This window comes from Rhodococcus sp. 11-3, from assembly GCF_023704055.1.
In the GTDB taxonomy this organism is placed as follows: Bacteria; Actinomycetota; Actinomycetes; order Mycobacteriales; family Mycobacteriaceae; genus Rhodococcus; species Rhodococcus aetherivorans.
Window position 1 is genome coordinate 4,953,728 of sequence record NZ_CP080406.1, and the last position, 57,200, is coordinate 5,010,927.

Sequence of the window (57,200 nt, forward strand, 5' to 3'; positions counted from 1 at the left end):
CCGGTGAGCATGATGATCGGGTCGACTCCGACCGTGGTCTGGTCGAGGATCCGGGCGCGGGCGCGCAGACCGTGGGTCTCGACCGCGTCCCGCGAGGCGAGCAGGACACCGGCCGCGCCGTCCGAGATCGGCGACGAACTGCCGGCGGTGATCCGGCCGTTCTCCCGGAACGCGGTCCTCAGGCCGGCCAGGGTATCCAGGCTCGTGCCGGGCCGGACGGTCTGGTCGGTCCTGCGGAACTCGCCGTCGAGCTCGAGGGGGATCATCTCTTCGTCGAACCGCCCGGCCTCGATGGCCTCGGTCGCCAGACGATGGGATCGCACGGCGAATTCGTCCATCTCCTGCCGGGCGATGCCCCACCGGTCGGCGATGAGCTCGGCGCTCTCGCCCTGGTGCACGAAGTCGTACTTCTCCCGCAACTCGGCCGGCCACGGATCGCCGTAGAACTCGGAGATCTTGGCCGGGGAGTTGATCGGCACGTGGCCCATGTGCTCGACACCGCTGGCGATGACGAGGTCGTGCGTGCCGGACCCGACGAGGGCGGTACCCATCTCGACCGCGGTCTGCGCGGAGCCGCAACGGCGGTCGAGGACGACGGCCGGCACCTCGGGCGGGTATCCGGCCTGCAGCCATGCGTTGCGGCCGATGTTGCGGGACTGCTCACCGAAGGGCGCGGTGCAACCGACGATGAGGTCCTCCACTGCCGCCGGGGCCAGACCGCTGCGGCGGATCAGATCCGTGTAGACCGCGCCGAGCATCTCGTTCGGATGCGTATCACGGAACCATCCGCGTTCGGCGTGGGATCGGCCCATGGGGGTGCGAGCCGCTTCGGCGATGATCACCTCGCGCGCGGAGCGCTGGAACGGGTTGGTTGCGTTGGTCATCAGATCACCGTTCCACCGTCGACGGGCAGCACCTGGCCCGTGATGTACGAGGCGCCGTCGGAGGCGAAGAACACGAAGCTGGCCGAGATCTCGTTCGGCTCGGCCCAGCGCCTCAGCGCGACACGCTCGAGGGTCTTGGCCGCGAGCTTGTCGTTGCTGCGGATGTTCTCGGTCATCGGCGTGGCTGCAAGGGGCGCAATGGCATTGACGGTGATCTGTTTGCGGGCGAGCTCGCGGGCCAGCGACTTGGTCAGGCCGATGATGCCCGCCTTGGCCGCCCCGTAATTGGCCTGGCCGATGGTACCTTGCAGGCCGGCGGCGGAGGTGACGTTGATGACGCGCCCGGTGCCGTCCTCCGGCAGATAGGGCAGCACGGCTTTGCTGCACACGTAGCTGCCGACGAGGTGGATGTCGACGATGCGGCGGAAGTCGTCCTCCTCGAGATTCGGGAACATCGCGGGTGCGATGGCCCCGGCGTTGTTGACCAGGATGTTGACGACGCCGCCCCCGAGGGCGGCGGCCTGCTCCGCCGCGGCCGCGGCCTGGGCGGCGTTGCGGACGTCGAGCACGGCGGACTTGGCGGTACCGCCGGTGGCGGTGATCTCCGCGGCGACGGCGGCGGCCGCGTCCTCGTCGACATCGGTGACGAGGACGGCAGCGCCGGCGGCGGCGTACGCGTGCGCGACGGAGGCGCCGATGCCGCTGCCCGCGCCGGTCACGAGGGCGGATCTTCCGGTGAGTTCGAACATCAGTAGCTCCTGGGGAGGCCGAGCACGTGCTCGCCGAGGTAGTTGAGAACCATTTCCTGGCTCAGTGGTGCGATGCGCGTCAGGCGCGCCTCACGGAAGTAGCGCGCGACGTGGTACTCCTCCGAGTAGCCCATGCCGCCGTGGGTCTGCAGGGCGCGGTCGGCGGCCTGGAAGCCGGCGTCGGCGCACAGGTACTTGGCCATGTTGGCCTCGCGGGCGCAGGGGCGGCCGTTGTCGTAGAGCCAGGTCGCCTTGCGCAGGACGAGCTCGGCGGCGTCGAGGTGGGCGAGGGAGTCCGCGAGGGGGAACTGGATGCCCTGGTTCATGCCGATCGGGCGGCCGAACACCTCACGCTCGGTGGCGTACTGGGTGGCGCGGTGCAGGGCGGCGCGGCCGATGCCGAGGGCCTCGGAGGCGACGAGCATCCGTTCCGGGTTGAGCCCGTCGAGGATGTACTTGAAGCCCTTGCCCTCCTCGCCGACCCGATCCTCGACGGGGATCTCGAGTCCGTCGATGAACAACTCGTTGGAGGTGACGGCATTGCGGCCCATCTTCTTGATGGGGCGGATCTCGACCTTCGAGCGGTCCAGGTCGGTGAGGAAGAGCGTGAGACCGTCGGTCTTCTTGGTCACGTCCTCGAACTTGGTGGTGCGGGTGAGCAGGAGGATCTTCTCCGACTCCATCGCCTTCGAGATCCACACCTTGCGTCCGTTGACGATGTACTTGTCGCCGTCGCGCCGCGCGAAGGTGGTGATCTTGGTGGTGTCCAGGCCCGCGCCGGGTTCGGTGACCCCGAAGCACACGTGCAGGTCTCCGTTGACGATTCGCGGCAGGGTGCGCTGCTTGAGTTCCTCGGAGCCGTGCACGATCACCGGGTGCATGCCGAAGATCGACAGGTGCATCGAGCTGGCGCCGTTCATGCCGGCGCCGGACGCGGCGACCTCCTGCAGCAGGATCGAGGCCTCGGTGATGCCCAGGCCGTGTCCTCCGTACTCCTCGGGGGTGGTGATGCCCAGCCAGCCGCCCTTGGCGAACGCGTCGTAGAACTCCGTGGGGAATTCGTGGGCGGCGTCCTTCTCCACCCAGTACTGCTCGTCGAACTTGCCGGCGAGTTCTCGTACCGCATCTCGGATCGTTGCCTGATCCTCGGTCAGATCGAAGTCCACAACACAGTCCCGTCGTCGTCGCTACCGTTTGGCATTAAGTTACTAAAGGACAGACCATTTAGTCAACGGTGGTCAGCCGGCCGCCGGCAGAAGAGGCAGATCCCGAGCGAGACGCTCGTTCCACACCTCCGGGCTTCCGAACAGCTTCTCGTCGAGCTTGGTGCGCTTGTAGAACAGCTGCAGGTCGTGCTCCCACGTGTAGCCGATGGCGCCGTGCATCACGAGCGCACTGTCGGCGGCCTGGACCGCACTCCGGGTCACCTGCGCCTTCGCGATCGCCGCATGCATCGCGCGCTCCTCGAGGCCGAGATCCACCGAGGCCGCGGCATAGTAGGCGATGGACCGAGCCGCCTCCACGGACACGAGAATCGTTGCGGCAGCGTGCTTCATCGCCTGGAAGGAACCGATCGGCACACCGAACTGGTGGCGTGTTCGGCTGTAATCCACCGCCAATTGCAGCATCCGCTCCATCGCCCCGAGCGCGTCCGCGGAGACGAGCACGGCGGCGCGCAACCCCGCGTCGGCCAGCGCGGCCGGCACATCGACGTCGAGGCGCTGCGCGACGACGTTCTCGAACCGTACGTCGGCCGCGCCCCGGGACGGATCGAGGAAACGCCGCGGCGTGACCGTGACGCCCGGGTCTCCGACCCGAACGAGATAGAGGGCCGCTCCGTCGCCACCCTCGGCGGGGACGACGAGCCGAGCGGCCCGTTCGGCGCCGAGCACCGCGGACACGCGACCGGTCAGCACCCCTCGCTCGTCGACGCGCACGGCGTCGCGGAGTCCGAGGGGACGGCTGGAATCGAGTGCCAGGGCCGCGAATTCGCCACCGGTGAGCACCGCGTCGGCGACGTCAGGCGGCAACAGAGGGGCCGCGAGCACCGACGCGGTCCACGCGCTCGCCGGGGCGGCACACCGGCCCAGTGCCTCGGCGGTCAGCGCGAGTTCGAGCAGACCGCCCCCCTGTCCGCCCACATCCTCCGGCAGGCCGGCCGAGAACCACCCCTCCTCCACGAATCTGCGCTCGAACTCGGCAGGTTCACCCGATTCGCCCCACTTCCGGACGTTCGCGGGTGCCGCGAACCGCTCGAGCCAGCCGCCGAGGGCTTCGGTGAACATTTCCTGCTCTTCTGACAGCTCCCAACGCATGGAACTGGTCCTCTCGATGAGTCGGGGAATACCCTGCAAGATGAATGCAGCGACGATTCGATGGTATATTAGGTCTGACCGTTAGACCAGAGAGGGCGGGGAGTCATGTCACCAGCCGCACCGAGCACGACCCGGACCGGACGTTCCTCCATCCAGCTGACTCCGATGGAGGTTCCCAAGGCGTCGGATGTTCTTGCCAACGAGCTGCGCGAACGCATCCTCAGCGGCGAATACACCGAAGGGACCCCGCTTCCCCCGGAACGCGAACTCGTCGTCCAGACGAAGATGAGCCGGACCACGGTGCGCGAGGCTCTGCGCATCCTCGAGGTACAGGGCCTGGTACGAATCAAGGCGGGACGCGCCGGGGGTGCCTTCGTCCAGCGACCCGGCGAGCAGTCGATGGCCGACACCGTGGCGCTGCTCATTCGAGGACGCCAGATCCGCCTGGGCGCGCTGCTCGAAACGCGCGAGGCGATCGAACCGTTCTGCGCGCAACTGGCCGCCCGTCATCGGACCGACGAGGATCTCGCGCGGCTCGACGCCGCGAACGAGGACATCGCGGCCGCCGGCGACAAGCTCGACGCGTTCCTCCAGGCCAACGTCGACTGGCACATCGCCGTCGCCAGCGCGAGCCACAACGAACTGCTGTCGGGTCTGATGATCTCGCTGTCCCGTGCCATCTACGCCGCCACCGAGAACGAGGGCTTCATCGACGAGAAGGTCCGCGAGATCACCGTGAAGGCGCATCGCTCGGTCACCAGAGCGATCCGAGACCGCGACCCCGATGCTGCGGTCCGTCGCATGAGCCGCCACGTTCACTCGTACGCCGAGTCGATCCGGGAGTTCGAAGAGCGCACCGACATTCCACTGGACCAGGAGTCCTGAGCGACGCCCCCGTCCAGGCTCGCAGGAGTCCCCCTACCCCGAGGGACGCGATGGCCCCCATACCACTTCGGTATGGGGGCCATCGCGTCGCCTACGTCCCTACGGCGCCCAGCTCGGCACCGGTCACCACGGCGCGGATCTCCTCCACCGCCTCCGGGTTCTCGGCACCGGACAGGTCTCCCGGATCGGTGCCCAGCGCCGCCGCCCGCACCGCGCGGCGCAGGATTTTCGCCGACCGTGTCTTCGGCAGACGCGACACCCGGTGAACCACGCTGGGCGCGAACGGCTTACCCAGTTCTGCGGCCACACTGGCGGCCAGCTCCCCCGAGATGTCCGTCCCGTCCGCATCCGCGCTGGGCACCCAGAACGCCCACACCGTTTCCCCCTTCTTCGGATCCGGGACACCGACCGCCGCGGCCTCCGACACGGCCGGGTGCGCGGTCAGGACCGCCTCGACCTCCGCCGGGGCCAGGCGCTTGCCGGCCACGTTCATGACGTCGTCGGACCGGCCCCGGATGTACCACTGCCCGTCGCTGTCGACAAGCGCATAGTCTCCGTGCCGCCACATACCGGGGAACGTCGACCAGTACGCCTCGAGGTACCGCTCCTCGTCCTTCCACACCCCGCGGGTCATAGACGGCCACGGCTGCCGGCACACCAGCTCGCCCTGTTCACCGCGCAGCGGACGGCCAGCATCGTCGACGACGTCGACGTCCATGCCCAGCGACGGACCGCCCAGCGAGCAGCTGCGGATCGGCTGCACCGGATACGGTGCGAGGAACGACCCGCCGACCTCGGTACCGCCGGAGAAGTTGATGATCGGGACGCGGCCACCGAACACCTCGCGTGCGAGCCACTCGTACGAGTCCGGGTCCCACGGCTCCCCGGTCGAGCCGATCGTGTGCACCGAGGACAGGTCGTACCGGGCGGCGACATCGCTTCCCTGCCCGCGCAGCGTCCGGATGAGCGTCGGAGAAACTCCGAGCATCGTCACCCGATGCCGTTCGGTCAGCTGCCACAGCCGGTCCCGGTCCGGTACGTCCGGTGAGCCCTCGTACAGCAACAGCGTCCCACCATTGGCATGCGTGCCGACGATCGACAACGGACCCATGATCCAGCCCATGTCGGTGATCCAGCAGAACACCCCGCCCGGTTTCAGATCGAACGAGTACGCCACTTCGCTCGCCGTCTTCACCAGGAACCCGGCGTGGGTGTGTACGGCGCCCTTCGGCTTGCCGGTCGTGCCGGACGTGTAGGCCAGCGCGAACGGCTCGGAGGCGTCCATGGCCTCGATCGGGACCGCATCACGGCTCGCGAGCAGTCCGGTCCAGGACATCTCGCGCTCACCCGATCCTGCTCCGGCGTCGAGGTTGTCGACCACGACGACCGACTCCACCGTGGGGCAGGTCTTCAGGGCCTCGTCGAGGGCCGGCTTCATCGGGACCGACTTGCCCCGGCGGATGGTGCCGTCCGCGACGACCACCACTTTCGCGTCCGCATCCTGAATGCGGGACGCGATCGCGCTGGGCGCGAACCCCGAGAACAGCGGCACGAGAACCGCACCGAGCCGGGCGATGGCGTACATCGACACGACGGCCTCGGGAATCATCGGCAGGAACAGGGCGACCGCGTCGCCCCGGCCCACTCCCAGCTCCCGCAGTCCGGCGGCGGCACGCTCGACCTCCGCCCCCAGCTCGCGATACGTCAGCGTGCGGACAGTTCCGTCCTCCGCCTCGTGCACGACGGCGAGCCGCTCGGCGGCCACCGGATCGGCGACCCAGCGCCGCAGGCAGGCGTCGACGATGTTCGTCCTACCGCCGACGAACCAGTCGGAATGCTCGATGCCGCGCGAGGTGTCGAGAACTTCGCGATACGGCACCTGGAACGGCAGCTCGAGATCACGGACCACCGCATCCCAGTACCACCGCACGTCGGCGACGGAGCGGGCACGCAACTCGTCCAGGCCGCCGAGGCCGTGCGCGCGGGCGAGCCGGGTGACGTTGGCGTTGTCGACGTAGTCGGCGGTGGGGATCCAGGTGTAGTCGGACATTGTCAGCTCCTCGGCATCTCGAGCATGCGCTCGGCGACGATGTTGCGCTGGATGAAGGTGGAACCACCGGCGATGGCGGTGCCGCGGGCCTGATACGCGAGCCGGAGCCAGCGTGACGTTCGCTGCTGCTCGTCGTCGAGTGCGAACTGGCCGCCGGCGGGCTCGAGGGACAGCCGGAAATCCGCCAGTTCTTCGACGAGCGGGCAGAAGAACAGCTTGCCGATCGACGTCACCGGACCGGGTGGGCCGTCGTTCGCCGCCAGGGTGATCACGCGCTGGCCGATGAGGTAGTGCACGAGCGCGCGGCCGTAGAGGTCTGCGACCTTCTGCCGGATCAGCGGATCCGCACCGAGCGGGCGGCCCGACTCGTCGGTCATCTCTGCGATGTCGCCGACGATGTCGTCCACGGCCCGCTTGGTGTTGACCCGGCCGGTGGCGATCGCCACTCGCTCGTAGGCGAGCGTGCCCATGGCCACCTTCCACCCGCCGTCGACGTCGCCGACGACGAGATCGTCGGGGATGAACACGTCGTCGAGGAAGACCTCGTTGAATTCGGCCTCACCGAGCATGTGGGCGAGCGGGCGAACCGTGATTCCCTCGCTGTCCATGGGAAGGAGGAAGAAGGTGATGCCCTTGTGGCGTGGCCCCCCACCCGTGCGGGCGAGCAGGATGGCATGAGCTGCGATGTGCGCTCGGCTGGTCCAGATCTTCTGCCCGTTGATCTTCCATCCGCCGTCGACCTTCGTGGCCTTGGTGCGCAGTGACGCGAGATCGGACCCGGCCTCCGGTTCGGAGAACAACTGGCACCAGATTTCGTCTCCGGTGAGGATCGGACGCAGAAAACGTTCCTTCTGGGCCGGTGTGCCGAAGTCGATGATGGTGGGGCCGGCGAAGTCCTCACCGATCGTGTTGAGTCGCTCCGGCGCGCCCACGCGATCCATCTCCTCGGTGAAGATGGCTTTGCGGATGGGGTCGGCGGCCTGCCCGCCGTACTCCTTCGGCCACGACATTCCTCCGTAGCCGGCGTCGAAGAGCAACCGCTGCCATCGTCGCCAGAACGGGACCTTGTCGACCAGATCCACCGGTTCCGGCCAGGGCAGCGTCGTGACTGTCTTCTCGGCCCATTCGCGGACTTCTCTGCGGAAACGGGCTTCGTCCGGGGAATCAGCGAGTTCCATTGCACCCCTCCTCACGTATTTAGGACGAATGATACTATAGGTCAGTCCAAAAAAGGAGGGCCGTCATGACAGATCCACTCCACTCCGGCGAGGTGGACCGAGTCGAGTACGACATCGAACGCGGCAAGATCCGCGAGTTCGCCCGCGCGACGTTCACCACCGATCCCGTCCACACGGACCGGGAGGTCGCCCAGGCAGCCGGGTTCGCCGATGTGCCCGCGACCCTCACCCACACGGTCGTCGCCGGGCACCAGCGCGACCAGCGCAAGTTCGTCGAGACGCTCGGCCTGGCACTCGAGCGAGTGGTTGTCGGCTCGGTGAAGTGGACATACCTTCGACCCCTGATTGCAGGCGACCACGTCGTCGGCACCCGGCGCATCGTCGACGACGTGCAGCGCGAGGGCAAGCGCGGCGGATCGATGCGCGTCGTAACGCTGGAGACCGAATACGTCGACGCCGACGGTGAACCAGCGGTGCAACTGGAGGAAGTGCTGATCGAGCGAGGAGAACAACGATGAGAGCACCTGCGAAGGCCCGCATCGGCGCGGTCGTCGACACGCGTGTCGTCGGTCCGATCACCCAGACGGACATCGTGCGATTCGCCGGCGCCGGAGGCGACTTCAACCCCCTGCACCATGATCCGGAGTTCGTCGCGACGTCCGGGTTCCCGGGCATCATCGCGATGGGCCAGATGCAGGCCGGGATCCTGGCCGGCTGGCTCTCCGACACATTCGGCGTCGAGCACGTCCGTTCCTTCGGCGTCCGCTTCGTCGCCCCGGTCTTCCTCGGCGACACCCTGACTGTCGGTGGGACAATCACGGCGATCACCGAGACCGACGGGGAGGCGCGGGCCGATCTCGATCTCGTCGTCTCCGGAACGAAGGGGCCCGTCGTCACCGGTTCGGCGACGGTCGTCGTCGCCGAGGTCAGATAAGCCCCCGGATTCCGGAGGGGGGTGATCCGCTGCCGCGCCCCGGCCCGCACGCAGCAGGCAAAGACCGCGTACACCGGCAGCGCCGGCGGGGAAGTCCCGGCGGCCGGGCGACGGGTCGGGGTCGCGGCAGGACGGGCACGGCGCGGCAAGCGCAGGTGAACTCCTGGTCGCGTAGTGACGTGAGCCACTCATCGGGCAACCAGGAGTTCACCTGCCTCTCAACCTTTATGGGCGTTGGGCACCGGCAGTCAACTCTGCCGCGATGCGCTTGCGGAGGAGGTGCTTCTGAATCTTCCCGGTGGCGGTCATGGGCAACTCGGCGACCACCTCGACGCGTTCAGGTGTCTTCTGAATGGCAACTCCCCGATCGAGCAGATAGTTGCGGAGATGCTCCAGGGTGGGAGCATTCTGCTCCTCCTTGGGCACCACGTAGCAACACACCCTCTCCCCGAGCCGCTCGTCGGGCATTCCCACCACGGCGAGAGCGAGGATTCCGGGATGATCGGCCAACTTGTCCTCGACCTCGCGCACACTGATGTTCATGCCGCCGCGGATCACGATGTCTTTGGTTCTGCCGGTGACCCGGACAAACCCATCGGCATCCATGACTCCGAGATCTCCTGATCTCGAGAAACCTTCGGGAGTAAAGAGTTCCGCCGTGTCCTCGGGCCGGTTCAGATACTCGATCATATGCGAGGGCCCGCGATAGGCGATGTCGCCCTCACTCCCCCGTGCCACCTCGAGGCCGTCGTCCCCCACAACCTTGACCTCTGCCCCCGGCAGCGCGGCGCCGTCGGACGTGACCGCCCGGCTCGGGTCGTCCTCGACGGTGCAGGTCGTCGTGGTGAGATTCTCACTCCTCCCGTACAGCGACAGGATGGTGGTGGTGGGCAGGTCGGACTTCGCCTTCTCCACCACGGCCGCCGGGATGGGGGAGCCGGCGCACACCCAGACCCGGAGGGAGGATAGATCAGCGTCCGGATCCTCGTCGGCCGCAGCCAACAACGTCTGCAGGAACGTGGTGGCCGTGACCGCGGCCGTACATCCGAACTTCTTGATCTCGGCGAGCCCGCGCTCAGGGGCCCACTCCGCCATGATGTGGGTCGCCGCGCCGCTGAGCAGAGGTACGAGCACACTGGTGACGAGTCCTGTGGTGTGCGTGATCGGGGACGGCCCGAACTGGACATCCGCCTCGGTATGCCCGAAGGCCGTCTTCAGCGCACGTGCGCCCGAAGCGTAGGTGTTGAAGGTGTGCAGGCAGCCCTTGGGACGCGACGTAGTTCCGGACGTGTACACGATGACGAACGGATCGTCGGGGTGGGCACGGAAGCCGAGTTCCGTGTCGATGACGTCCGGGTCCGCGTCCACGACCAGGCTCTCGAGAACCTCGATGCCCCGCTCGGCGAGTGCCTGACGGCTCTCCTCCGAAGCGCGGACCGCGATGATCGTCTCCAGCGTCCGCGACGACCGCCGGATACCATCGAACATCGACGCATGGTCGAAGCCCTTGAACTGTGCCGGTGCGATCGCCATCCGGATCGAGGCGTCGGCGACAACGTGTGACACCTCATCCGTCCGGTAGATCGGCATGATCGGCACCGTCACCACGCCGATCCGAGCGAGCGCAGCTGCGACGACGACGAACTCCCCCCAGTTGGGCAGTTGAACGGCGACACGGTCGCCGGCCCGGAGCCCTCTCCGGTGGAGGCCGAGCGCCAGCCGCTGCGACCTGTCGTAGAGCTGCGAGAAGGTCAGCTCCTGCACGCCGTCGGTGACGAAGATCTTGTCGGGGCTGCCCTCGGCACGTGCCCGCAGAAGGTCGGTGAAGTTCTCGTCGGCCCATTGGCCACTGGCATAGAACTCTTCTACCTGCCGGGGGGTGTATCGGCCGAGGTTTCGATCGCGCGTCATGGGAGGATTCCGTCCTTCTTGAGCTGCCACACGTTTACGTAAAGATTAGAATGGTTAGACCGAAGTGGCAACCACCTACGACAACATCCGCGAGCGCTCATTGCACCCGCTGGTCGACCGGCAAGCGAAGGGGCCCACAAAAATTCACCGTCGGCTGCGAGCCCGGCACCGGCTGAGCCATGTAGCCCGGTAGCTGTCGACGACGGACCCCGAGGAGCCCGCCGTGGCTCCTCATCGCATTTTCCACACCGGCGCACGCTTCTCACGGAAGGCCGTGACACCTTCGACAACATCCTCCGTGGTGAAGGCAAGGGCCAGTTGAGACTGCAGCGTCGCAAGTGCGTCCGGCAGCGACATGTCACGAGTGTTGTTGATGGCATCCTTGCCCAGGCGCATCAGCAGCGGTGACTTTCTCGCCAGTCGGCGCGCCCACGCGCACACCTCCGCATCGAAGTCGCTGTCCGGAAACACGCGATTCACCAGTCCCAGTTCGTGAGCTTCTGCGGCGGTGAGTTTCTCTCCATACATCATCAGCTCATTGGCCTTGAGCCGCCCGACGTTCCGGTAGATGAGCGCAGAGATCATGAACGGGAAGACGCCGACGTTGATCTCCGGGCATCCGAAGTGGGCAGACTCCTTGGCCAGCACGAAGTCACAGGCGAGCGCGAGCCCGAACGCGCCCGCGAGCACGTCGCCACCGGCCGCACAGATCACCGGCTTGCCGAGACCGCCGATGAGTCGGTACAGCCGCGGGAAGCGGTCCAGGCCCGCATACTTGACGATCGTCGGGGTGTCGCTCGCGAATGCTTTGAGGTCACCGCCCGCCGAGAAGATCTTCTCGTGCGACGAGGCCAGCACGACAACCCGCACGTCGTCGTCCCCCCGCGCGCGCTCGAGCGCGGCCAGGAGTTCGTCCAGCAGGTCGTCGGACAGGGCGTTGCGGGTTTCCGGGCGGTCGAGAGTGAGGACGGCGACGTGCTCGTCGACGTCGTAGCGCACAGGGGAAGCCATACTGGCCATCCTTCCATTTTGGTCCTACCATTCGACCCTAACCTCGCGAACAGGTGGAGACAAGAGCCGATCGAAGCAATTTCCGCCGAGAGCGTGACGAGATTGGACTGACCATATACATTGGAGGTAAGCCGCAGACGGCGACCGGACGCCCTGGCGATGCAACTCTCTATACTGTGTGGTGTGTCACAGGAAGGCGCGACGGCGTCGCCGCCGTCCGTGTGGCCGCCGTGGCGCGAGGAGTAGTGAGTGGTCATTTCGACGAGTTCGTTCGAGCTTGCCGAGCAGGCAATTGCAGAACTGCAGGAACTCCTCGGCAGCGAGCCGAGCCTGGTTCGCCTGGCGGGTGGCGAGCCGGATCCGGCAGTGATCCGCGCGTTCGCAGCCCGCAAACTCCGGGAGGGCGCCGACTCTCCGGAGCAAGCGGTACGGCTCGCCGACCTCGTGATGCGGCTCGACGCCGCCGACCGCGACGACATTTCGCGCCGACTGCGCATGCACAGCGAGCAGTTCGAGGCGCTCCAACACGTCGTGCGCGCCATCGACACCGGAGCCGACCGGATCGCGCAGACCGTGACGCAGGAACTGTGCACGAACCTCGGGTACGCCAAGGCCATGTTCTCCGTGGTCCGCGGTTCCACTTGGTCACCCATCGCGCTCGCCGTCCACCCCGAATTGACCGGGGATTTCCACCCACTCATCAAGGCCATCGACGGTCGAGAGATCTCGCTGCGGGAAGCCCCGCGGGAAGCCGAACTGGTTCGGCGTCGCCGGCCGTACGCAGTGGATGCCTCCGACACCTACCGGCACACGTACCGTCCTCTCATCGACCTGTCGCGCCCGGCGGGATATATCGCCGTTCCCATCGTCGTCGGCTCCCGCGCAGTGGCGATGATCCACGTCGACCGGCAGAGCGACGGACTCTCCGACACCGACGTCCACATCGTCGGCGCGCTCGCCGCGGTGTGCGCCTCGTCGAAGGAACGCGCCGATCTGCGGCAGCAGATCTATGCGCGCAACGAGCACATCGACGCCGAGGTCCAACGTCTCACCCGGGCACTGCGGCACCTCGCACAGGCGCCCGTGACGATGCCGGAACTCGGTACCCGTGAACTGTCCCGCTCCGACGTGGCGACGCTGGACGGTGGGTCGCAGGACCCGGCCATTCCGCGCGCGCAGTCGCTGACCACTCGCGAGCGCGAAGTGCTCACACTCATGGCGACCGGGGCGACCAATGCGGCGATCTCCCGGCGGCTCTGTATTTCCGACGGCACCGTCAAGAGCCATGTCCAACGGATCTTCAAGAAGCTCGGGGTATCGACGCGCGCCGAGGTGGCAGCGCTGTACGCCAATGCCAAGACGGTGACTGGTGGTGCCTGACGTACCCGAAGCGGATGCGCAGCCGGACATGAACACCGGGGACGCCGATCTCGAACGCGCCATCGCGGACCTCCTCACCGACATGCGCACTGCCACCCCCGAGCGCGCAGCCGAACTCGGCCGGCGCCTCGTAGATCTCCTCGATCGGCGAAAGGCCCTCGCGGAGAAGCGGACCGCCGAGGTCGGCGCACTGGCGTCAGGCATCGATCGTGCCGTCCACGCCTTGGACGACGCCGCCTCGAGTGCGGAACTCATGCGACGCGCGTGCGAGCGTGTCGCCGAACTCTGCTCTGCCCGGAAGGTCCTTCTGTCTCGGCTCGAGGGGGATCGAATCGTTCCCGTGACCTCCTTCAGCACCGACCCCGGTACGACGCCGTCGCTGCCCCTCGGGTTCGACCTCGTGGCGGGCTCCCCCGAAGCACATGCGCTCGCGACGAGCACGGTCACGGTCGATGAAGTGGTTCCCGAGTCGATGCGAGAAATTCTGGGTAACAGCGGTTTCGCCACCGTTCCGGTCCTCGTCGACGGGAACGCGACCGCGCTCCTGCACGTCGACACAGCACTGGACGGTCCACGGCGCCACGCCCTGAGCGTGTTCGCGGAAATGCTCGGCGGCTGCTTCGAACGGGTCGGTCTCGAATCGCGTCGCGAACGTCAGGACCTTCTCCTCCGCGAGAGCGCCCGACGGTGGAGCAGCGACACCGACTTCGACGCGCTGCCTCCACGCGGCGCGACCGACAGCGCGCCGTCCCCCACGGAACACGACGACGCGGACCAGCGCCTGCTCGATCCGCTCACCGACCGCGAAGCGGACGTCGTTCGGCTGATTCTCACCGGTGCGTCGAACGCCGCGATCGCCGCCGAACTGGTCATCACCGTCGACACGGTCAAGTCGCATGTGAAACGCATCCTCCGAAAACTGGGCGCTACCAACCGCGCCGAACTGATCGCGAAGTATCAGTCCACCCCTCGGTGACGCGGCGGCCCCGGCACCGTGACTCGCCCTGACCTGGCGGGCCTGGCGATGCAGGCCCACCGGACGACGTCGTCAGGCGTCGGAAGGCGGCACGGTCACCGTGATGGTGTCCACCTCCGGCGTCAGCACGAGCTGGCAGGCGAGGCGAGAGCACGGCTGGACGCCGTCGAGAAACTCGAGAAGATCCTGCTCCTCTGCCGTCGGCTCCCCGAACACCGCGGCGGAGTCGTCCACGTACACGTGGCAGGTGGCGCACGAGCAGCTGCCACCGCATTCGGCGACGATGCCGGGAAGGTTGTTGCGTACCGATCCGTCCATCACGCTCTGGCCGGCCGGGACGTCGACGGACGACGTCGAGCCGTCCGGGAGCTGGTACACGACAGTGGGCATGGCGATCTCCTCCAGGTTGACCGATGAACATCTGCGCGGCCGCCTCGCGGGGCCGGGTGCCGTACCCGGAAGGTGCGGCCGTTCTCCGTGCCCACAATTGTGTCGAGGATCACTGGATGCCCGCATCACCACATCGACCGATTACCCCCCTCCCTGAGGGTGAAGTTGCGACGGGACCAGCACAGTGCCGCGGGGTGACCGGGCACACATCCCCCGTTAGGTGGACAACATTCGTTCGCTGGTGTGATGCCTCTCACTCTCTGGGCTGACAGGCTCGAGTCACGTCAGTCGGCGTGAGCGTCGAACCTATGGCGCCACATCTCACTGCACCACGCAGATCTCACTGCACCACGAAGGGGAATCGATGAGCACTACAGAGCAGGTCACGGAGCTGATTCCGGACACCGTCGCCCGTCGGATCGTGCTGCCCGAAGGGCACCGGGACAACGACGCGTTGTTCGAGGCCTACCGTTGGCTGCGCGAGAACAACCCGCTCGGCCGCGCCGTGGTGGAGGGGTACGACCCGCTGTGGCTGGTGAGCAAGCATGCCGACATCATGGAGATCGAGCGCCAGCCCGACATCTTCACGAGCGCGGGCGGCGAGGACAAGGGTTCCGTCAACCCGATTCTGGCGAACCAGGCCGGCGACGAGTTCACCAAGAGCATCAACAACGGCAGTCTCCGCATCCTGGAGACCCTCACCTACCTCGATCCGCCGGAGCACACCGAGATCAAGGACATCGCGATCGACTGGTTCCGGCCCACCAACCTCGCGAAGTGGGAAGCCACCATCCGTGACCTTGCCAAGGCGTCCGTCGCCCGGCTCCTCGAGACGGACGGCCGGATCGACTTCGTCAAGGACTTCGCCCTGCACTACCCGCTGCACGTCATCATGAGCCTGTTCGGGGTGCCCGAGGAGGACGAGCCCCGCATGATGGCCCTGACACAGGAATTCTTCGGGACGGCCGACCCCGACGCCGTCCGTGAGGATGTCGAACCGCTGACTCCGGATGCCGCCGCCAAGCAGTGGGTGGCCACGATCCAGGACTTCTACGCATACTTCGAACAGCTGCTCCAGGATCGCCGCGCCAACCCCAAAGACGACCTCGCGACGATCATCTCCCTCGCCCGCGACAAGGACGGTAGGTACTACCCGAACGAGATGGCCTACGGTTGGTTCATCGCCATCGCGACGGCGGGCCACGACACCACCTCGAGCACCCTCGCGGGCGGCATCCTCGAGCTCGGCCGCAACCCGGACCAGCTCGCCAAGGTGAAGGCCGACCTGGCACTCGCTCCGCACCTCGTGAACGAGTCGCTGCGCTGGGCCTCGCCGGTGAAGCACTTCATGCGTCAGGCGACGCAGGATTACACGCTGCGCGGCCGCGACATCAAGAAGGGCGACCGCTTCATGCTGCTGTACCAGTCGGGCAACCGCGACGCCGAGGTCATCCCCGACCCCGATCGCTTCGACATCACCCGCCGGCCCAACAAGCACATCGCCTTCGGCTACGGCCCGCACATGTGCATCGGCCAGCACCTGGCGAAGCTGGAACTGCGGATCATGTTCGAGGAACTGCTCCCCCACATCGAGTCCCTCGCGCTGGTGGACGAGACCAAGATGATCCAGACCAACTTCGTCGGTGGACTCAAGAACATGCCCGTCAAGATCGAGTTCACCGGGTAACACGATGCTCACGTCACACCCCTCACCCACCGTGGTGATCGTCGGGGCCGGGCATGCCGGCGGCACACTCGCCGGCATGCTGCGGCAACAGAAGTTCGACGGCCGCATCGTCCTGTGCGGGGAGGAAACGCATCCGCCGTATCACCGTCCGCCGCTGTCGAAGAAGTACACCGACGACGAGTTCGTGCAATGGCTCAAGCCGGAATCCTTCTACGCCGACAACGCCATCGAAACCCGCCTGGGTGATCCGGTCGTACACATCGACCGGGATGCCCGGACCGCGACGACGGCATCCGGTGCGACCCTCGAGTACACGACGCTCGTCCTCGCCACCGGCGCCGCACCGCGGACCCTGACGCTCCCCGGCAGCGACCTCGACGGTGTCCTGAGCCTGCGCACCCTCGGCGACGCCACACAACTGCGCGAGGCGGTCCACACCGGGTCCTCACTGGCGATCGTCGGCGGTGGGTACGTCGGACTCGAGGTCGCAGCGTCGGCCCGCGCCCGCGGGTGCGAGGTCACGGTCATCGAGCGTGAGGATCGGGTACTGGCACGGGTCGCCAGTCCGGAACTCTCGGCCGCCCTCACCGAGTTCCACCGCGACCGCGGCACTCACATCCTGACGGGGGCCGAGGTCCGGGAGATCACCGGGACAGCCGGTCGCGTCGGTGGAGTCACCCTCGCCGACGGCACCGATATCGCCTGTGACCTGGTGCTGGTGGGCGTCGGCGCGATCCCCAACGACGCACTGGCCCGGGAAGCCGGCATCGACTGCCTCACGGGGATCGTGGTGGACGGGTCTGCGCGCACCAGCGATCCGCATGTCCTCGCCATCGGGGACGTGACCTACCGCCTGCACGACACACTGGGCAAGATGGTGCGTCTGGAGAGCATTCCCAGCGCGGTAGAGCAGGCGAAGCAGGCGGCAGCCGTCATCACGGGCGCGCCCCTGCCACCCCACGAGGTGCCGTGGTTCTGGTCGGATCAGTTCGATCTGAAAATGAAGATGGCCGGGATGGTCGATTCCGCCACCCGGGCAGTCCTGCGCGGGGATCCGTCCGAGTCCTCCTTCGCCCTGTTCCACCTCGACAGCGACGGTGTTCCGGTTGCCGTCGAGACCGTGAACGCCGCAGCCGACTTCATGGCCGGAAAGCGCTTCATCGGCAACCGCACCAAGCTCGACCCCACCGCACTCGCCGATCCCGCGACCTCGCTGCGGGAAGCCGTTCTGTAGAGCATTTCGACTTTCGCCGGCCCTACCGGGCCGGCCCTCAAGACATGGAGTACGTGATGATGGAAGCACTCGCAGCAGTCGCGAGAGAGCCGCACGCCGAATTCACCCTCGAGCCGATCACTATCGAGGGACCGAGGGCCGGCGAGGTCCTCGTCGAGATCGAAGCGGTCGGCATCTGCCACACCGACCTCGCCGCCCGCGACGGCGCCCTCCCGACCGCGCTGCCCGCCGTCTTCGGCCACGAAGGATGCGGCGTCGTACGGGAAGTCGGCCCCGGCGTCACCAAGGTCGCCCCCGGGGACCGCGTGGGCATCACCTTCAACAGCTGTGGGACCTGCCCGTCGTGCACCACGGGGGCACCCTCGTACTGCCACCAGTTCATGCACCTCGCCTACGACGGGGTGCGCGAGGACGGCACGGGACCGCTGTCCACCACCGACGGTGAGCGCCTCACCGGTCTGTTCTTCGGGCAGTCCTCCTTCGCCACCTACAGCCTCGCCTTCGAACGCAACGTCGTGAAGGTTCCCGACGACGTCCCGGCCGAACTCCTCGCTCCCCTCGGCTGCGGCATCCAGACCGGGGCGGGCGCGGTGATGCGTTCCCTGAACTGCCGGCCCGGATCTGCGGTACTCGTCGCCGGCGCCGGCTCCGTCGGCCTGGCCGCCGTCATGGGTGCCGTCGTGCAGGGCTGCACCACCATCATTGCCGTCGAACCCCATCGATCCCGGCGTGAACTCGCCCTCGAACTGGGCGCCACCCACGTCGTCGATCCTGCCGCCGGCCCACTCGTCGAGCAGGTCCGGGCCATCGTCCCGGCCGGTGTCGACTACGCGATCGACACCTCCGGCGTCCCGGCCGTGATCGAGTCGCTCGTCGGAGCCATGACCTTCCACGGCAAGATCGGCCTCATCGGCGTACCCGCCGACCCGGCGGCCTCCGTGCCGCTGAACATCATCAACTCCCTCGCCATGGGACTCACGATCACGGGGATCATCGAGGGCGATAGTGTCCCCGACGAGTTCATCCCCGAACTGGTCGAGCTCTACAAGGCGGGCAGGTTCCCGCTCGACAAGCTCGTCACCACCTTCCCCTTCGCGAAGATCAACGACGCGATCGAGGCCCAGCACCGGGGCGAGGTGCTCAAGCCCGTGCTCGTGCAGGACTGACCACCCCACCGACACACTTTCGAGAAGGACACCCCGATGACGATCGACTACACCGATCTCTACATCCGCGGCGGATGGGTACGGCCGTCCGGCGATGCGACGATCTCGGTCATCTCGCCGAGCACCGAACAGCGGATCGGCTCGGTGCCGGACGGCACCGAGTCCGACATCGACGATGCGGTCGAGGCCGCCCGCGCGGCGTTCACCGGCCCGGACGGCTGGGCGTCGTGGAGCGCCGCCCGGCGCGCCGAGGTGCTGGGCCGCTTCGCCGACGAACTCGAATCCCGCGCCGAGGACACTGCGACCCGGGTGAGCAGCCAGAACGGCATGCCCATCAGCCTGGCCCGGCAGTTCGAGGGCGGCTTCCCGCCTATCCTGCTCCGCTACTACTCCGAGATGGCGGCGAAACAGGAGGACGAGATTCGTCCCGGCATGCTCGGCGGATCGGCCCTCGTCACTCGCTCCCCCATCGGCGTGGTGGGCGCGATCGTGCCGTGGAACGTCCCCCAGGCCATCACGTTCCTCAAGCTCGCTCCGGCGCTCGCCGCCGGCTGCACCGTGGTCCTCAAGCCGTCTCCGGAGACCGTGCTCGATGCCTTCCTGATGGCCGAAGCGGCGATCGCGGCGGGCCTTCCCGCAGGTGTGCTCAACATCGTCCCGGGTGGACGTGAACTCGGCGCCTACCTGGTGGCCCACCCGGGCATCGACAAGGTCTCGTTCACCGGATCCACCGCCGCCGGCCGGGCAATCGGTCGCACGTGCGGTGAACTGCTCCGCCCCGTCACTCTCGAGCTCGGCGGCAAGTCCGCCGCCGTGGTCCTCGACGACGCCGACCTCGCCGCGAACATCGAATCCTTCTATGCGGCGACTCTGCTCAACAACGGCCAGATCTGCTGGCTCGGCACCCGCGTCCTGGCGCCGCGTTCACGCTACGACGAGATCGTCGACACCATCACCGATCTCGCGAAGGGCCTGTCGGTCGGAGACCCGCTCTCCGACACCACCCAGATGGGACCGCTGGTCTCGGCCCGTCAACGCGACCGCGTCGAAGGCTACATCGAGAAGGGCAAGTCGGACGGCGGGCGGATCACCACCGGCGGCAAGCGTCCCGCCGGGGCAGATCACGGCTGGTTCGTCGAGCCCACCATCTTCGCCGACGTCCAGACCGGGCACACCATCGCGCAGGAGGAGATCTTCGGCCCGGTGCTGTCGGTCATCCCCTACACCGACGAGGCCGAGGCCGTGGCCATCGCCAACCACTCGGACTACGGCCTCGGGGGTTCGGTCTGGACCGCAGACCCCGAACGCGGTGCACGCTTCGCCCGCAACATCGCCAGCGGCACGGTCGGTATCAACGGCTACGCCAACGATCCGACCGCCCCCTTCGGCGGCATCAAGAACAGCGGACTCGGACGGGAACTCGGACCCGAAGGACTGGCAAGCTACCAACAACTCAAGAGCATCTACCTCGACGTGCGATGACCCCGGCGTGGGGGGGGGGGGGGGGGCGCCCACAGCGGCCCCCCCCCCCCCCCCGGGGGGGGGGGGGGGGGGGGGGCGTGGGCGCGGCCGCATGCACAAGCATGCAGCCGCGCCCGCGGCGGTAGGTGCCAGGAAAGGAGACACAATGACGAAAGATGAAGTCGCGCTGCTCGACTTCGCGGTACAGTGGGCACCCTACGACGGCGGCGACGAGCACATCCTTCCCGAGTTCGGACTCGTCCCCACCGACTTCTACCACCGATTGCGGTGTCTCCTCGACGCGCAACCGAAGATCGACGCCGGGACGCGGCGCCGTCTGAAGAGCCTTTGCACACGCAAACTCGGCTATCCCACGGTCGTCCAGCAGAAGTCGACGTCGCCCAACCGAGGACGGTGAAATACGCGGTCGTGGCGGATGCCGCGTTCCCGGGTTCACGCATCGTCCGGAGTCGTGGACGGGTTCGGGCTCTCCAGCAATCGGTCCAGGTAGAGAGCCGTTGCGGGACTGAGACCGTGGGCGCTGCGCTCCTGCGCGATGCGGTGCAGAAGGACGCTTACAGCGGACCCCGCATCCAGTAAGGGCTGGACGATACTGACCCCGGCGCATTGCTCGAGCACCGGAAGAACCACGCGCTCCGCCTCACGGTCCGACCCGGCAGTGGCGAGGCACTCGGTCAGCAACACGCGCGCATAGAGGGATGCTCTCGGCCGCCAGGTGGCGTCGATCGACTCTGCAAGCACTCGAGCTCTGTCACAGGCCTGCGTCCGGGCGCTGGCCGAGCCGGCAACAAGGAGCCGGATGACCGATTCCTCTGTGATCTCAGTGGTAACCCGACTGATACCGTCCAGCGGTTCTTGCGGGAGCTGCCGAGGAAAGCTGTCCGGGCTGAAATGCCCGGATCCGATTCCCAGGCGAATGCGCTCGTTCACGAGGTGCGCCGACAGGCGCGGAAGTTGCAATGTACGTGCCAGCTGTTCGCCTTCGTTCAATCGCTCGGCAGCAGCGTCGTACCGGCCGAGCCGGTGCTTCAGGCGCGCACCGACGACGTAGGTGGACAGCATGAAATCGACCGTTCCGCCTTCGGCCCCGAGACTGTGGCTCTGGTCGAGGAATCGCTCGGCCTCGGCAAGGTTCCCCTGCTCGTACAGCAGGTCTCCGAGCAGGGCCCCGGTGAGCCGGGAGCCGTAGGACAGTTCCACTCCCCGCTCGGTTGCCAGCTGCATGGCATGACGGAAACTGGCCTCGGCATCGCCGAGATCGAGTTGTTCTCGTGCGGCCAGCCCGTCGAGGCAGTACCCGTAGATGACGCTGAAGGGCCCGGAAGATCGCCGATGGTATGGACGTACCCATTGCTGCCAGCGCCGGGCCTCGGCAAAGTCGAACCGATGGATCGATCGAAACGACGCGACGTCAGCGGTGCCGCACAGGACCCAGGGGCGGAGCCGGTCGGCACGGGCGGTGCAGGCCTCGACCGCCGCATCCATCCCGTCGAGCCGGTCGTCGAAGGCGTTGACCGTGGCCCGGATGAGCGCTGCTTCGGCTCGGATGTCAGCTTCGTCTGCGGTTGCCGACGGCAGAGCTGCCGCGATGTTGCCGAGCGCCTCGGCGGCGGCAACGCGATGATGCAGGATGGCATGCGCCCAGGCCAGCGTGGTCTGTAGGCGCAGCCGGCGCGCGCTGGACGTGCCGGGGAGCTTCGCGGCCAGGCCGAGCAGGGTGCTCATCTGTGAGTGCTCGAGCAGTGGTATCGCCTCGTGTTCGACGGCATCGATCGCGTCGTCGTCGCTGCCGGCGACGAGGAAGTGATCCACAGCCGGGCTGAGTAGGTGCTGTTCGAGAAACCACTCGGCGGCGGTGTGATGCAACTCGATCAGGCGTTCCGGATCGTCACGCTCGAGCCGGCGGCGCAGGAACTCGGCGAACAGGTGGTGGTAGCGGAACCACTGTCCCTCCTCGTCGAGACGCGTGAGGAACAGGTTCCGCGCCTCGATGTCTTCGAGCACCGCCTGGGTATGCCCACGGCCGGTCAGGGCGGTGGCGAGAGCAGCGCACGTGCGCTCGGTGATCGACGTGGCGAGCAGGAAGTCGAGCAGATCCGGCTCCAGGGTATCGAGGACGTTCTCGGCGAGGTACTCGCCGAGAACCCGGTGCCGGCCGGACAGATGACGGATCGCCGTGCGCGGATCGTGGTGTTCGCGCAGGGTCAGGGAGGCCAATTGCAGCGCCGCCACCCACCCGTCGGTCGATTCCTCCAGATCGACGACCTCCTCCTCGTCGAGCTGCACATCCGTGGCGCCGGTGAGCAGTTCCCGGGACTCGTCGAGGTCGAAGCGTAATGCGGCCGAGTCGATTTCGATCAGTTCGTTGCGCACGCGCAGGCCGCTCAACGGCAGACCCTGCCGGGTCCGGCTGGTGACGACCAGCTGCAGGTGGTGGCAGCCGTGTTCGAGCAGGAACCGGGCGATGGACCGGCTGGCCGGGTTGGTCACCCGGTGCCAGTCGTCGAGGACCACCGCGATGTGCTGCCCACCCGCATGCGTCCGGTTGATCAGGGTGGTCAGCACGAACCGCTCGGCGCCGCCCCCGTGTCCTTCCAGCGCCCGGGTCAACTCGGTGCCCAACCCGGGCAGGGTCACCGTGATCGCATCGACGAGATGCGCGAGAAACCACGCCGGGGTGTTGTCGTCCTCGTCGATGGTCAGCCAGGCGGTCGTGCCGCCGGTGCGCTCGAGCATCTGCACGTACTGGGTGGCCAGGGTGGTCTTTCCGTATCCGGCCGGACCATGAATCAAGATCAACCGGGGTCGGGTCGCGGTCCCGAGCCTGCCGAGCAGCCGGGTGCGCGGCACCATCGCGTGAGCCGTGACCGGGGGGCGGTACTTGGTGGTCACGGCGGGCGGAGGGACGGGCCCGGACGCCCCGGCCGACGGCTCGAGGCGCAGGTACGCCGCGGTCCCCGCAGGGTCACGGTTTTCCCGCTGTGGTGGGCTCTCCTCGTCCCCCGCCAGCGGCAGCGGCAGGTCGGCAACGTGGTATCCCAGATCCGTCCCGGCCCGGCGCAGCGCCTCCCCCAGCGCCGCCGCCGTGCCGAAGCGGTCGGCGGGGTCGCGGGCCATCGCCTGCTCGATCACCACCCGGACGCCCTCCGGGACCTCGTGTGCGCGCAGATCGGGGATCGGTTCGGTGCTGATCCGCAACAACTGCTCCACCAGTTCCTCCCCGCGGCGCCGAGCGAAGGCGGGGCGGCCGGCCAGCGCGGTGAACAAGGTGGCGCCGAGTCCGTAGACGTCCGAGGCGACCGAGGGTGAGCGTCCGTGCAACACCTCCGGCGCGGTGTAGGCGGGGGAACCCACCACCAAGCCTCGGGTGGTGTCCTGCCGGTCCGCCAGTCGGGCGATCCCGAAATCGGCGAGTTGCGGTTCGCCGTACTCGGAGAGCAAGATGTTCGCCGGTTTGATGTCCCGGTGCAGCACCCCGGCCCGATGCGCCGTCTCCAAAGCTCCGGCCATCTTGATCCCGATGTCGAGCACCTCGGGAACCGTGCGCGCCCCGCGCCGGGTGATCCACGCGTCGAGCGAGTCGCGGCGGTGGAACGGCATCACGATGTAGGGACGTCCGGTATGAGTGACGCCGGCCTCGAGCACGTGCACGATGTTCGGATGCCCCGACAGCCGGCCCATCGCCTGCTGCTCACGCAGGAAGCGAATGCGATCGGCCTCATCGGGGTTCGAGCTCAAGACCTTGATCGCCACTACCCGGTCCAGGACAGGTTGACGGCAACGGTAGATGATGCCGAAACCGCCCCGGCCCAGCACCCGAGGCTCGTCGAAACCGACAGCAGCCAGCTCGTTGGCTATCTCTCTCTCGAACTGGTTCGAGGGATGCTCGACGGCTTCGTCCGACACGGTTGGTCCTCACCGACTGTTACGCCACTGACTGTCTCCGGTCGGATCATGGTTGCACATGGCTCTACCTGGGTTTGGTTCCTCATTCTAGCCTTACCGGCACAGACTCAGGCGGGAGTCGAGACCGCCATGAGTGCGGGCTTCGGAGCAGGCCGGTCCCGCACTCACGGCGCCACATTTCACGTGTTTCGAGCATGTGCGTCCGGCGCGCGAGGGCAATAGCCACACCGGCTACTGCCGCCCGGACCGAGGCGGGGTGGAGTTCGGGCCGGAATCGGTTGACGGGACCTGTGACGCTGAGCGCGGCGATCGCGCGGTTGTCGGATTCCAGCACGGGCACCTCGATTTCGTTGTGCCGCAGAACCATCGGTGAATACATGCCGCCCGGCACGAGTCCGGTCACCGAGGGCCCCGAGCAGCGGAAGACCGAAATCGGTAATCCCTTGTTCCTGGAGCGGGAGCCGGGACCGCGCGGCATCCCCGCCCTGGCACTCGCGTCGGATTCCTCGATGCCGGAAGGAGTTACCCCGCCCGAAGATAGCGGGAGACCGCTTCGGCTCGGTTGGCGGCACCGAGTTTGCGCAGAATGTGCCTCACATGGGCCTTGACTGTGGCCTCCGAGATGAACAGCCGGTTCGCGATGCGGGCATTCGAGTCACCCTCGGCCATGTGCGCAAGGACCTCGAGCTCCCGCCGGGTCAGCAGGTCCACATTCCCCACAGGGTGGCCGGACTGCATCGGGTGGCGATATCCCGGAAGCGCAACGACCGAATCGTTCGCCGACTCTTCGTTGGAAGCGATCATTTCGTCCAGCATGTCCGGCGAGGCATCCATGACGGCGGTGACCTGCTGCCGGATCGTCCGGAGGCGTTCCTGATAGTAGAGACGTTCCAGGGCATAGCCGAGACATTCCGAGAACGTGCGGACAAGCGTCCGATCGAACTCGCCGACCTCCCGGCCGTCGCTCGGGCTGTCGGCGTGGACGAAGCCGAACACTCCGGAGCCGACCATGATGGGAGCGGCGACGTAGGAGGAAGTGCTCGTGACCTGCTTGAAGCCCGGGTCCACGCGGTCGTCTGCCTGCGCCCGGGGAACCAGCACCGGCGAACGGCGCCGCACGATCTCGCTTTCGATGAGCCGGTGGCCCAGCGTCCGGCTCCGACTGCCGACCGCCAGGATCTCGGCAGCGAGCGCCGAATCGTTCCGCACGTAGCACGACTTCGCCACCCAGCGGTTGCCCTCGACCCGGGACAACATGCACCGCCGATAACCCAACTCGCCGACATGGGTCGGGGCGAGCCGGACAAGCTCGGCTACCGACCCGACGGTCCGCAGCGCATCGAGCGCCCGCCCGACTCCGGCGATCGCCTCCGATCGCTGTGCCAACTCGGCTTGGCGCAGCATCACCCGCGCGTGACCGACCTGCTGGGACAACCCGAGCAGACGAGCGATCTCCGCGCCGGGCACTGTTTCACCGAGCCTGCGCGTGAGGGCCTCCTCGACGACCTCGAGGGCGAAATCTGCCTCGTCGAGGTCGGCCGGAGTGCGCGAATCGGCCGGGGCGTTCCGCCCCAGGAGCTCATGGGCAAGTGCCAGCACACCCCGGGCCCGATCCAACTCCTCACCGACACTCCCGACGGGGCGTAGCGCAGGCGAAGAAGCGCGGTCGGCCGCGGCCGACCGAAAGGGCATCGTCGGTACCACGTATTCGGTGCTCCTTCCCGGCCTCATTGCCAGAGCAGATAAGGGAAATGTTAGCAATTCATGCATGCATGTCTCAATACCCCGGATTTTCTGAAGGAATCCGATCGGCGTAGTTCGGTCAGGCCCGGGCTGGTGGCGTTTCTCGCTCGCCCGTGCCGACCGCGCGCAGGAGTCCGTCCGCCGATGCGCTCGACCACGGGGCGAGACATGGATGCATGATTCTGAATCTTCCTCCTGTCCGTCCAACGATAGGCGTGGCGAGGCGCTCTTCCTCTTTCGGCGCAGGTGGTCGCCGAGGCCGAGTCAGCCGTTGGGATGAGAAACGTGCGCCCAGGGAGTGATGTGCATCACCCCGCCCGGGATCGAAGATTATCGGGACTCGAGTGATCGGCGTCACGCGACGGACGGCCGGACCGCGACGTCTCCGCGACATTGCTGCCACCCATCGGAGGAAAACTGTGACCACCATCGAGGCCATTACGGGTCCCACCCGACCCGTACCGGACGAAATCGCCCGCCGGATAGTTCTCCCCGAGGGCCACCGAGACGAGACGGCCCTGTTCGCGGCCTACAAGTGGCTGCGGGAGAACAACCCGCTCGCCCAGGTACACGTCGAAGGCTACGACCCGCTGTGGCTGGTGACCAAACACGCCGACATCCTGGAGATCGAGCGCCAGCCGGAACTCTTCTGCAACGGCGGAGGGTCCGACCCCGGCACCCACAACCCCATCCTGACCAACCAGGCCGGCGACGCGTTCACCAAGAGCCTCACCGGCGGGAGCCTGCGCATCCTCGACGCCCTGCCCTATCTCGATCCGCCGGAGCACACCGCGGTCAAGGACGTCGCTAGCGACTGGTTCCGGCCCGCCAACCTCAAGCGTTGGGAGGATCGCATCCGGGCGCTGGCCACGGAGGCAATCGCACGGAGGCTGCGCCCCGGGGGGAACGAACTCGATCTCGTCAAGGATTTCGCGATCTTCTATCCGCTGCACGTCGTCATGACCCTCTTCGGCGTTCCCGAAGAGGACGAGCCGCGCATGATGGCTCTGACCCAGGAGTTCTTCGGCACGGCCGATCCGGACGAGGTCCGCGCCGACGTCGAACCCCTCAGCCCGGAGGCCGCGGCCAAGCAGTGGGCCGCCGCCATTGCCGACTTCTTCGCGTACTTCGACGTACTGGTGGAGGATCGCCGCGCCAACCCGCGCGAGGACCTCGCCTCGATCATCGCCAACGCGCGACAGGCCGACGGCGAGTACTGGCCCAAGCAGTTCGCCTACAGCTGGTTCGTGACGATCGCGACCGCCGGGCACGACACGACCACCTCCACCCTGGCCGGCACCCTCGAAGCACTCGCCCACCACCCCGATCAGCTCGCCGCGGTCCAGCAGGATCCCACCCTCATCGGAGACCTGATCAACGAGGGCCTGCGCTGGTGCTCCCCGGTGAAGCACTTCATGCGCCAGGCCACCGAGGACTACGAGCTGCGCGGTCGACACATCAAAGCCGGTGACCGGCTGATGCTGCTCTACCAGTCCGGCAACCGCGACACCGACGTCTTCGACGCCCCGGACGAATTCCGCATCACCCGCAAGCCCAACCGGCACATGGCCTTCGGATACGGCCCGCACATGTGCACCGGTCAGCACCTGGCCAAGCAGGAGTTGCGGATCATGTTCGAGGAGTTGCTGCCGCGCATCCGCTCGATCGAGATCACCGGGGAACGCAAGGTGACCCAGACCAACTTTGTCGGCGGGCTGAAGAGCCTGCCGGTCCGGTTGGAGCTCGCGTGACCACCGCTCCCCCCGGCGCCGCCCGGGGTGTGGTGGTCGTCGGTGCCGGGCATGCCGCGGCCTCACTCGTGGGCCTGCTCCGGCAGGAGGGGCACACCGGCAAGATCACGATGCTCGGTGAGGAACTCGACTACCCGTACCACCGGCCGCCGCTGTCGAAGAAGTTCGCCGAGGGTGACCTCGAGCAGTGGCTGCGCCCCCCGGAGTTCTACCGCGAGCAGGAGGTCACGGTGCGTCTCGGTGAACAGGTCACCGAAATCGACCGCGGGTCCGGCCGGGTCGTCACGGCCTCCGGCGAGCGGATCGGGTACGACGTGCTGGTCCTCGCCACTGGCTCCCGCCCCCGCCCCCTGCCGGTCGCGGGAGCGGAGCTGGCCGGGGTCGGCGCGCTTCGCACCCTCGGCGACGCCCGAGCCCTGCGCAAGTGGGTCACGGAAGGCCGCACCCTCGCCATCATCGGCGGCGGCTACATCGGCCTCGAAGTGGCGGCAGTCGTTCGCTCCGCCGGCGCAGACGCGGTGATCCTCGAACGCGAGGACCGGGTCCTGGCCCGGGTCGCGAGCCCCGAACTGTCGACGATCCTCACCGCGCGGCACACCGCACAGGGCACGGTCGTGCGGACCGGTGTCGGGGTCGTCGGGCTCGAGGGCACCGAGGGGCAGGTGCAACGCGTCGTCCTCGACGACGGGGAGACGATCGACTGCACCGCAGCGCTGATCGGGATCGGCGCCCTGCCGTGCGACGAGTTGGCCGCAGCCTGCGACCTGGAGCGCGGCCCGGCCGGTGGCATCGTCGTCGACGAGTTCGCTCGCACAAGCGATCCCGCGATCCTCGCCATCGGCGACGTGACCTGCCGGCGTGTGCCCGGACTCGACAGCATCGGGCGACTCGAGAGCATCCCGAGCGCGACCGAACAATCCCGGCAGGCGGTAGCCGCGATCCTCGGCACACCGTCGCCGCAGCCCGAGACGCCGTGGTTCTGGTCCGACCAGTTCGACCTGAAGCTGAAGATCGCCGGCGTCGTGCGACCTGGGGCCGACATCGTCTGCCGCGGGAACCCCGAGTCGGGGCGCTTCGCTCTCTTCCACCTACGCGACGGAATCCCCCTCGCGGTCGAGTCCGCCAATGCCGCACCGGAATTCATGGCCGGAAAGAAGTGGATCGGCGCCGGCACACCTGTCGATCCCGGCCGACTGGCCGATCCCGGTGTCGCCCTGCGCGACGCCGTCCACTGACGCCATCGCGCCGGCCTGCGACGTACCACCCCACCTGCACGATCCGAGGAATACCATGCCCAAGATCACCTATCTCGTCCCCGACGGAACCGCCCACATCGTCGATGTCCCAGTGGGACAGAGCATCATGGACGGGTCGGTTCGCAACAACCTGCCCGGCATCGTCGCCGAGTGCGGCGGCAGCTGCTCCTGCGCGACCTGCCACGTACACGTCGACCCCGAGTACGCCGAGCTGTTCGACGCGGCCACCGACGAAGAACGCGACCTGCTCGAGTACGCCGAGGATGTCGACGAGCGCTCCCGGTTGTCATGCCAACTCATCGTCAACGCCGCGTGCGAGGGCGCCCGAGTAGTCGTGCCCGATTCCAACGGCTGACCCGGCGCCGGACCCCACCTGCGGGGCCACCCCCTTTCCTCACCCCATTTCCGGGACCGCGCTACAAAGGAGCCGCACCCCATGACCGCACTCACCGGCACGACCGACTATCAGCAGTTCTACATCGACGGAAGCTGGGCCGACCCGTCATCGTCGCGCACCGTCGAGGTGCGGGCCGCGGCCACCGAGGAACGCCTCGGCAGCGTCCCGGAAGCGAGCGAACGGGACATCGACGACGCCGTCGCCGCCGCCCGCCGGGCATTCGACGACCCTCGGGGCTGGTCCCGCTGGGATCCGGCGCGCCGCCGCGAGGCGCTCGAGCGTTTCGCCGTGGCACTGGAGAAGCGCGCCCCCGAAACCGCGACCCGCGTGAGCTCGCAGAACGGTATGCCGATCTGGCTCGCTCAGCAGTTCGAGGGCGGGTTCCCGGCCCTGCTGCTGCGCTACTACTCCGGCCTGGTCGCCGACACCCCCCAGGAGGAGACCCGGCAGGGCATGCTCGGCGGGAAGGCGCGCGTGATCCGTGAGCCGATCGGCGTGGTCGGCGCGATCGTCCCGTGGAACGTCCCGCAGGGAATCACGTTCCTCAAGCTCGCCCCCGCCCTCGCCGCCGGATGCACGGTCGTGCTCAAACCTGCTCCAGAGACGGTCCTCGACGCCATGCTGATGGCCGAGGCAGCCGCCGAGGCACAGCTGCCGGCAGGCGTACTGAACGTCGTGCCCGGTGGAGGCGAGATCGGGGCCTACCTGGTAGCCCATCCGCAGGTGGACAAGGTCTCGTTCACCGGATCGACGGCGGCCGGCCGGACGATCGCCGAGACATGCGGGCGCCTGCTGCGCCCGGTGACCCTCGAGCTCGGCGGCAAGTCCGCCGCGATCGTCCTCGACGACGCCGACCTGGCCTCGACGATCGAGAGCTTCTTCGCCTCGACACTTCTCAACAACGGTCAGATCTGCTGGCTCTCGACCCGCGTACTGGCCCCCCGATCGCGATACGCCGAGGTCGTCGACACCGTCAGCGGGCTCGTGTCCTCCCTGCGGATCGGTGATCCTCTGGCCGAGACCACTCAGATCGGTCCGCTGGTGTCCGCACGGCAGCGCGATCGGGTCGAGTCCTACATCGCCAAGGGGAAGGCCGAAGGGGCCCGGCTGACCGCCGGCGGCGGCCGGCCGGCGGGCCTCGACCACGGCTGGTACGTGCAGCCGACCGTGTTCGCCGAGGTCGACAACAACCACACCATCGCCCAGGAGGAGATCTTCGGGCCGGTCCTGTCGGTGATCCCGTACACCGACGAGGACGAGGCGGTTGCCATCGCCAACGCCTCGGACTACGGCCTGGGCGGCAGCGTCTGGACCACAGACCCGGAGCGCGGCGAGGCCGTCGCCCGCCGGGTGCGCACCGGCAGCATCGGCATCAACGCCTACGTCAACGACCCCGTCGCCCCCTTCGGCGGAATCAAGGCCAGCGGCATCGGCCGTGAACTCGGACCCGAGGCCCTGCACAGCTACCAGGTCCTCAAGACCATCTATCTCGACGCCTCGGCCGCGCAGGCCTGAGCAGAACCCGTCTCACCGACCCACACCCGAGGAGTCCTCATGAAAAGCCGCGGCGCCGTTCTCCGCCAAGCCCCTGGCAAGTTCGAAATCGTCGACCTCGTCGTCGACGAACCCCGACAGAACGAGATCCGAGTCAGGATGGTCGCCTCAGGGCTGTGCCACTCCGACGACCACATGGCCACCGGTGACCTCCCCGTCGCCGTCTACCCGGTCTGCGGTGGACACGAGGGCGCCGGCATCGTCGAGTCGGTCGGCCCGAACACCTCCGGCTTCGAACCGGGAGACAAGGTCATCTTCTCGTTCCTGCCGGCCTGCGGAAAATGCCGCTGGTGCTCCACCGGGCACCAGAACCTCTGCGACCTCGGCGCCAACGTCCTGGTCGGCTCGCGCTGGGACGACCCGACGAGCTTCCGACTGCAGCTCGAGGACGGCACCCCCGTCGCCCAGGCACTCGGCATCTCCACCTTCTCCGAATACACGACGGTCGCCGTCGACTCCGCCATCAAAGTCCCGGCGGACACCCCGCTGGAAAAGGCGTGCCTGCTCGGCTGCGCAGTCGGGACCGGCTGGGGCTCGGCGGTCAACACCGGCAAGGTGCAACCCGGCGACACCGTGCTGATCCTCGGTGTCGGCGGCATCGGCGCGAACGCCGTCCAGGGTGCCGTGCATGCCGGTGCGGCACGGGTGATCGTGGTCGACCCCGTCGCCTTCAAGCGGGACACGGCGCTCTCTCTGGGTGCCACGCACGCGGTCGCCACCGTCGAGGAGGCCATCGAGATCGCGAAGAGCTTCACCAACGGCCAGGGCGCCGACGTCGCGATCGTCACCGTCGGCGTCATCACCGGCGACCACATCGCGCAGGCATTCGCCGGTATTCGCAAGCAGGGCACGGTCGTCGTCACCGCGCTCGGCAACGCCGCCGCCGTCGGCATCCCGGTACCGATCCTCGAATTGATCCTCTACGAGAAGAAGATCAAGGGTTCGCTGTTCGGCTCGTCGAGCCCGCGCGCAGACATCCCCAAGCTGCTCGACCTCTACCAGGCCGGCTACCTGAAGCTCGACGAGTTGATCACCACCGAGTACGCCCTCGACGACATCAACCAGGGATACGACGACATGCGTGCCGGCACCAACATCCGCGGTGTCATCCGGTTCTAGCGACCGCCCGACTGCACCGATCCGGCCCCTCGGATCCCCTCCCGCACCAACCTCGGCCCAATCCCAGAGAGGCACCGATGACCGTCACAGACGACCCGACGACCCAACTACCGACACCCCACGGACCGTTCGTCGAGGACGATCGTGAAGCACACAGCTTCCGTGTCCACCGCTCCACCATGACCTCACCGGAGGTCCATGCGATGGAACTCGAGCGGGTCTTCGCGCACAGCTGGCTCTACGTCGGCCACGAGTCGGAAATCCGCAAGAAGGGCGACTACGTGCGCCGCCCCGTCGGCGGACGCCAGGTTTTCATGGTCCGCGGACGATCGGGGCAGGTGAACGTCTTCCACAACACCTGCACCCACCGCGGCGCAATGGTCTGCCGCGCCGAACGTGGCAACGCGAAGATCTTCTCGTGCTTCTACCATGCCTGGTCGTTCAACACCGACGGCGAACTGGTGGGCATCCCGGACCGCCAGGCGTACGGCGACGACCTCGACTTCGGCAAACTCGGGCTCCGGCCCGCCGCCAAGGTCGACAGCTACCGCGGCTTCGTCTTCCTCTCCTACGATCCCGACATCGTGCCCCTGGTCGACTACCTGGCGGGCGCCACGGAGTACCTCGACCTCGTCGTCGACGCGGTCGAGGACGCGGAAATCATCTCCGGAACCAACGAGTACGCGATCAATGCCAACTGGAAACTCCTGGCGGAGAACAGCATCGACGGCTACCACGCGGTCAGCACCCACGACACCTACTTCAAGTACCTGGTAGCGCTGGGCACCGACCTCGCGGGTGGGGTCCAGGGCACGGCGAAGGCCCTGGGCAACGGGCACGCGGTACTCGAATACACCGCACCGTGGGGCCGACCGGTGGCGAAGTGGGAGCCACTGTTCGGTGAGGGCGCGCGCGAGGAGATCGGCCGGCTGCGCGCCGAACTCGTGGCCAAGCACGGCGAAGAGCGCGCCTCGCGCATGGCCGACGTCAACCGCAACCTGTTGATCTACCCGAACCTGGTGATCAACGACATCATGGCAGTTACCGTACGCACGTTCATGCCTGTCTCCGCGGACCGGATGGAGATCACCGCCTGGGAGCTCGCTCCGAGTCAGGAGCAACCCCAGCTGCGGCAGCGCCGTCTCGACAGCTTCCTCACCTTCCTGGGCCCCGGTGGCTTCGCCACCCCGGACGACATCGAAGCCCTCGAGTCCTGCCAGCAAGGCTTCCACAGCGGCGGAGTGGAGTGGAACGACATCTCACGCGGCATGGCGCGCATGCCCGAGGCCAACGACGAAGAGCAGATGCGTGCCTTCTGGCGACGCTGGAACGAGCAGATGATCGGAGAGGCCCGATGACCACCACCGCACCCGAGACTCCGAAGGCCGCGCCGGCGCCGTCCCCGCAGGTCGACGACCTTCGTCAGGTCACCCGCAGCCGAGTCGAGGACCTGCTCTACCTCGAGGCCGAACTGCTCGACGACTGGGACCTCGACACCTGGATCACCCTCTACACCGACGACTGCCGCTACGTCGTGCCCTGCAACGACACCCCCGACGCCGACCCGGCCCGGGACCTGGTGCTCGTCGACGACGACCACCTGCGTCTGTCCTGCCGCGTGGAGCGACTCAATTCCCGCCGGGCACACCGGGAATACCCGCACTCGGCCACCAGCCACCAGGTGTCCAACGTGCGGCTGCGCCCGGTCGTCGACGGCACCGACGGTGCGGCCGAGCTTCCGGTGGTCGCCGAGTTCGTCGTCTGGCGCTTCCGCGGCGAACGCTCCTACACCTACGCCGGCCGCTACCACTATCGACTGCGCGTCGTCGACGGGCACCTGCGGATCGCGTCGAAGCGGTGCGTGCTGCGCATGGGAAGCCTGCGCCAGGTGTCCGACGTCGCGATCATCCTGTGAACGCCGAACTGGACGGGGCACCGTTGCGGGGCCGCACCGTGATCGTCACGGGAGGAGCGACCGGCATCGGTCTCGCGATCACCCGCAGGTTGCTCGCCGACGGCGCGTCGTTGCTCGTCGCTGCCCGTGACGAGGACGAACTCCATCGCGGGCTCGGGGCGCTGAGCGCACCCCCCGGCGTTCCCGAGCCCGCGGGATTCGTCGGTGATCTGGCGCTCCCGGGCGCCGCGGACGCGATGCTCACCGCGGCCACGGAGACTTTCGGCCCGGTGTACGGACTCGTCAACAACGCCGGCGGGGGCGTCATCGCGCCGACGCTCCAGCATACCGAGCAGACGCTGAAGTCGACCATCGACAACAACCTGTGGACCACGCTGCGGGCCAGCATGGCGTTGCTCCCCCATCTCGTCGACAACGGCGGAGGACGCATCGTCAACATCGGCGCCGAGTCCGTGCGCAACGGCCTCACCGCCCACGCGGTCTACAACGCCGCCAAAGGCGGGGTGCACGCGTTCGCCGTCGGATTGGCGCGCGAGTTCGCACCCGCAGGCATCACCGTGAACACCGTCGCGCCGGCCTACACCCTGACCGCGGAGCTGGCCGCCGCGATCGAAGGAGACCGCCTCCCCGACGTTCTACGGCCGGTCGTCGAGGACGCGGTGCGACTCATTCCGATGGGCCGCCCCGCTGTTCCCGACGAAGTCGCCGGGGCCGTCGCCTATCTCCTTCGCCCGGAATCCGGCTTCGTTACCGGACAGGTGATCAGTGTGAACGGCGGCAGCAGCATGGGCTGACACGTCGCCGCGCCACAGACCGACCGATCCCACATCCAGGGTGCAGACCCGGAAAGGTGAGCCATGACCGGCGTATCCCACGTCGACGACACATCCCGTGTCTCGGGTACATCTGATCCTGAACAACTTTCGACCCACGGCCGGGCAACCGAGCTCTACCGGTCGGCACGCGATCTGCTCCAGGATCTCGGCCGCGACTACCGCAAGGCGGTCGACGAGTTCACCTGGCCGGATCTCGGGGAGCGGTTCAACTGGGCCGTGGACTGGTTCGATGCGATCGCACGGGGCAACGACCGGGTGGCCCTGTGGATCGTGGAAGAGAACGGCGCCGAGGCGAAGTACACCTTCGACGAACTCGCACGCCGGTCCGATCAGGTCGCCGCCCATCTGGCCGCCCACGGAGTGGCCCGGGCAGACAGAGTCGTCCTCATGCTGAACAACCAGGTCGAACTCTGGGAGGCCATGCTCGCGGTCATGAAGCTCGGTGCGGTCATCATGCCCACGACCACCGCGCTCGGCCCGGTGGATCTGGCCGATCGCATCGACCGGGGCGGTGCCCGGCACGTCATCGCCAACATCGCCGACACCACCAAGTTCGACGAGATCGAGGGCAAGTACACGCGTTTCGTGGTCGGCGACGCGCATGAGGCACCTGCCGGCTGGGTGAGCTTCGCCGACGCATACGCGCTGGACGTTCCCCGTGCAACGCACCCCGGCACCGCTCCGCACGACCCCCAGCTGCTGTACTTCACCTCCGGCACCACGAGCCGGCCCAAACTCGTCGAGCACACGCAGGTGTCCTACCCCCTCGGGCACCTCGCAACCTCGTTCTGGGTCGGAGCCGCACCCGGGGACGTACACCTGAACATCAGCTCGCCGGGCTGGGCGAAGCACGCCTGGAGTTGCTTCTTCGCCCCGTGGATCGCCGAAGCGACGATCTTCGTCTACAACTATTCCCGCTTCGATGCCGCCACGTTGCTCGAACAGATCCGCCGGGCCGGCGTGACCACGTTCTGTGCCCCACCGACGGTGTGGCGAATGCTGATCAACGCCGACCTCTCCGGCGGCCCCGCGCAGCTGCGTGAGCTGCTTTCCGCGGGAGAACCGCTGAACCCCGAAGTCATGGATCAAGTGCGGCGGCAATGGGGATTGACGGTCCGCGACGGGTTCGGCCAGACCGAGCTGCCATTGGCTGTCGGGAACGTACCCGGCATGCCGGTCAAGCCCGGATCGATGGGTCTGCCGTTGCCCGGTGTTCCGGTCGTGCTGGTCGATCCGGTGACCGGCGCGCGGGTCGACGGTGTCGGAGAGGGCGAGCTCTGCGTCGATCTGACAGCGCGGCCGATAAGCCTGATGACCGGCTACCTGGGCGATCCCGAACGCAACGCCGAGGCGATGGCAGGAGGCTTCTACCACACCGGCGACGTCGCTTCCCGGGACGCGGACGGCTACATCTTCTACGTCGGGCGCACGGACGACGTGTTCAAGGCCAGTGACTACAAGATCTCGCCGTTCGAGCTGGAAAGCGTGCTGATCGAGCATCCGGCGGTCGCCGAGGCCGCGGTCGTGCCGGCCCCCGACGAAGTCCGGCTGGCCGTGCCCAAGGCCTATGTCAGCCTAGCGCCGGGTCACGAGCCGACGCGGGCGACGGCACTGGCCATCCTGCGGCACGCCCGCGAGAACCTCGCGCCGTACCAGCGCGTACGCCGCCTGGAGTTCGCCGACCTGCCGAAGACCATCTCCGGCAAGATCCGCCGCGTGGAACTGCGTGGCCGCGAAGAATCCGGCGTCGCCGGTGCCGGTGAATGGCGCGACGACCAGTTCCCCGAATTACGGCCCTGAGTCGCGTACCCCGGGGCTGCACCTGCCCCGGGGTACACGAACATCCCTGAGCGAGTCCTGGTTCCGTCGCAGGCGCCGGGACCGAAGCACATTGTGATGGTGCGTGGTTGCGAACGAGCACAGGTATGCCTACGCGAGACAGGGGATGGATCGCCGGACAGCAGTACGTAGTGCCGGCCTCGCCGAGACGGAGCTTTCCTCGGTGCTGGGATGGAGTGTGGCCGCTCTGCACCCGGATATCCGGATGAAACGAGGGTCGGTACCGGGAGTGGTCGCGGTGGCGTGCAGGTTCTGCCAGACCTGACAGCGGCACGGCAACCCCGACTCGCACCACACCCGGCCCCTGCACCTGAGTGCCCCGGTGGAACAGCCACCTCGGCCACGGACGCTCGTCGACGGCCGCTCCACGGTCCTTCAGCTCCGCCCCGTTACGTTATTTACGGTCCTTCGCAGAAGGACTCCGGTCGCCAGACCCGGTATGACTCCTTGCCCCTGTCTCTCGCATGATCCGGGGGGTGGTGTCGCCGGGTGTGGTGGCGTCGACGGACCGCTGATAGGGACACGGCCAACCGAAGTAGGGTAGGTCTCTTTGTAACGTGGGTGTCGGGCGTCGATGCCGGATCGGCGACCGGCCGACCGAGACACAAGGGACGACCCGGGAATGGACTCGAACTATGCGGTGTACTGCGGCATCGACGTCGGCAAAGGTGAGCACCACGCCGTCGGACTGACTGCCGCCGGAAAGAAGGTCTACGACAAGGCGTTGCCGAACGACGAAGCGAAGCTGCGGGCGGTCTTCGACCGCCTGGCCAGCCACGGATCGGTGCTGGTGGTCGTCGACCAACCCAATACGATCGGCGCCCTGCCGGTCACCGTGGCCCGCGCCTGCGACCACGAGGTCGGCTACCTGCCCGGACTGGCGATGCGCCGCATCGCCGACCTGTACCCCGGACAGGCGAAAACAGACGCCCGCGACGCCTTCATCATCGCCGATACCGCCCGCACCATGCCGCACACCCTGCGCCGGGTCGACACCGGCGTCGAGGCCCTCGCCGAGCTCGAGGTCCTCGTCGGGTTCGACGACGATCTCGCCGGCGAGGCCACCCGGGTCAGCAACCGGATCCGCGGTCTGCTCACTTCCATCCACCCCGCCCTCGAGCGGGTCCTCGGCCCCCGGGTGGCACACCCGGCGGTCCTCGAGATCCTCTCCCGCTGCGGCGGGCCGGCCGGAATCCGCAAGGTCGGCAAGCGCAAACTCACCGCGATCGCGGTCAAGCACGCACCCCGCATGGGCACCCGACTTGTCGGTGAGATCCTTGCCGCCCTCGACGAGCAGACCGTGGTCGTGCCCGGCACCCAGGCCGCGGAGACCATCCTCCCCAAACTCGCCGACACCCTGAAAGAGACTCTCCAGCAACGGAAAATGGTTGCCGAGGACGTGGAGAGGGCGCTCGATGAACACCCTCTTTCCCGGGTCCTGACCTCGATGCCCGGCATCGGTTTCAGGACAGCAGCCCGGGTCTTGATCGAGGTCGGTGACGGCTCCGCCTTCGCCTCCGCCGCCCATCTGGCGGCCTACGCCGGCATCGCACCGGTCACCCGTAAATCGGGCTCCTCGATCCGTGGCGAGCACCCGGCCCGCTCCGGCAACAAAAAGCTCAAACGCGCGCTGTTCCTGTCCGCATTCTCCGCCCTCCACGACCCCACCAGTCGCGCCTACTACGACAAAAAGCGTGCCGAGAAGAAAAAGCACAACGCGGCCCTGATCTGCCTCGCCCGACGCCGCTGCGACGTTCTCTACGCCATGCTGAAAAACAGGGAACTCTACCGGGCACCACTCCCCTCAGCGGCTTGACAGGAACCATAGGGACACCCCCCACTGCCGCCGCTCCTGCCCGCTGGTTACGGGTCAGTGGGAGTTCGTCGTCAGCGGGCGTTTGCCGGTCCGGTGAGCGGGCGAACCGTGGCAATGAGCTCGGCGGCGTTGTCGCGGCGGATCGCGGCCGCGAGCTCGTCGGAGCAGGCGCCGAGGACGGCTCCGGGCGGTGTCTCGCGTGCAGCGAAGGGGTAGTCGGTGCCCAGCAGGACGTGCTCGCCGCCGAATCGGGCGACAGCCTGGCCGAGTGCCGCCGCGTCGTAGGTGAGGGAATCGCACCACAGGTCCCGGGCCCGCTCGCTCGGCGCCGGTCCGGGCGTGCCGGAAAGAACGGCGCCTCGGTCGAGCCGGGGCAAGATCGCAGGTAGGGCGCCGCCGCCGTGGGCCAGGCACAGGCGCACGCCCGGAGTGCGGGTCCGCCCCGTGAGCAGCGCCGCCGCGGCGGTCGTTGTCTCCATGGGCATCCCCAGCCCGAACTCCAGGCCCAACATCGACAGCCGCGGGTCCAGCGTCGTGTCCACCGGGTGCACCAGCACCAGTGCCGAGCGCTCGGCCGCAGCAGCGAAGAACTCGTCGAATGCGGGGTCGGCCAGCTCTCGCGTGCCGACGCGAGTACCGATTTCGACACCGAGGAAACCCAGTTCGTCGATGCAGCGGGAGAGCTCGGCGACCGCGGCGTCGGGGTCCTGCAAGGGAACGGCGCCGAGGGCGTACAGCCGCCCCGGTGCCTCGGCGACCAGTGCGGCGAGGGCATCGTTCTGCGCCACAGCCAGGATCCGTGCACCGTCGGCGGGCTGGTCGTGACACAACGTGACAGGAATGGGCGAGACGACCTGTGCTGCAATCCCCTCGGCGTCCATGTCGACGAGTCGGCGCTGGGCGGACCAGCACCGGTGGTCGATCTCGCGGTAGGGGCGACCGCCGAGCAGGAGCTGGGCGCGTCGGGGATCGAGGAGTTCGATGGACGGCCAGCGTCCCGGTCGGCCGGACAAGTCCGGAAGCCGGGTGCCGATCGCGTGGGTGTGGACGTCGATCGCCCCGAGAGGAAGCGGAGATCCGGCGTTGCCGTTCACGTGCGTGCTCATGCTGGCTCCCTCGACGACGCCCGCGGGGTCGATGTTCCGACGGGGTGATCGAAACCGTAACAAATCATGACTACAGGATTCAAGATGATTACGTTGGTCCACCTTCCCGCGCCGGCACGCCCGCTACACCCCACACCCGGGGGCTCACAGCGCGCGAATCTCGCCAATCCTGCAGATACGATTGAGGTCGGACTACGGCCCTGCGCCGGCGTCTCCGGCATATACGCAGTTCACAGCCCTGGGAAGAGGTCGAACCTGATGACGTCATCGACTAGGACTCACTCGCGGACAGCGGACGGCCCCGGAAAGAAGCAGGCCCAGCGGTCGCTCTCGCGGGCACAACAGGTCGCCGTCGAAGTGGAGAACGAGCTGCTCGCCGCGCACACCCCGGTGGGGACCTCCCTCGGCCGACGTACGGACCTCATGGAGCGTTTCAGGGTCAGCCCGACCGTGATCAACGAGGCGTTGAGGATCTTGCGCGACCGCGGGCTCGTGGTGGTCAAGCCCGGGCCCGGCGGCGGGGTGTTCGTTGCGAGCCGGCCGCCACAGGTCCGGCTCGGAGCGCTCGACCTGTGGTTCTCCGGAACAGGAACGGATCCACTGGATCTGTTCGAGGCCCGCATGCACTTGGAGGACGTCCTGACCAGGGTTGCCGTAGAGCGGGCGGGCCCGACGGACATCCGCGACATGGAATGGGCACTGGAGTCGATGCGGTCGGCGGGCACGCCGCGCGACTTCCTGGATGCAAACCTGAGGCTGCATCTGGCGATCGCGCGAGCCGCCCGGATCCCCGTGCTGGCGGGCATGTACGAGGCGATCGCCGCGATCATCGGCGGTGCGGCCACGCGCGTCGAACTGCTGCCCGACCACGAGGAGATGTACCGGCACAGCATCGCCGTGCACGTCGAGATCGTGGCCGCCATCCGCGACGGTGACCGCGAGGCGCTGGACAAGTGCCTGGGACTGCACCGTCAGGACCTGGTGCGGGCGGTGGATCCCACTCGTTCGCCGGTCGCGCCGGAATAGTTGCCGACAATTGTGCTCCATCCCTTGAATTGTGCATACATGATTCCGTAAGGTTTGTCTCGGCAGCGATGCCGAATGCATGAGGAGGAGTCATGGCAGAATTCCTCGGGTTGGGGATCACTCACTATCCCTTGCTCGCCGGCACCGACGAGCACATGGCAGGGCTACTGCGGTGGACCCTGACCGACCCGGACATCCCGGAAGACCTGAAGGATCCGGCGAACTGGCCGGCCCGGATGCGCCGCGAATGGGACGACGACGGCGGCACGGCCGCCGCAGCCGCGCATCGTGCCGAGCTGGTCGACCACCTCGCCCGGTGCAGGGCCGCACTCGACGAGTTCGAACCGGACCTCGTGGTGGTATGGGGTGACGACCAGTACGAGAACTTCCGCGAAGAGGTCGTGCCGCCGTTCTGCGTGCTGGCCTACGACGACCTCGAGGTCCCGGCGTTCGAGGTGATGAACGAGCGCGGCAGCCCCAATGCCTGGGGACTACCCGACGACTTCACGATCACCCTGCACGGCGACCCGCAGGCCGCGCGGAGCCTGGCAAATGCCTTGATCGAGAACGGCTTCGACATGGCATACTCGTATCGCAAGCGCGCCGAGGCCCATTTCCCGCACGCCATCCTCAACACACAGATCTTTCTCGACTACGAGAACGCGGGATCGAAGCTTCCCTATCCGATCGTGCCGATCACCGTCAATTGCTATGGCCAGCATGCGATTGCCCGCAAGGGCGGCCTCGCTCGATTCGCCGACATCGCCGACGAACAGCTCGACCCGGTCGGCCCGACCCCGAACCGTTGCTTCGATCTCGGCGCCGCCGTAGCGCGCGCGTTCGCCGCGACCGACAAGCGGGTCGCCCTGGTGGCCTCGTCGAGCTGGTCGCATGCCTTCCTCACCGACAAGCTCTGGCATCTCCGTCCGGACACCCCGGTCGACGAGCGGCTCTACGACGCTTTCGTGCACGGGGACGTCGACACCTGGCGTGCGGTGAGCGGCACCGAGATCGTCGAGTCCGGCCAACACGAGATGCTCAACTGGTACTGCCTGCTGGGCGCGATGCACGAACTCGGGCTGCCACTGACCTGGTCGACACTCGTCACCACCGACGTATTCAACTCCAACAAGTGCTTCGCCGTGTTCTCCGGCAAGCCCGACGAAGCCTACGCCGGCGGTGCCGGTGGCCGGGCGGGACAGGAACCACGATGACCACCACCGACCTCGCCCAGGGCCGCCGAGTCGCCGTGCCCGGTGTCACCGCCGGACCGATCGACACGTTCTACCTCGAGGCCGGCAGCGGCGATCCCGTTGTGCTGCTTCATGGATCCGGCCCCGGAGTGTCGGGCTGGGCGAACTGGCAACACACCATTCCCGGGCTTGCCGAGCACTTCCGAGTGATCGCACCGGACACCGTGGGATACGGGGCTACCTCGCGTCCCGGGGACATCGTCTACTCACTTCGCACCTGGAGCGACCACATCCTCGGCCTGCTCGACGTGCTGGAGCTCGATCGGGTGTCGCTGGTCGGCAACTCGCTGGGCGGACGGATGGCGCTCGACCTCGCCGAACGCCATCCGGAACGGATTTCCCGAATGGTCCTCATGGGCTCGCCCGGCGTCGGGATGACCGTGACCGACGGGCTGAAGGCCCTGCGCGCCTATGCACCCTCCCTGGAGAACATGCGGGCACTGCTGCTCGACTACTTTGCGGTGAACCCGTCCATCATCACCGACGAGCTGGTCCGCATTCGCTACCAGGCGAGCCTGGAAACCTTCGACGCCTACCGCGCGATGTTCCTCGACCCCCGGCACAAAGGCAACGAGCTCGGTATCACCGAGGAGCAAGTGCGGTCGATCCGCACGCCCTCGCTCCTGATTCACGGACGGGAGGACAAGGTCGTGCCGCCGGAGGTCTCGTGGACCATGCTGCACCTGCTGCAGGACGCGGACCTGCACGTCTTCGCTCGTTGCGGGCACTGGACGCAGATCGAGCGGGCCGCGGAGTTCAACGAACTAGTCGCGGACTTCCTGCGGGGCTGAGCGCCGTCCGATCGACCACGCGAGGGACTTCGGGACGCCGGACAGCGGCAACGGCGGCCCGACCCCCGTGGAGTCGAGCCGCCGTTGTCTATGACTCCTCCCGCCCCGGCGAGCGGTCAGGACTCAGCCGAAGGAGAAGTGGTGGCTGCCGACGAACCGTGTCTGCGCCGGGCCGGGGATCGAGACGTCGATCGAACCGACGCTCCGGTACACGTGGTCGTCGTCCTGGCAGTCCGCGTCGACCGTGTAGTCGCCGTCGGGCACGTTGTCGAACTTCACGGTTTCGTAGTCGGCGTAGTAAATCTTCGCGCTCTTCACCAGGGGAATCTCGTCGATCACCGCGTTGCAGTAGTGCGGGTAGTCCGCCTCGGGGGCGCGGTAGTAGATGAACTTGACCGTGATCGTGTGCTCCCGCACGCTCACGCTCCAGCTGCCGTACGGGTAGGGGTCCACTGCCGATGCCGTGGGCGCGAGGCCCGTCATCAATGCGAGCGGCGCCGCGAGGGCGACCGCTGCGCGTCCGAGCTTCGAGCCCTTCATGGGCGTTCCTTTCGACCGTTGACCAGCCCGACCGGTTCAATGGTCGACCCAGGTACGGGTACAGGAACTGCAAAGCGCCGCAGTCGAACACAACCCGTGATCAACATCGATTGGCTGTCACCCGGCCGTGACCCAGCGTGTCACGGAACAGTCACACCGCGTGTCCGTGACACCGACGATGCAGGGCACGCACCTCGTCGAGGAGTTCCGGTACCGGCCCCTCGACGGTCACCCCGGGCGCAACCTCCTGGATCGGCAGGGCCCGGACGGGCGCCGGCGGCACGCCCAGCTCTTCCAGCCAGCCGACCAGTTGCGCCGAGGACGCCACGTACACGACGCGGCCCAGCCCCACCCATCCGTGCGCGGCCGCGCACATCGGGCAGTGCTCGCCGGACGTGTACACCGTCGCGCTGGCGCGCTCGGCTTCGCCCATGTGCGCGGCGGCCCAGCGGGCCAGTTCGAACTCGGGGTGCCGGGTCCGGTCCCCGCCCGCGACGCGGTTGCGGTCCTCGGCGAGGCTCGTGCCGTCGGCCGACACCAGCACCGAGCCGAACGGCTCGTCGCCGGCGTCCAGCGCCTCCCGCGCCAGTTCCACACACCGCCGCAGGTGCGTCATCTCCGATTCGTCGATCACGAGGTCCTCCCGGTGCCGCGGTCGTCGACCGCATCATGCCACCGCGGTCGTCGACCGCATCATGTCACCGCGGTCGTCGACCGCATCATGTCACCGCGGTCGTCGACCGCATCATGTCACCGCGGTCGTCGACCGCATCATGTCACCGCGGTCGTCGACCGCATCATGTCACCGCGGTCGGCCGGCGGCCGTCAGCCGGTGCAGGTGTTCTCGTCGGGCGCGCCCGCGAACCGCCGGTCCATCCAGTCCAGGCCTTCCACGGCGGCCGGGATCAGGCCGATCCCGTGACCCGCACCCGTCCCGGTGAGCACCGGCGGGATGCCGTAGCGGCGATAGGTGACGGATGTTCCTCCCGCGCACCACTTCCCGACCATGGTGTCGACGCCGCTCACCTGGACGAAGTCGTCGGTCGTGTTCTGCGCGACGAACGTCGGGATGGCGGGGGCGATGTTGCCGAGCTGCTGCTCGTGCACCAGCGACGCCCACGGTTCGGCGGCCAGGTGCTCGGCGATGGGCCGGCCGTCGACCGTGTACCAGGTCGTCGGGAAGAACGGATTCATGCGCGGCGCGTCGTAGATGCAGTACGTCTCGGCGCGCGCGAGGATGTCGCGTCCGGCGGGATTGAACACACTCAGCAGTTCCTCCCGCAACTGCGGATAGGCGGCGGCGAATCCGTTGACCACCCAGCCGATTCCGCCGGAGAGCAGCGAGCCGTCGCCGGCGACGGCGAGATCGGCGAGCGACGCCGGCGGTGAACCCGCGACCGCGGCGACGACGGGCAGCTCGGGAGCGTAGGTGTCCGCCAGCTCCGCGGCCGCCGCCGACGACATGCCGCCCTGTGAGTAGCCCCAGAAGCCGATGCGGGTGCCCTCGTCGATGCCGCGGTCGGTCAGCCGCAGGGCGGCACGGGCCATGTCGAGCATGGCGTGCCCCTGCGAGACGCGGTTCAGGTAGGGATGCACACCGGGCGTGCCGAGGCCCTCGTAGTCGGTCATCGCGACGGCGTAGCCCCGCGCGAGCAGCGGCACGATGTGCAGGTATTCGTACTCCTGGGCGTGATGGGTCAACTTCGACGGCGCGCACTGATCGCCCATGCCCTGCGTGCCCGGGCCGAGGACGATCGTCGGGCGCGGGCCGTCACCGGCCCAGGGTTGCGACGGCACGAACACCGTGCCGGTGACGGCGGTCGGGCCGCCCGTGGCGTTCTCGCTGCGGTACATCACGCGGGTGGCGGTGGCGTCGAGCGCCGGCGCGACGGCCGGTTCGGCGCGCAGGACGTCGCCGGCCGCACCGTCGGGCAGCGGGTCGGGCGGGAGGTAGAACCCGGCGTCGCCCGTGCCTGACACGGACCCTGTCGGAGCGGCGGCCGCGACGGGACCTGCGACGAGGGGCATGAGCAGCATCGTCAGGGCCGCGGTGAGCAGTCGGGCGGTGCGCATCGGCATGCCGAGCATTCTGCACACGTGTGTACCGCCACGGAAGGTGTTGCGTCGATATTTCTGCAACAAGTTCTATGACAGGATGACGCCACGGTCCGATCACCGGGACGACCGATGCCGAGAGGAGCCCCCCGGCGCTACGGTCCGCTCGCCGCTGTATCCGCAGGACGGAAGGACGACGCCATGACCGTCGAAGAGCGACTGGCCCGCCTCGAAGCGCTCGAGGAGATCCGGATGCTCAAGCACCGGTATTTCCGCGCGTGCGACGCCAAGGACCCGAAGGCCATGCGCGACTGTTTCGTCGCGACGGGCGCCGACATCTGTTACGGCCCCGCCCTCGGCAGCTTCGACGACGCCGACGCTCTCGTCGACGTTTACGCCCGCATCGCCCTCGAACGCGTCGACGACCGGTACATCGTGCTCGACATGCACCACGGCATGCACCCCAGCATCGAACTCACCGGCGACGGCACCGCCACCGGCGCCTGGACGCTGCGGTTCCGGCAGGTCGACCTGCGTGCCCGCACGGAGCGGGTGAGCGCACTCGACTACGACGACGACTATGCGTTCGAAGACGGCAGGTGGAAGATCGCCCGGTGCCACGTGCGCGTCCACTGGTCCATCGAACGGGCCCTGACCGACGACGTGAAAGTGGTGTTCTGACATGACCGAACGCAGGGTCGCCCTCGTCACCGGCGCGAGCCGCAGCGTCGGCAAGGGCATCGCATGCGCCCTCGGCTCCGACGGCTGGACCGTCTACGTCACCGCGCGGGGCCCGGTCGGCACCGACAGCCCCCTGGACCGGACCGCCGCGACTGTCACCGAACGCGGCGGGCTCGGCATCGCGGTGCAGTGCGACCACACCGACGACGAGCAGATCCGGGCACTGTTCCGGCGCATCGCCGACGAGCAGGGCGGCCGGCTGGACCTGCTGGTGAACAACGTGTGGGCGAGCCCGCCCGGGTTCGCGGGCTTCTCCGAGCCGTTCTGGAAACGCCCGATCAGCGATTGGGACAGTCTCGTCGGCGTCGGACTGCGCGCCCACTACGTGGCCTCCGTCGACGCCGCGCAGCTGATGGTGCCGCGCGGCAGCGGGATGATCGTCAACATCTCGTCGTTCGGCACCCGCGGCTACCTGCACTCGGTGCTGTACGGCATCTCGAAGGCCGGCCTCGACAAGATGGCCGCCGACATGGCCGTCGATCTCGCCGGCACCGGCGTCACCGCCCTGTCGCTGTGGCCGGGACTGGTGAAGAACGAGGCGATGCTCGCCCGCGGCATCGACAACTTCGAGGGCTTCTCCCTCGCCAACGCCGAGACCCCGGAGTTCGTCGGCCGCGTGATCGTCGCGCTGGCGAACGATCCGAAGGTGAACGAGCGCAGCGGGCGCACCCTGATCACCGCCGAGACCGCCCTCGACTACGGGGTCGTCGACGTCGAAGGCAATCAACCGGATTCGCATCGGGCCGCATTCGGCGGCGGCCCGCTGTACTGATCCGCGGCCCGGCGCACCGGGCGAGACGCCGTGATCACCCCTGCGGGTGCGGATCTTCCGCGGTTCTCACCGGGTTTCCCGAGGACGAGATAGCCTCGGGCGAGAGGGTGAAAGGGAGCGGCAGCATGCATAGCGAGAGACTCCACTTCGCCGGCTCCGGCGCTACGGAACTGGCGGGCCGGCTGGACCTGCCGGAGGGCACGCCGCGCGCGTTCGCACTGTTCGCGCACTGCTTCCCCTCCAGCGAGGACGTACCGGCGGCGGCGCGGATCTCGGAGGTCCTCACCGAGCACGACATCGCCGTCCTGCGCTTCGACTTCGCCGGTCGCGGTGGGTCCGGCGGGGACTGTGCCGGCACCACCTCCGGTCCCGATGTCGCCGACCTCGTGCGTGCGGCGGATTTCCTGCGTACCCACCATGCCGCTCCCAGCATCCTGATCGGCCACTCCCGCGGCGGCACGGCCGTCCTCGCGGCGAGCGAGCACGTGCCCGAGACGCGAGCCGTGATCACGATCGGTGCCCCGGCCGGGACCGAGCGGATCCACCGGCCCGGTACCGCACTGCTGGTGATGCACTCCCCCACCGACGACACGGTCGGCATCGACAACGCCCGACAGATCTTCGCGGCCGCCCGCCACCCCAAGTCCTTCCTCTCCCTCGACGGCGCCGACCACCTGCTCTCCCGGCAGTCCGACGCCCGGTTCGCCGCCTCGCTGCTGGCGACATGGGCGAGCAGGTACCTCGACGAGAACACTGCGGCCCAGGCGCCCACCGCGCCGGCCTCGGCCGAAGGCGTCGTCGAGGTCACCGGGAACGGAGCCACCCGGTTCGGGCAGCGCATCACCCTCGGCCGGCACCTGATCACCGCCGATGAGCCCACACCGGTGGGCGACGACACCGGGCCTTCGCCGTACGACCTGCTGCTCGCCTCCCTCGGCGCCTGCACGTCGATGACGCTGCGCATGTACGCCGACCGCAAGCAATGGCCCCTGGAGAACGTGACGGTTTCCCTGCGTCACAGCCGGATCCACGCCGCGGACTGCGAGGACTGCGAGACCCGGACCGGGCGGCTCGACAAGATCGAACGCGTGATCCACCTCGCCGGTGTTCTCGACGAGCAACAGCGGCAGCGTCTGCTCGACATCGCCGACCGCTGTCCGGTGCACCGGACGCTGCACTCGGAGATCGTGGTGGACACCGCCCTCGCAGCCGGTGACCCCGCCGACCGGGAGACCCGCGACGCACCGACGGCGACGACCGGGCCGGCACCGGCATGAGTTCGCTGCCCATCGGCGACTACGCACTGCTCTCGGATCGGCACTCGGCCGCACTGGTGTCGTCCGACGGTTCGATCGACTGGCTGTGTATGCCCCGCTTCGACAGCCCCTCGATCTTCGCCGCGATCCTCGACGACAACGCCGGGCACTGGTCGATCCGGCCGGCCGGCGAATTCCGGGTTCGGCGCGAGTACGTCGAGGGCAGCATGGTTCTTCGCACGCTCTTCCATACCGGCGGAGGGACCCTCGAGCTGCGCGATGCCCTGATCCTCGGGGATGCGCAGGACCCCCATCGCCTGGGGGAGCATGCGCCGCACATGCTGGCCCGGACCGTCAGCTGCACCCGCGGCAGCGTCAGCGCGGAGCTGCTGTTCCGGCCTCGTCCGGAGTACGGTCTCGTCGCGCCGGTACTGACCGCCGTCGACGGCGGGATCACGGCCGCCGGTGGGGCGAGCCGGTTGACCCTGTCGAGCACGGTGCCCCTCGAGGTCGGCGGCGGCGCAGCCCGGGCCCAGTTCGACCTGCACGCCGGGGAGAGCGCGTACTTCGCGCTGCAGCACGCGGCACTCGGCGCACCCGTCCCGCCGGTGCATCCCGGAGCCGCCGTCAGGGCAGCGGTCGACGACACGACGACCGGCTGGCAGGACTGGTCGGCGCAGCACCAGGCCTACCAGGGCCGCGCGCGCGACCTGGTCCACCACTCGGGACGGGTGCTGCAGGCCTTGAGCTACCAGCCCACCGGCGCGATCGTGGCGGCAGTCACCACCTCGCTTCCAGAGCAGGTCGGCGGTGCGCGCAACTGGGACTATCGCTACTCCTGGGTGCGCGACGCCAGCATGACCATGCAAGCGTTGTGGGTCGCTGCCTGTCCGGACGAGGCACACGAGTTCTTCGATTTCATGGCCACTGCCGCTGCCTGCTCCTACACCAACCGCCCCCTCCAGATCATGTTCGGCATCGGCGGGGAGCACGACCTGTCGGAGCGGACCCTTCCGCACCTCTCCGGCTGGCGTGGCAGCAAGCCCGTCCGAGTGGGGAACGGTGCCTGGACCCAGCCCCAGCTCGACACCTACGGCGAATTGCTCGACGCCGCCGCCCAGCTCCGTGACCAGGTCGGCTCGCTCGACAGTCCGACTCGAAACTTCCTGGTGGGCCTCGCCGACGCCGCCGCGGCACGCTGGCGCCAACCCGACAACGGCATCTGGGAGGTCCGCGGCGAGCCGCGGCACTTCGTGCACTCCAAGGTCATGTGCTGGGTGGCCCTCGACCGTGCTGTCGCCCTGGCCGACTGGCTCCACGCCGACGGCCATGTCGAGGCATGGACGGCCGCTGCCCAGGAGATCCGAGATGCGGTGCTCACGCAGGGGTGGAACGAGGCCCTCGGTTCGTTCACGCAGTCCTTCGGCGCATCGAACCTCGACGCCACCGCCTTGCTGCTGCCGATCGTCGGTTTCCTTCCCCCGGACGACCCGCGGGTGCTGTCCACGATCGATGCCGTCCGCGAGCGGCTCACCGACGCCCGCGGCCTGGTTCACCGCTACCACACCACGGCGGGGGTGGACGGCCTCGAGGGCCAGGAGGGGACCTTCCTGCTGTGCACCTTCTGGCTCGCCCAGGCCCTCGCCCTGGCCGGTCGCACCGACGAAGGTGCCGAGGTCTTCGAACGCGCGGTGGGCTACGTCAACGACGTGGGATTGCTCGCCGAGGAGATCGACTCCGCCACCGGGGAACAGCTGGGCAATTTCCCCCAGGCGTTCAGCCACATCGGACTGGTCAACGCCGCCTGGGCGCTGCACCAGGCAGAGCACGTCGGCACGTTCCACTGAACCGGCTGGATCGAGGTGGAGGAAGAGAGTTCCGGGGTTCGCCGGCCGCGTGATCGTCGCACCGGCGAACGCGTCACGCGAGGTGGCAGGCCACCTGCCCGCCGCCGGGCACCTCGGTGGTCTCCGGTCGGCGTTCCCGGCACACCGGCATCACCTGCGGGCAGCGGGAGCTGAACGCACATCCGGCCGGGGGATTCGCCGGGTCGGGCAGCTCGCCGTCGAGCCGGATCCGTACGCGGGTGCGTTGCCGCACGGGGTCCGGGACGGGCACCGCGGACAGCAGCGCCTGCGTGTACGGATGGGCGGGCTCGGTGAACAGCCGTTCCGACGGCCCCCACTCCACGATCCGGCCCAGGTACATCACCGCCGTGGTGTGGGCGATGTGCCGGACCACGGCCAGGTCGTGGGCGATGAACAGATATGCGATGCCCAACTCGGCGGACAACTCCTCGAGCAGCGCGATGACCTGGTTCTGGGTGGACACGTCGAGGGCACTCACCGCCTCGTCGGCGATCACCAGCCTCGGCTCCACCGCGATGGCCCGGGCGATGGCGATGCGCTGACGCTGGCCGCCGGAGAACTCGTAGGGGTAGCGCTCGGCGTGCTCAGGCCGCAACCCCACCTGTTCGAGCAGGCGGCGCACCTTCCGACGCCGAGCCTCGGCGTCCAGGTCGGTGTGCACCTCGAGCGGTTCGGCGATGGCGTCCCCGACCGTGCGCGACGGATCCAGCGAGGAGTACGGGTCCTGGAACACCATCTGCATGTTGCGCCGCGCATCCCGCAGTTCCGACCGGTTCAGCGTGGTGAGGTCGACGCCGTCGAGGACCACCGAGCCGGCGGCGACGTCGACCAGCCGCAGGATGCCGCGGGCGGTGGTGGATTTTCCGGATCCGGATTCCCCGACCAGGGCGAAGGTCTCGCCGGGCCGGATGTCGAAGCCGACCCCGTCCACCGCGCGGATCGTCCGCTTCTTACGCGACATCCGGCCCCGGACGGGGAACTCGACCCGCAGGCCCCGCACGCTGAGCAGCGGTGCGCTCGCGGCCGATTCGACGACGTCCACAGTCATGAGGTTCCCTCCAGGATCAGATCGGTCACCCGCGCGCAGCGCGATACGCGGTCGTCGCCGACCGGCCGCAGCGGCACGTCGACCGCGCACTCGTCGGCCCGGTGCGCGCAGCGCGGTGCGAACCGGCAGCCGACGGGGATCGAGCCGGGCGGCGGTGGTGAGCCGGGGATGGTGTGCAGGTCCGTCCGGCCGCCGATGTCGGGCACCGATCGCAGCAGGCCCTCGGTGTACGGATGCCGGGGCGCCGCGTAGAGCGCCTCGGTGCGGGCCCGTTCGATCACCTGTCCCGCATACATCACCACCACCTCCGTGCACAGGTCGGCGACCACGCCGAGGTCGTGGGTCACGAACAGCACCCCCATGCCGAATCGTCCGGCCATCTCGCGGATCAGATCGAGCACCTGTGCCTGGATGGTGACGTCGAGCGCGGTGGTGGGTTCGTCGGCGACGAGCAGTTTCGGCTCGCACGCCAGGGCCATCGCGATCATCACCCGCTGCCTCATGCCCCCGGAGAACTCGTGCGGATACTGCCGGACCCGGCGTGCGGCATTCGGGATTCCGACGAGGTCGAGTACCTCCACGGCCCGGGCCGTGGCGTCCTTCCGGCTCATGCGGCGGTGCCGGCGCACCACCTCGGTGATCTGGTCACCGACCGTGAACACCGGGTTCAGGCTGGTCATCGGCTCCTGAAAGATCATGGCGATGTCGTTTCCGCGCACGGACTCCAGTTCGCGAGCAGGCATGGTCAGCAGGTCCCGTCCCTGGAACCGGATGCTGCCGGCGACCGTTCGGGACTGCCGGGGCGGCAGCAGCCGCAGCACCGAGGAACACGTGACGGACTTGCCGGAGCCCGACTCCCCGACCAGCCCGACCAGTTCGCCGGCCGCGACGTCGAAGGACACGTCCTGCAGGACCGGCGTCCAGCCGGACGCGGTGGCGAACTCGACGCCGAGGCCGTGGACACTCAGCAGTGGTTCGATCATCGTTCGCTCCGGTTCTCGCGGCCCACCGAATCGCGGATGCCGTCACCGAGGGTGTTGCAGGCCAGCACGGCAAGGACGATGGCGACGGCGGGAATCAGGACGGGCCAGGCGGTGTAGTTCCAGGCCTCGCGTCCCTCGGCGAGCATCCGCCCCCAACTCGGGTCGGGCGGCTGGACCCCGAGGCCGAGGAAACTCAGCGAGGATTCGGCGAGCATGGCGAAGCCGCAGGCGAGACTGACCTGCACGATCAGCGGGGACAGGGTGTGCGGAAGAATGTGCTTGCGCACGATCCACGCGGTCGGGGTGCCGATGCTGCGGGACGCCTCGACGAAGGTGTTCTCCCGCACCGCGATCACCGCGCCGCGCACCACGCGGAAGAACCTGGGCCCGAAGACGATTCCGATGGCAATCATCGCGTTGGTGAGATTCGGCCCCATGACGCCGACGATCGCCATCGCCAGCAGCAGCGGCGGGAAGCTGAGGAAGGCGTCGGCGATCCGGGACAGCAGCGCGTCCCAGCGGCCGCCGAGAAACCCCGCCGTCAGCGCGGGGATCACGCCGAACGCCAGCCCCACCGACACCGAGATCGCCGCGGCCGAGACGGCGACCCGCGCGCCGTAGAGCAACCGCGACAGCGTGTCCCGGCCGAGGTTGTCCGTGCCGAGCAGATAGCCCTCGCTCAGCGGCGGCAGCCGGCGCGCCGTCAGTTCCTGCACCAGCGGATCGTGCGGCGCGATCAGCGGCGCGGCGAGACCCAGCACCGTGATCAGCGTCAGGAACACGGCCGCCGCGACGGCTGCGCGGCGGCCACGGAACCGGCGCAGGAACCGGCGGCGCGGGGATTCGACGACAACCGGGGACGCATCCTCGACGGTCTTCGGCGGCGTGATGGTTTCGCTCATGCGGCGCTCCTGGTCCGGGGGTTGAGGTAGCCGTACGAGATGTCGACGAGCAGGCTCATCACGACCGTCGCGAAGACACCGAAGATCACCACGCCCTGGATGGCGGGCAGGTCGCCGGACAGCACCGCCTGCACGGCGAAGTCCCCGAGTCCCTTGAGCCCGAACACCGACTCGATGACCGCCGTGCCGCCGAGCAGGAAGGCGATCTGCATGCCGAGCACCGTCGCGGTGGGGATGAACGCATTCTTGAGGGCGTGCTTCCACAGGACGGCACGTCGCCCGAGCCCCTTGGCCGTGGCGGTGCGGACGTAGTCCTGCTGCATCACGTCGATCATGGAACTGCGCAACTGGCGGGCGATCTCGGCCGCGGCAGCCAGTCCCAGCGCGATCGCCGGGAGCAGCAGGTGGCTGAGCCACGGCCACAGCCCCTTTGCGAGCGGTGTGTACCCGGTCGCGGGGAGTGCCTTCAACTGCAGGGAGAACACCAGCACCAGGATGAGACCGAGCACGAAGTTCGGTGTCGCGACGCCCAGCGTGGACCCGAGGCTGGTGGTCCGGTCCTGCCAGCTGCCGGGGCGGCTGCCGCCGATGATGCCGGCCGGAATACCCACTGCCAGCGCGACCAGCACCGACACGAGGGTCAACGACACGGTCACCGGCAGCCGGTCGACGATCATCTCGAGCACGGGGGCCTGATAGGTGAAGCTCGTCCCCAGGTCACCTCGCGCCAGACCGCCGAGGAAGTCGAGATACTGCACGACGACGGGCTGATCGAGGCCGAGATCCACGCGCACCGCCTCGATCTGCTGCGGTGTCGCGCTCTCCCCGGCGATCCGATGGGCGGGATCGCCCGGGATCAGGAATATCAGGCCGAACGTGATGGCGGTGGCGATCAGCAGCAGCGGTAGCACCGCGAGCAGCCGTTGGCCGATCAATCGAAGCATCCTGCCGGTCCTTTACATCTCTCGAGGTGTCGCTCGGGGCGCTGCCGCAGCGGTCATTCGGCGGCCGTGAGGCCGATCCCTCCCCATTCGTCCAATGCGCGGTACGGCTGGTATCCGACGACCCGGTCGGTGAGGGTGGCGCCGAGGTCGGCGAAGGCCAGGGGGATCATCAGTGCCTGGTCCACGACCGTGGCGGAGACGTCGCCGATGAGCCGTCCCCGGGTCTGCTGGTCCGGTTCGGCGTTCGCGGCGGCCAGGGCCTCCGCGAAGCCGGGAGTGACGTCGTGCGACGGGTTCTGCGGCGAATCCGGGGCGAAGTAGGTGGCCAGCAGCAGCGACGGATCGGCGCGTCCGGAGAAGGTGGTGAGCACGGCGTCGAGCTCCCCCCGGTTGAAGACCGGTGACATCTCGGCCGGGCTGAGCAGGCGGATCTGCATGGTGACCCCGATCGCGTCGAGCTGCTGCTGGACGATCTGCGCGATCCGCTCGTTCTCGGGCAGGTTCATCACCCCGGCGGTGAACGTGAACCCGTCGGGCAGGCCGGCGGCCGCGAGCGTCTCGCGGGCGGCCCGCTCCTCGTAGGCGTAGCGGTCGGCCAGTTCCGGGTTGTAGGCGAAGTAGCCCTGCGGGAAGTTCTGGCTGGCCGCCTCGCCGTGACCTTCGAGGGCCGAGTCGACAAGAGCCTGCCGGTCGATCGCGGTGCTCAGCGCCCGGCGCACGTCGACATTCCCGAATTCGCTTCGGGTGCGGTTGAAGTGCAGGACGTAGTGGTTCAGGCTGGTCTGCACCTGCGAGTCCAGGCCCTGTGCGGCGGCGGGGTCGATCGAGAGCGGCGTGGCCATCGCGATGTCGAGTTCGCCCGACGCCATCGCGTTGATGCGGGTCTGTGGGTCGGTGACGACCTCCCACTCGAAGCGTCCGGCGGTCACCGACTCCGGATCCCAGTAGCCGTCCCAGGCCACGAAGTCGTACGATGCGCCGGGCTGGGCGTCGGCGACGATGTACCGGCCGGCGCCGACGGGTCGCAGCACCAGGGCGGCGTCCTTCTCCGGCGTGCCGAACGCATTCGGGCTGACCATCATTCCGGGCAGATCGGACAGGGTCAGGACGAGTTGTGTGCCGGGTCCGGTCAACCGCAGCACCACCGTGGTGGGGTCGGGGGTCTCGATCGCCTCGACCGGAGCGAGCATCGTCGTGGTGATCGAGTCCGGCTCCTGGGCGCGTTCGAGGTTGGCCTTGACCGCCTGTGCGTCCAGCGGGGTGCCGTCCTGGAACTGCAGTCCCTCCCGCAGGTGGAAGGTGAGGGTGCGGCCGTCGTCGGAGAACTCCCACGACTCGGCCAGTCCCGGAATCGGGTTCGCGTCCCGGTCGCGGTGCACCAGCCGGTCGTACACCTGGGTCAGCATGATGTTGTCCTGCGCGACCCGGGTCTTGTGCGGATCGAAGGACGACGCCCCGTAGGTGGTGGCGTACCGCAGCGTCGCCTGGGGATCGACGGCGTCCGACGTCGCGGTGCCGGCGGACCCGCACCCGGCGAGGAGCGCGACGGCCAGCGCGGCGCCCAGGGCGAGTCTCGTACGACGGGCCATGATGTTCTCCGATTCTCGGCGTGGGATGGAGACGGGACGCGGGGTGGGAGGAAGACGGGTGTTACGGCGCGGCCACCCCGACGCCGCGCCACTCGTCGAGCACCCGGCTCGGCTCGTAGCCGACGACGGTGCCGGAGGTGATCGCACCCAAATCGGCGAACGCGACGGGCAACATCGCGGCGTGATCCATCACCACCGCGTTCACCTCCCCGAGCAGGGCGGCACGTTCGCCGGGATCGGTGGCCCGGTTGGCTGCTTCCATCGCCGCCCGGAAGCCGGGGATATCGTCGTGCGACGGGTTCTGCGGCGAGTCCTGCCCGTAGTACGAGGTCAGCAGCAGCGACGGTTCGGCGCGACCGGTCAGGGTGGTGAGGATGGCGTCGAGCTCGCCGCGGTTGAATGCGGGATTGAGGTCGGTCGGCGTCATCGACCGGATCTCCATCGTGATCCCCACCCGCGCCAGCTGTTCCTGCATGATCTGCGCGATGAGCTGGTTCTCCGGCAGGTTCGACGCGCCGGCGACGAACGAGAATCCGTTCGGCACACCGGCCTGTGCGAGCAGGGCCTTCGCGCGTTCGGGGTCGAACGCGTACTGGCCGTCGAGGGCGGCGTTGTGCGCGAAGTACCCGGAGGGGAAGTTCTGGCTGGCGGCCTCGCCGTGACCTTCGAGTGCGGTCTCGACGACGGCCTCCCGGTCGACGGCGTGGGCGAGTGCCTGCCGCACTTCGAGGTTCCCGAACTCGCTGCGGGTCCGGTTGAGGTTGAGCACGTAGTTGTTGAGGGTGGTCTGCACGTGCGACTCGAGGCCCTGTTGTTCGGCCGGGTCGACGGACAGCGGGGTGGCGATCGCGGCGTCGAGCTGACCGGAGGCCACCGCGCTCACCCGGGTCTGCGGATCGGTCATCACGATCCACTCGAAGGCGCGGGCCTGCACCGCCTCCGGATCCCAGTAGCCGTCCCGGGCGACGAACTCGTACTGCGCACCGGGCTGTGCGTGCGCGACGGTGTAGCGTCCGGTGCCGGCGGGGGTCAGCACCAGGGCGGCGTCCTTGTCGGGGGTGCCGAACGCGTTGGGGTTGACCATCATTCCGGGCAGATCGGAGAGGGTGAGCACGAGTTGCCCGCCCGGGCCGTCGAGTCGCAGGACCACGGTCTGCGGGTCGGGGGCCTCGACGGCGGCGACGCCGGCGAGCATGGCGGCGGTGATCGAGTCGGGCTGCATCGCCCGTTCGAGGTTGGCCACCACCGCGGAGGCGTCGAACGGGGTGCCGTCGGAGAACGTCACGTCCTGCCGCAGGCGCAGCGTCAGGGTGGACCCGTCGTCGGCGAACTCCCACGATTCGGCCAGCCCGGGAATCGGATTCGCGTCCCGATCACGGTGCACCAACCGGTCGTAGACCAGGTTGAGCATGATCGAGTCGCTGGTGATCCTCGTCTTGTGCGGGTCGAACGACGACGCACCGTAGGTGGTGGCATAGCGCAACGTCGCGTTCGGGTCGACGGTCTGCGCGGCGTCCGTCGCCGCGGAACTGCCGCACCCGGCCACCGCGACGGCGACGGCGAGCACGGACAGGGCGGCCTTCATCGATCTGTGAAACATCAGATTCCTCGGGGGGTTCGGGTCGTCGAGGGGTTCACGGGGCGGTGACGCCGACGCCGCGCCACTCGTCGACGAGCAGGGTGGGTTCGTAGCCCACGACCTGATCGGTCAGGGTGGAGCCGAGCTCGAAGAACACCAGCGGGATCGCGAGCGCGTTGTCGCTGACCAGCTTCGACACGTCGCCGAGCTTGCCGGCGCGCGCCTGCGGATCGGACTCGCGGTTGGCCGCATCCAAGGCCTCCTGGAATCCGGGGGCCGTGCTGCGGGACGGGTTCTGCCGAGACTCCGCCCCGTACAGCGAGGAGAACAGCAGGGCGGGATCGGACCGGCCGGTGAAGGTGGTGACGACGGCGTCGGCGTCC

The 57,200-nt window shown here is 68.2% G+C and carries 49 protein-coding genes (2 of these 49 running past the window's edge); 27 read left to right on the forward strand and 22 right to left on the reverse strand.

Annotation, left to right across the window (positions count from 1 at the left end; all coding sequences use genetic code 11):
- The 4 genes from KZJ41_RS22800 to KZJ41_RS22815 all read right to left on the reverse strand — a co-directional run.
- On the reverse strand, positions 1-884 hold the 5' portion of the coding sequence (locus KZJ41_RS22800; RefSeq protein ID WP_006934205.1) for a thiolase family protein. 310 nt of this gene lie to the left of the window's left edge; 884 of the gene's 1,194 nt are visible here — the first part of the coding sequence; its start codon is at positions 882-884; its stop codon lies beyond the left edge, outside the window.
- Entirely contained in the window at positions 884-1,633 is a 750-nt protein-coding gene (locus KZJ41_RS22805; protein ID WP_006934208.1) for an SDR family NAD(P)-dependent oxidoreductase, read from the reverse strand. Before KZJ41_RS22805 ends, KZJ41_RS22800 begins: the two co-directional genes overlap by 1 nt.
- The gene (locus KZJ41_RS22810) at positions 1,633-2,799 is read right to left on the reverse strand and encodes an acyl-CoA dehydrogenase family protein (protein WP_006934209.1); all 1,167 of its coding nucleotides are present in this window, start codon (positions 2,797-2,799) and stop codon (positions 1,633-1,635) included. The genes KZJ41_RS22805 and KZJ41_RS22810 overlap by 1 nt, the downstream gene beginning before the upstream one ends.
- Before the next feature lie 72 nt (positions 2,800-2,871).
- A complete protein-coding gene (locus KZJ41_RS22815) occupies positions 2,872-3,948 on the reverse strand; it encodes an acyl-CoA dehydrogenase family protein (RefSeq protein ID WP_006934211.1) in 1,077 nt (358 codons plus the stop codon).
- Between the two features lie 165 nt (positions 3,949-4,113).
- Between KZJ41_RS22815 and KZJ41_RS22820 the strand changes: the two genes are divergently transcribed.
- Complete coding sequence (locus tag KZJ41_RS22820) at positions 4,114-4,833, forward strand: FadR/GntR family transcriptional regulator (RefSeq protein WP_006934213.1); 720 nt, start codon at positions 4,114-4,116, stop codon at positions 4,831-4,833.
- A gap of 91 nt (positions 4,834-4,924) precedes the next feature.
- Here KZJ41_RS22820 and KZJ41_RS22825 read toward each other — a convergent pair whose 3' ends face one another.
- Entirely contained in the window at positions 4,925-6,883 is a 1,959-nt protein-coding gene (locus tag KZJ41_RS22825) for an AMP-binding protein (protein ID WP_029545752.1), read from the reverse strand.
- Between the two features lie 2 nt (positions 6,884-6,885).
- Positions 6,886-8,061 carry an acyl-CoA dehydrogenase family protein gene (locus KZJ41_RS22830; protein WP_029545754.1) on the reverse strand — a complete coding sequence of 392 codons (1,176 nt, stop codon included), beginning with the start codon at positions 8,059-8,061 and terminating at the stop codon, positions 6,886-6,888.
- Between the two features lie 65 nt (positions 8,062-8,126).
- Between KZJ41_RS22830 and KZJ41_RS22835 the strand changes: the two genes are divergently transcribed.
- A complete protein-coding gene (locus KZJ41_RS22835) occupies positions 8,127-8,579 on the forward strand; it encodes a MaoC family dehydratase N-terminal domain-containing protein (RefSeq protein ID WP_029545756.1) in 453 nt (150 codons plus the stop codon).
- Positions 8,576-8,995, forward strand: coding sequence for a MaoC family dehydratase (locus KZJ41_RS22840; RefSeq protein ID WP_006934217.1), 420 nt, complete (start codon positions 8,576-8,578; stop codon positions 8,993-8,995). Before KZJ41_RS22835 ends, KZJ41_RS22840 begins: the two co-directional genes overlap by 4 nt.
- Before the next feature lie 225 nt (positions 8,996-9,220).
- On the opposite strand, the gene KZJ41_RS22845 is transcribed toward KZJ41_RS22840, so the two are convergent.
- On the reverse strand, positions 9,221-10,906 hold the full coding sequence (locus KZJ41_RS22845) for an AMP-binding protein (protein ID WP_029545758.1): 1,686 nt from the start codon (positions 10,904-10,906) through the stop codon (positions 9,221-9,223).
- Positions 10,907-11,137: 231 nt separating this feature from the next.
- Positions 11,138-11,917, reverse strand: a complete 780-nt coding sequence (locus tag KZJ41_RS22850; RefSeq protein ID WP_006934220.1) for an enoyl-CoA hydratase/isomerase family protein — start codon at positions 11,915-11,917, stop codon at positions 11,138-11,140.
- Positions 11,918-12,166: 249 nt separating this feature from the next.
- Here KZJ41_RS22850 and KZJ41_RS22855 point away from each other — a divergent pair, with 249 nt between their 5' ends.
- Positions 12,167-13,297 (forward strand): LuxR C-terminal-related transcriptional regulator, encoded by a 1,131-nt coding sequence (locus KZJ41_RS22855; RefSeq protein ID WP_029545761.1) that lies wholly within the window; start codon positions 12,167-12,169, stop codon positions 13,295-13,297.
- Between the two features lie 28 nt (positions 13,298-13,325).
- Entirely contained in the window at positions 13,326-14,273 is a 948-nt protein-coding gene (locus KZJ41_RS22860) for a LuxR C-terminal-related transcriptional regulator (protein ID WP_037201139.1), read from the forward strand.
- A 72-nt stretch (positions 14,274-14,345) separates the two neighbouring features.
- Here KZJ41_RS22860 and KZJ41_RS22865 read toward each other — a convergent pair whose 3' ends face one another.
- Positions 14,346-14,663, reverse strand: a complete 318-nt coding sequence (locus tag KZJ41_RS22865; protein ID WP_006934224.1) for a 2Fe-2S iron-sulfur cluster-binding protein — start codon at positions 14,661-14,663, stop codon at positions 14,346-14,348.
- A gap of 364 nt (positions 14,664-15,027) precedes the next feature.
- Between KZJ41_RS22865 and KZJ41_RS22870 the strand changes: the two genes are divergently transcribed.
- The 5 genes from KZJ41_RS22870 (at position 15,028) to KZJ41_RS22890 (ending at position 20,629) form a co-directional block, all read left to right on the forward strand.
- Positions 15,028-16,350, forward strand: a complete 1,323-nt coding sequence (locus tag KZJ41_RS22870) for a cytochrome P450 (RefSeq protein ID WP_006934225.1) — start codon at positions 15,028-15,030, stop codon at positions 16,348-16,350.
- Positions 16,351-16,354: 4 nt separating this feature from the next.
- Positions 16,355-17,584, forward strand: a complete 1,230-nt coding sequence (locus tag KZJ41_RS22875; protein ID WP_006934226.1) for an NAD(P)/FAD-dependent oxidoreductase — start codon at positions 16,355-16,357, stop codon at positions 17,582-17,584.
- A gap of 59 nt (positions 17,585-17,643) precedes the next feature.
- Entirely contained in the window at positions 17,644-18,750 is a 1,107-nt protein-coding gene (locus KZJ41_RS22880; protein WP_029545763.1) for an NAD(P)-dependent alcohol dehydrogenase, read from the forward strand.
- 36 nt (positions 18,751-18,786) lie between these two features.
- Positions 18,787-20,232, forward strand: coding sequence for an aldehyde dehydrogenase (locus KZJ41_RS22885; RefSeq protein ID WP_029545765.1), 1,446 nt, complete (start codon positions 18,787-18,789; stop codon positions 20,230-20,232).
- Between the two features lie 145 nt (positions 20,233-20,377).
- A complete protein-coding gene (locus tag KZJ41_RS22890; RefSeq protein WP_006934236.1) occupies positions 20,378-20,629 on the forward strand; it encodes a DUF3263 domain-containing protein in 252 nt (83 codons plus the stop codon).
- 35 nt (positions 20,630-20,664) lie between these two features.
- Here KZJ41_RS22890 and KZJ41_RS22895 read toward each other — a convergent pair whose 3' ends face one another.
- Both KZJ41_RS22895 and KZJ41_RS22900 read right to left on the reverse strand, forming a co-directional pair.
- A complete protein-coding gene (locus tag KZJ41_RS22895) occupies positions 20,665-24,138 on the reverse strand; it encodes a serine/threonine-protein kinase (RefSeq protein WP_029545767.1) in 3,474 nt (1,157 codons plus the stop codon).
- Positions 24,139-24,660: 522 nt separating this feature from the next.
- The gene (locus KZJ41_RS22900) at positions 24,661-25,737 is read right to left on the reverse strand and encodes a LuxR C-terminal-related transcriptional regulator (RefSeq protein WP_029545769.1); all 1,077 of its coding nucleotides are present in this window, start codon (positions 25,735-25,737) and stop codon (positions 24,661-24,663) included.
- Between the two features lie 563 nt (positions 25,738-26,300).
- Between KZJ41_RS22900 and KZJ41_RS22905 the strand changes: the two genes are divergently transcribed.
- From KZJ41_RS22905 to KZJ41_RS22950, 10 genes are all read left to right on the forward strand, one after another.
- Positions 26,301-27,632, forward strand: coding sequence for a cytochrome P450 (locus KZJ41_RS22905; protein WP_006936686.1), 1,332 nt, complete (start codon positions 26,301-26,303; stop codon positions 27,630-27,632).
- On the forward strand, positions 27,629-28,867 hold the full coding sequence (locus tag KZJ41_RS22910) for an NAD(P)/FAD-dependent oxidoreductase (protein WP_029545771.1): 1,239 nt from the start codon (positions 27,629-27,631) through the stop codon (positions 28,865-28,867). The genes KZJ41_RS22905 and KZJ41_RS22910 overlap by 4 nt, the downstream gene beginning before the upstream one ends.
- 55 nt (positions 28,868-28,922) lie before the next feature.
- The gene (locus KZJ41_RS22915; RefSeq protein WP_006936691.1) at positions 28,923-29,243 is read left to right on the forward strand and encodes a 2Fe-2S iron-sulfur cluster-binding protein; all 321 of its coding nucleotides are present in this window, start codon (positions 28,923-28,925) and stop codon (positions 29,241-29,243) included.
- Between the two features lie 81 nt (positions 29,244-29,324).
- Positions 29,325-30,800 (forward strand): aldehyde dehydrogenase, encoded by a 1,476-nt coding sequence (locus tag KZJ41_RS22920; protein ID WP_006936692.1) that lies wholly within the window; start codon positions 29,325-29,327, stop codon positions 30,798-30,800.
- A gap of 39 nt (positions 30,801-30,839) precedes the next feature.
- Positions 30,840-31,958 carry an NDMA-dependent alcohol dehydrogenase gene (locus KZJ41_RS22925; protein WP_006936693.1) on the forward strand — a complete coding sequence of 373 codons (1,119 nt, stop codon included), beginning with the start codon at positions 30,840-30,842 and terminating at the stop codon, positions 31,956-31,958.
- 77 nt (positions 31,959-32,035) lie between these two features.
- Positions 32,036-33,316, forward strand: coding sequence for an aromatic ring-hydroxylating dioxygenase subunit alpha (locus KZJ41_RS22930; RefSeq protein ID WP_029545774.1), 1,281 nt, complete (start codon positions 32,036-32,038; stop codon positions 33,314-33,316).
- Complete coding sequence (locus tag KZJ41_RS22935) at positions 33,313-33,873, forward strand: aromatic-ring-hydroxylating dioxygenase subunit beta (RefSeq protein WP_006936696.1); 561 nt, start codon at positions 33,313-33,315, stop codon at positions 33,871-33,873. The genes KZJ41_RS22930 and KZJ41_RS22935 overlap by 4 nt, the downstream gene beginning before the upstream one ends.
- Positions 33,870-34,667: an SDR family NAD(P)-dependent oxidoreductase gene (locus tag KZJ41_RS22940; protein ID WP_029545776.1), complete on the forward strand. Its 798-nt coding sequence runs from the start codon at positions 33,870-33,872 to the stop codon at positions 34,665-34,667. Before KZJ41_RS22935 ends, KZJ41_RS22940 begins: the two co-directional genes overlap by 4 nt.
- A gap of 63 nt (positions 34,668-34,730) precedes the next feature.
- The gene (locus KZJ41_RS22945; protein ID WP_006936700.1) at positions 34,731-36,509 is read left to right on the forward strand and encodes an AMP-binding protein; all 1,779 of its coding nucleotides are present in this window, start codon (positions 34,731-34,733) and stop codon (positions 36,507-36,509) included.
- A 661-nt stretch (positions 36,510-37,170) separates the two neighbouring features.
- A complete protein-coding gene (locus KZJ41_RS22950) occupies positions 37,171-38,364 on the forward strand; it encodes an IS110 family transposase (RefSeq protein ID WP_006942124.1) in 1,194 nt (397 codons plus the stop codon).
- Positions 38,365-38,435: 71 nt separating this feature from the next.
- Here the strand turns inward: KZJ41_RS22950 and KZJ41_RS22955 are convergent, their stop codons facing one another.
- Positions 38,436-39,470, reverse strand: coding sequence for an amidohydrolase family protein (locus KZJ41_RS22955; protein WP_029545778.1), 1,035 nt, complete (start codon positions 39,468-39,470; stop codon positions 38,436-38,438).
- A gap of 258 nt (positions 39,471-39,728) precedes the next feature.
- Between KZJ41_RS22955 and KZJ41_RS22960 the strand changes: the two genes are divergently transcribed.
- The 3 genes from KZJ41_RS22960 (at position 39,729) to KZJ41_RS22970 (ending at position 42,540) form a co-directional block, all read left to right on the forward strand.
- Entirely contained in the window at positions 39,729-40,496 is a 768-nt protein-coding gene (locus tag KZJ41_RS22960; RefSeq protein WP_051359211.1) for a FadR/GntR family transcriptional regulator, read from the forward strand.
- A 92-nt stretch (positions 40,497-40,588) separates the two neighbouring features.
- Positions 40,589-41,710, forward strand: coding sequence for an extradiol ring-cleavage dioxygenase (locus KZJ41_RS22965; RefSeq protein WP_029545782.1), 1,122 nt, complete (start codon positions 40,589-40,591; stop codon positions 41,708-41,710).
- Positions 41,707-42,540, forward strand: coding sequence for an alpha/beta fold hydrolase (locus KZJ41_RS22970; RefSeq protein ID WP_029545784.1), 834 nt, complete (start codon positions 41,707-41,709; stop codon positions 42,538-42,540). The genes KZJ41_RS22965 and KZJ41_RS22970 overlap by 4 nt, the downstream gene beginning before the upstream one ends.
- A gap of 123 nt (positions 42,541-42,663) precedes the next feature.
- Here KZJ41_RS22970 and KZJ41_RS22975 read toward each other — a convergent pair whose 3' ends face one another.
- The 3 genes from KZJ41_RS22975 to KZJ41_RS22985 form a co-directional block, all read right to left on the reverse strand.
- A complete protein-coding gene (locus tag KZJ41_RS22975) occupies positions 42,664-43,080 on the reverse strand; it encodes a hypothetical protein (protein WP_029545786.1) in 417 nt (138 codons plus the stop codon).
- A 151-nt stretch (positions 43,081-43,231) separates the two neighbouring features.
- Positions 43,232-43,714 carry a nucleoside deaminase gene (locus KZJ41_RS22980; protein ID WP_029545788.1) on the reverse strand — a complete coding sequence of 161 codons (483 nt, stop codon included), beginning with the start codon at positions 43,712-43,714 and terminating at the stop codon, positions 43,232-43,234.
- 191 nt (positions 43,715-43,905) lie between these two features.
- Complete coding sequence (locus KZJ41_RS22985) at positions 43,906-45,168, reverse strand: lipase family protein (protein WP_029545790.1); 1,263 nt, start codon at positions 45,166-45,168, stop codon at positions 43,906-43,908.
- Between the two features lie 168 nt (positions 45,169-45,336).
- Here KZJ41_RS22985 and KZJ41_RS22990 point away from each other — a divergent pair, with 168 nt between their 5' ends.
- From KZJ41_RS22990 to KZJ41_RS23005, 4 genes are all read left to right on the forward strand, one after another.
- On the forward strand, positions 45,337-45,816 hold the full coding sequence (locus KZJ41_RS22990; RefSeq protein WP_006945886.1) for a nuclear transport factor 2 family protein: 480 nt from the start codon (positions 45,337-45,339) through the stop codon (positions 45,814-45,816).
- Between the two features lies 1 nt (position 45,817).
- Positions 45,818-46,648 (forward strand): SDR family NAD(P)-dependent oxidoreductase, encoded by an 831-nt coding sequence (locus tag KZJ41_RS22995; RefSeq protein WP_006945887.1) that lies wholly within the window; start codon positions 45,818-45,820, stop codon positions 46,646-46,648.
- A 125-nt stretch (positions 46,649-46,773) separates the two neighbouring features.
- A complete protein-coding gene (locus KZJ41_RS23000; protein ID WP_006945888.1) occupies positions 46,774-47,925 on the forward strand; it encodes a bifunctional alpha/beta hydrolase/OsmC family protein in 1,152 nt (383 codons plus the stop codon).
- Positions 47,922-49,751 carry a glycoside hydrolase family 15 protein gene (locus KZJ41_RS23005; RefSeq protein ID WP_029545792.1) on the forward strand — a complete coding sequence of 610 codons (1,830 nt, stop codon included), beginning with the start codon at positions 47,922-47,924 and terminating at the stop codon, positions 49,749-49,751. Before KZJ41_RS23000 ends, KZJ41_RS23005 begins: the two co-directional genes overlap by 4 nt.
- A 73-nt stretch (positions 49,752-49,824) precedes the next feature.
- On the opposite strand, the gene KZJ41_RS23010 is transcribed toward KZJ41_RS23005, so the two are convergent.
- The 7 genes from KZJ41_RS23010 to KZJ41_RS23040 all read right to left on the reverse strand — a co-directional run.
- Complete coding sequence (locus KZJ41_RS23010; protein WP_037201143.1) at positions 49,825-50,820, reverse strand: ABC transporter ATP-binding protein; 996 nt, start codon at positions 50,818-50,820, stop codon at positions 49,825-49,827.
- Positions 50,817-51,803, reverse strand: coding sequence for an ABC transporter ATP-binding protein (locus KZJ41_RS23015; RefSeq protein ID WP_006945892.1), 987 nt, complete (start codon positions 51,801-51,803; stop codon positions 50,817-50,819). Before KZJ41_RS23015 ends, KZJ41_RS23010 begins: the two co-directional genes overlap by 4 nt.
- Positions 51,800-52,705, reverse strand: coding sequence for an ABC transporter permease (locus KZJ41_RS23020; RefSeq protein ID WP_006945896.1), 906 nt, complete (start codon positions 52,703-52,705; stop codon positions 51,800-51,802). The genes KZJ41_RS23015 and KZJ41_RS23020 overlap by 4 nt, the downstream gene beginning before the upstream one ends.
- A complete protein-coding gene (locus KZJ41_RS23025; protein WP_006945898.1) occupies positions 52,702-53,649 on the reverse strand; it encodes an ABC transporter permease in 948 nt (315 codons plus the stop codon). The genes KZJ41_RS23020 and KZJ41_RS23025 overlap by 4 nt, the downstream gene beginning before the upstream one ends.
- Before the next feature lie 53 nt (positions 53,650-53,702).
- Entirely contained in the window at positions 53,703-55,238 is a 1,536-nt protein-coding gene (locus KZJ41_RS23030) for an ABC transporter substrate-binding protein (RefSeq protein ID WP_006945902.1), read from the reverse strand.
- A 61-nt stretch (positions 55,239-55,299) separates the two neighbouring features.
- A complete protein-coding gene (locus tag KZJ41_RS23035; RefSeq protein WP_037201145.1) occupies positions 55,300-56,823 on the reverse strand; it encodes an ABC transporter substrate-binding protein in 1,524 nt (507 codons plus the stop codon).
- 49 nt (positions 56,824-56,872) lie between these two features.
- Positions 56,873-57,200: the 3' portion of an ABC transporter substrate-binding protein gene (locus KZJ41_RS23040; RefSeq protein WP_006947590.1), read on the reverse strand. 1,217 nt of this gene lie beyond the right edge of the window; the window shows 328 of its 1,545 coding nt (coding positions 1,218-1,545); the start codon falls outside the window, past its right edge — the gene reads right to left on this strand; it ends in the stop codon at positions 56,873-56,875.

Excerpts from the sequence above, each read along its gene's own strand:
- KZJ41_RS22845 (WP_029545758.1), bottom strand. The coding sequence starts at position 10,906 with ATGACGCGCGATCGAAACCTCGGCCGATACACCCCCCGGCAGGTAGAA.
- KZJ41_RS22815 (WP_006934211.1), bottom strand. The coding sequence starts at position 3,948 with ATGCGTTGGGAGCTGTCAGAAGAGCAGGAAATGTTCACCGAAGCCCTC.
- KZJ41_RS22985 (WP_029545790.1), bottom strand. The coding sequence starts at position 45,168 with ATGCTCGGCATGCCGATGCGCACCGCCCGACTGCTCACCGCGGCCCTG.
- KZJ41_RS22835 (WP_029545756.1), top strand. The coding sequence starts at position 8,127 with ATGACAGATCCACTCCACTCCGGCGAGGTGGACCGAGTCGAGTACGAC.
- KZJ41_RS22955 (WP_029545778.1), bottom strand. The coding sequence starts at position 39,470 with ATGAGCACGCACGTGAACGGCAACGCCGGATCTCCGCTTCCTCTCGGG.
- KZJ41_RS22990 (WP_006945886.1), top strand. The coding sequence starts at position 45,337 with ATGACCGTCGAAGAGCGACTGGCCCGCCTCGAAGCGCTCGAGGAGATC.
- KZJ41_RS22850 (WP_006934220.1), bottom strand. The coding sequence starts at position 11,917 with ATGGCTTCCCCTGTGCGCTACGACGTCGACGAGCACGTCGCCGTCCTC.
- KZJ41_RS22915 (WP_006936691.1), top strand. The coding sequence starts at position 28,923 with ATGCCCAAGATCACCTATCTCGTCCCCGACGGAACCGCCCACATCGTC.
- KZJ41_RS22950 (WP_006942124.1), top strand. The coding sequence starts at position 37,171 with ATGGACTCGAACTATGCGGTGTACTGCGGCATCGACGTCGGCAAAGGT.
- KZJ41_RS23030 (WP_006945902.1), bottom strand. The coding sequence starts at position 55,238 with ATGGCCCGTCGTACGAGACTCGCCCTGGGCGCCGCGCTGGCCGTCGCG.
- KZJ41_RS22830 (WP_029545754.1), bottom strand. The coding sequence starts at position 8,061 with ATGGAACTCGCTGATTCCCCGGACGAAGCCCGTTTCCGCAGAGAAGTC.
- KZJ41_RS23005 (WP_029545792.1), top strand. The coding sequence starts at position 47,922 with ATGAGTTCGCTGCCCATCGGCGACTACGCACTGCTCTCGGATCGGCAC.
- KZJ41_RS22920 (WP_006936692.1), top strand. The coding sequence starts at position 29,325 with ATGACCGCACTCACCGGCACGACCGACTATCAGCAGTTCTACATCGAC.
- KZJ41_RS23015 (WP_006945892.1), bottom strand. The coding sequence starts at position 51,803 with ATGATCGAACCACTGCTGAGTGTCCACGGCCTCGGCGTCGAGTTCGCC.
- KZJ41_RS22825 (WP_029545752.1), bottom strand. The coding sequence starts at position 6,883 with ATGTCCGACTACACCTGGATCCCCACCGCCGACTACGTCGACAACGCC.
- KZJ41_RS22890 (WP_006934236.1), top strand. The coding sequence starts at position 20,378 with ATGACGAAAGATGAAGTCGCGCTGCTCGACTTCGCGGTACAGTGGGCA.
- KZJ41_RS22925 (WP_006936693.1), top strand. The coding sequence starts at position 30,840 with ATGAAAAGCCGCGGCGCCGTTCTCCGCCAAGCCCCTGGCAAGTTCGAA.
- KZJ41_RS22935 (WP_006936696.1), top strand. The coding sequence starts at position 33,313 with ATGACCACCACCGCACCCGAGACTCCGAAGGCCGCGCCGGCGCCGTCC.
- KZJ41_RS22865 (WP_006934224.1), bottom strand. The coding sequence starts at position 14,663 with ATGCCCACTGTCGTGTACCAGCTCCCGGACGGCTCGACGTCGTCCGTC.
- KZJ41_RS22880 (WP_029545763.1), top strand. The coding sequence starts at position 17,644 with ATGGAAGCACTCGCAGCAGTCGCGAGAGAGCCGCACGCCGAATTCACC.
- KZJ41_RS22840 (WP_006934217.1), top strand. The coding sequence starts at position 8,576 with ATGAGAGCACCTGCGAAGGCCCGCATCGGCGCGGTCGTCGACACGCGT.
- KZJ41_RS22970 (WP_029545784.1), top strand. The coding sequence starts at position 41,707 with ATGACCACCACCGACCTCGCCCAGGGCCGCCGAGTCGCCGTGCCCGGT.
- KZJ41_RS22820 (WP_006934213.1), top strand. The coding sequence starts at position 4,114 with ATGGAGGTTCCCAAGGCGTCGGATGTTCTTGCCAACGAGCTGCGCGAA.
- KZJ41_RS23010 (WP_037201143.1), bottom strand. The coding sequence starts at position 50,820 with ATGACTGTGGACGTCGTCGAATCGGCCGCGAGCGCACCGCTGCTCAGC.
- KZJ41_RS22945 (WP_006936700.1), top strand. The coding sequence starts at position 34,731 with ATGACCGGCGTATCCCACGTCGACGACACATCCCGTGTCTCGGGTACA.
- KZJ41_RS22875 (WP_006934226.1), top strand. The coding sequence starts at position 16,355 with ATGCTCACGTCACACCCCTCACCCACCGTGGTGATCGTCGGGGCCGGG.
- KZJ41_RS22860 (WP_037201139.1), top strand. The coding sequence starts at position 13,326 with ATGAACACCGGGGACGCCGATCTCGAACGCGCCATCGCGGACCTCCTC.
- KZJ41_RS23035 (WP_037201145.1), bottom strand. The coding sequence starts at position 56,823 with ATGAAGGCCGCCCTGTCCGTGCTCGCCGTCGCCGTCGCGGTGGCCGGG.
- KZJ41_RS22965 (WP_029545782.1), top strand. The coding sequence starts at position 40,589 with ATGGCAGAATTCCTCGGGTTGGGGATCACTCACTATCCCTTGCTCGCC.
- KZJ41_RS22870 (WP_006934225.1), top strand. The coding sequence starts at position 15,028 with ATGAGCACTACAGAGCAGGTCACGGAGCTGATTCCGGACACCGTCGCC.
- KZJ41_RS22975 (WP_029545786.1), bottom strand. The coding sequence starts at position 43,080 with ATGAAGGGCTCGAAGCTCGGACGCGCAGCGGTCGCCCTCGCGGCGCCG.
- KZJ41_RS22995 (WP_006945887.1), top strand. The coding sequence starts at position 45,818 with ATGACCGAACGCAGGGTCGCCCTCGTCACCGGCGCGAGCCGCAGCGTC.
- KZJ41_RS23020 (WP_006945896.1), bottom strand. The coding sequence starts at position 52,705 with ATGAGCGAAACCATCACGCCGCCGAAGACCGTCGAGGATGCGTCCCCG.
- KZJ41_RS22805 (WP_006934208.1), bottom strand. The coding sequence starts at position 1,633 with ATGTTCGAACTCACCGGAAGATCCGCCCTCGTGACCGGCGCGGGCAGC.
- KZJ41_RS22960 (WP_051359211.1), top strand. The coding sequence starts at position 39,729 with ATGACGTCATCGACTAGGACTCACTCGCGGACAGCGGACGGCCCCGGA.
- KZJ41_RS23000 (WP_006945888.1), top strand. The coding sequence starts at position 46,774 with ATGCATAGCGAGAGACTCCACTTCGCCGGCTCCGGCGCTACGGAACTG.
- KZJ41_RS22885 (WP_029545765.1), top strand. The coding sequence starts at position 18,787 with ATGACGATCGACTACACCGATCTCTACATCCGCGGCGGATGGGTACGG.
- KZJ41_RS23025 (WP_006945898.1), bottom strand. The coding sequence starts at position 53,649 with ATGCTTCGATTGATCGGCCAACGGCTGCTCGCGGTGCTACCGCTGCTG.
- KZJ41_RS22930 (WP_029545774.1), top strand. The coding sequence starts at position 32,036 with ATGACCGTCACAGACGACCCGACGACCCAACTACCGACACCCCACGGA.